46 protein-coding genes are annotated in these 52,533 nt (G+C 61.4%); 23 read left to right on the top strand and 23 right to left on the bottom strand.

The window, feature by feature from the left end:
• Positions 1-140: 140 nt before the first annotated feature.
• The 5 genes from ACM6G4_RS11465 to pedF form a co-directional block, all read right to left on the bottom strand.
• Entirely contained in the window at positions 141-1,916 is a 1,776-nt protein-coding gene (locus ACM6G4_RS11465; protein WP_414913700.1) for a PQQ-dependent methanol/ethanol family dehydrogenase, read from the bottom strand.
• Positions 1,917-2,103: 187 nt separating this feature from the next.
• Positions 2,104-3,042 carry a quinoprotein relay system zinc metallohydrolase 1 gene (locus ACM6G4_RS11460; RefSeq protein ID WP_409078799.1) on the bottom strand — a complete coding sequence of 313 codons (939 nt, stop codon included), beginning with the start codon at positions 3,040-3,042 and terminating at the stop codon, positions 2,104-2,106.
• Positions 3,043-3,073: 31 nt separating this feature from the next.
• A complete protein-coding gene (locus ACM6G4_RS11455) occupies positions 3,074-3,835 on the bottom strand; it encodes a quinoprotein dehydrogenase-associated SoxYZ-like carrier (RefSeq protein WP_414913699.1) in 762 nt (253 codons plus the stop codon).
• 10 nt (positions 3,836-3,845) lie between these two features.
• Positions 3,846-4,721: a substrate-binding periplasmic protein gene (locus ACM6G4_RS11450; RefSeq protein WP_223542602.1), complete on the bottom strand. Its 876-nt coding sequence runs from the start codon at positions 4,719-4,721 to the stop codon at positions 3,846-3,848.
• A 3-nt stretch (positions 4,722-4,724) separates the two neighbouring features.
• Complete coding sequence (pedF, locus tag ACM6G4_RS11445) at positions 4,725-5,186, bottom strand: cytochrome c-550 PedF (protein WP_056727798.1); 462 nt, start codon at positions 5,184-5,186, stop codon at positions 4,725-4,727.
• A gap of 210 nt (positions 5,187-5,396) precedes the next feature.
• Between pedF and ACM6G4_RS11440 the strand changes: the two genes are divergently transcribed.
• The 6 genes from ACM6G4_RS11440 (at position 5,397) to ACM6G4_RS11415 (ending at position 10,503) form a co-directional block, all read left to right on the top strand.
• On the top strand, positions 5,397-6,581 hold the full coding sequence (locus ACM6G4_RS11440) for an ABC transporter substrate-binding protein (RefSeq protein WP_414913698.1): 1,185 nt from the start codon (positions 5,397-5,399) through the stop codon (positions 6,579-6,581).
• A 30-nt stretch (positions 6,582-6,611) separates the two neighbouring features.
• Entirely contained in the window at positions 6,612-7,571 is a 960-nt protein-coding gene (locus ACM6G4_RS11435; protein WP_056727801.1) for a YVTN family beta-propeller repeat protein, read from the top strand.
• Positions 7,568-8,299 carry an ABC transporter ATP-binding protein gene (locus tag ACM6G4_RS11430; RefSeq protein ID WP_414913697.1) on the top strand — a complete coding sequence of 244 codons (732 nt, stop codon included), beginning with the start codon at positions 7,568-7,570 and terminating at the stop codon, positions 8,297-8,299. Before ACM6G4_RS11435 ends, ACM6G4_RS11430 begins: the two co-directional genes overlap by 4 nt.
• Positions 8,296-9,087, top strand: coding sequence for an ABC transporter permease (locus ACM6G4_RS11425; protein ID WP_414913696.1), 792 nt, complete (start codon positions 8,296-8,298; stop codon positions 9,085-9,087). The genes ACM6G4_RS11430 and ACM6G4_RS11425 overlap by 4 nt, the downstream gene beginning before the upstream one ends.
• 136 nt (positions 9,088-9,223) lie before the next feature.
• The gene (locus tag ACM6G4_RS11420; protein WP_414913695.1) at positions 9,224-9,781 is read left to right on the top strand and encodes a PQQ-dependent catabolism-associated CXXCW motif protein; all 558 of its coding nucleotides are present in this window, start codon (positions 9,224-9,226) and stop codon (positions 9,779-9,781) included.
• Positions 9,782-9,837: 56 nt separating this feature from the next.
• A complete protein-coding gene (locus ACM6G4_RS11415) occupies positions 9,838-10,503 on the top strand; it encodes a response regulator transcription factor (RefSeq protein ID WP_007976602.1) in 666 nt (221 codons plus the stop codon).
• Between the two features lie 161 nt (positions 10,504-10,664).
• Here ACM6G4_RS11415 and nahK read toward each other — a convergent pair whose 3' ends face one another.
• From nahK to ACM6G4_RS11385, 6 genes are all read right to left on the bottom strand, one after another.
• Entirely contained in the window at positions 10,665-13,301 is a 2,637-nt protein-coding gene (gene nahK, locus ACM6G4_RS11410; protein ID WP_414913694.1) for a hybrid sensor histidine kinase/response regulator NahK/ErcS', read from the bottom strand.
• Positions 13,231-14,388 carry a nitric oxide-sensing protein NosP gene (nosP, locus tag ACM6G4_RS11405; RefSeq protein WP_414913693.1) on the bottom strand — a complete coding sequence of 386 codons (1,158 nt, stop codon included), beginning with the start codon at positions 14,386-14,388 and terminating at the stop codon, positions 13,231-13,233. The genes nahK and nosP overlap by 71 nt, the downstream gene beginning before the upstream one ends.
• A gap of 154 nt (positions 14,389-14,542) precedes the next feature.
• Positions 14,543-15,727 carry a porin gene (locus ACM6G4_RS11400; RefSeq protein WP_223542606.1) on the bottom strand — a complete coding sequence of 395 codons (1,185 nt, stop codon included), beginning with the start codon at positions 15,725-15,727 and terminating at the stop codon, positions 14,543-14,545.
• A gap of 208 nt (positions 15,728-15,935) precedes the next feature.
• The gene (locus ACM6G4_RS11395) at positions 15,936-16,742 is read right to left on the bottom strand and encodes a sulfite exporter TauE/SafE family protein (RefSeq protein WP_056727814.1); all 807 of its coding nucleotides are present in this window, start codon (positions 16,740-16,742) and stop codon (positions 15,936-15,938) included.
• A gap of 9 nt (positions 16,743-16,751) precedes the next feature.
• Entirely contained in the window at positions 16,752-17,996 is a 1,245-nt protein-coding gene (locus ACM6G4_RS11390; protein ID WP_414913692.1) for an FAD/NAD(P)-binding oxidoreductase, read from the bottom strand.
• Between the two features lie 182 nt (positions 17,997-18,178).
• Positions 18,179-18,520, bottom strand: coding sequence for an ArsR/SmtB family transcription factor (locus tag ACM6G4_RS11385; RefSeq protein ID WP_414913691.1), 342 nt, complete (start codon positions 18,518-18,520; stop codon positions 18,179-18,181).
• 117 nt (positions 18,521-18,637) lie between these two features.
• On the opposite strand from ACM6G4_RS11385, the gene ACM6G4_RS11380 reads away from it, so the two are divergent.
• Positions 18,638-19,501 carry an MBL fold metallo-hydrolase gene (locus ACM6G4_RS11380; RefSeq protein WP_056727821.1) on the top strand — a complete coding sequence of 288 codons (864 nt, stop codon included), beginning with the start codon at positions 18,638-18,640 and terminating at the stop codon, positions 19,499-19,501.
• On the opposite strand, the gene ACM6G4_RS11375 is transcribed toward ACM6G4_RS11380, so the two are convergent.
• Both ACM6G4_RS11375 and bkdR read right to left on the bottom strand, forming a co-directional pair.
• Positions 19,492-21,192 (bottom strand): hypothetical protein, encoded by a 1,701-nt coding sequence (locus ACM6G4_RS11375; protein WP_414913690.1) that lies wholly within the window; start codon positions 21,190-21,192, stop codon positions 19,492-19,494. The genes ACM6G4_RS11380 and ACM6G4_RS11375 overlap by 10 nt on opposite strands.
• A 139-nt stretch (positions 21,193-21,331) precedes the next feature.
• Complete coding sequence (gene bkdR, locus ACM6G4_RS11370) at positions 21,332-21,820, bottom strand: Bkd operon transcriptional regulator BkdR (RefSeq protein WP_046037311.1); 489 nt, start codon at positions 21,818-21,820, stop codon at positions 21,332-21,334.
• A 185-nt stretch (positions 21,821-22,005) separates the two neighbouring features.
• Here bkdR and ACM6G4_RS11365 point away from each other — a divergent pair, with 185 nt between their 5' ends.
• The 5 genes from ACM6G4_RS11365 (at position 22,006) to ACM6G4_RS11345 (ending at position 28,238) form a co-directional block, all read left to right on the top strand.
• Positions 22,006-23,241 (top strand): 3-methyl-2-oxobutanoate dehydrogenase (2-methylpropanoyl-transferring) subunit alpha, encoded by a 1,236-nt coding sequence (locus ACM6G4_RS11365; RefSeq protein ID WP_056727828.1) that lies wholly within the window; start codon positions 22,006-22,008, stop codon positions 23,239-23,241.
• A gap of 1 nt (position 23,242) precedes the next feature.
• On the top strand, positions 23,243-24,301 hold the full coding sequence (locus tag ACM6G4_RS11360; protein ID WP_015095444.1) for an alpha-ketoacid dehydrogenase subunit beta: 1,059 nt from the start codon (positions 23,243-23,245) through the stop codon (positions 24,299-24,301).
• Positions 24,302-25,576 (top strand): dihydrolipoamide acetyltransferase family protein, encoded by a 1,275-nt coding sequence (locus tag ACM6G4_RS11355; protein WP_414913689.1) that lies wholly within the window; start codon positions 24,302-24,304, stop codon positions 25,574-25,576.
• A gap of 18 nt (positions 25,577-25,594) precedes the next feature.
• Complete coding sequence (lpdA, locus tag ACM6G4_RS11350) at positions 25,595-26,977, top strand: dihydrolipoyl dehydrogenase (RefSeq protein ID WP_414913688.1); 1,383 nt, start codon at positions 25,595-25,597, stop codon at positions 26,975-26,977.
• Positions 26,978-27,218: 241 nt separating this feature from the next.
• Positions 27,219-28,238: a branched-chain amino acid aminotransferase gene (locus ACM6G4_RS11345; RefSeq protein WP_008052737.1), complete on the top strand. Its 1,020-nt coding sequence runs from the start codon at positions 27,219-27,221 to the stop codon at positions 28,236-28,238.
• An 89-nt stretch (positions 28,239-28,327) separates the two neighbouring features.
• Here ACM6G4_RS11345 and ACM6G4_RS11340 read toward each other — a convergent pair whose 3' ends face one another.
• Positions 28,328-29,095 (bottom strand): ArsR/SmtB family transcription factor, encoded by a 768-nt coding sequence (locus tag ACM6G4_RS11340; RefSeq protein ID WP_414913687.1) that lies wholly within the window; start codon positions 29,093-29,095, stop codon positions 28,328-28,330.
• A 79-nt stretch (positions 29,096-29,174) separates the two neighbouring features.
• Here ACM6G4_RS11340 and ACM6G4_RS11335 point away from each other — a divergent pair, with 79 nt between their 5' ends.
• On the top strand, positions 29,175-30,284 hold the full coding sequence (locus ACM6G4_RS11335; protein ID WP_414913686.1) for a cytochrome P450: 1,110 nt from the start codon (positions 29,175-29,177) through the stop codon (positions 30,282-30,284).
• Positions 30,285-30,295: 11 nt separating this feature from the next.
• Here the strand turns inward: ACM6G4_RS11335 and dmeF are convergent, their stop codons facing one another.
• The 3 genes from dmeF to ACM6G4_RS11320 all read right to left on the bottom strand — a co-directional run bounded on the left by dmeF (position 30,296) and on the right by ACM6G4_RS11320 (position 31,935).
• Positions 30,296-31,228 (bottom strand): CDF family Co(II)/Ni(II) efflux transporter DmeF, encoded by a 933-nt coding sequence (gene dmeF, locus ACM6G4_RS11330; RefSeq protein ID WP_414913685.1) that lies wholly within the window; start codon positions 31,226-31,228, stop codon positions 30,296-30,298.
• A gap of 13 nt (positions 31,229-31,241) precedes the next feature.
• The gene (locus tag ACM6G4_RS11325; RefSeq protein WP_008052742.1) at positions 31,242-31,517 is read right to left on the bottom strand and encodes a metal/formaldehyde-sensitive transcriptional repressor; all 276 of its coding nucleotides are present in this window, start codon (positions 31,515-31,517) and stop codon (positions 31,242-31,244) included.
• A 79-nt stretch (positions 31,518-31,596) separates the two neighbouring features.
• Entirely contained in the window at positions 31,597-31,935 is a 339-nt protein-coding gene (locus tag ACM6G4_RS11320) for an FKBP-type peptidyl-prolyl cis-trans isomerase (RefSeq protein ID WP_409078760.1), read from the bottom strand.
• Positions 31,936-32,106: 171 nt separating this feature from the next.
• Between ACM6G4_RS11320 and ACM6G4_RS11315 the strand changes: the two genes are divergently transcribed.
• The 3 genes from ACM6G4_RS11315 to ACM6G4_RS11305 all read left to right on the top strand — a co-directional run bounded on the left by ACM6G4_RS11315 (position 32,107) and on the right by ACM6G4_RS11305 (position 35,467).
• Complete coding sequence (locus ACM6G4_RS11315) at positions 32,107-33,180, top strand: diguanylate cyclase domain-containing protein (RefSeq protein ID WP_414913684.1); 1,074 nt, start codon at positions 32,107-32,109, stop codon at positions 33,178-33,180.
• A gap of 191 nt (positions 33,181-33,371) precedes the next feature.
• Entirely contained in the window at positions 33,372-34,664 is a 1,293-nt protein-coding gene (locus tag ACM6G4_RS11310; RefSeq protein ID WP_056727841.1) for an MFS transporter, read from the top strand.
• A 26-nt stretch (positions 34,665-34,690) separates the two neighbouring features.
• Positions 34,691-35,467 carry a substrate-binding domain-containing protein gene (locus ACM6G4_RS11305; protein ID WP_056727843.1) on the top strand — a complete coding sequence of 259 codons (777 nt, stop codon included), beginning with the start codon at positions 34,691-34,693 and terminating at the stop codon, positions 35,465-35,467.
• Here the strand turns inward: ACM6G4_RS11305 and ACM6G4_RS11300 are convergent.
• Entirely contained in the window at positions 35,457-36,371 is a 915-nt protein-coding gene (locus ACM6G4_RS11300; protein WP_056727844.1) for a LysR family transcriptional regulator, read from the bottom strand. The genes ACM6G4_RS11305 and ACM6G4_RS11300 overlap by 11 nt on opposite strands.
• Positions 36,372-36,531: 160 nt before the next feature.
• Between ACM6G4_RS11300 and ACM6G4_RS11295 the strand changes: the two genes are divergently transcribed.
• On the top strand, positions 36,532-38,340 hold the full coding sequence (locus tag ACM6G4_RS11295) for a monovalent cation:proton antiporter-2 (CPA2) family protein (RefSeq protein ID WP_056727846.1): 1,809 nt from the start codon (positions 36,532-36,534) through the stop codon (positions 38,338-38,340).
• A 74-nt stretch (positions 38,341-38,414) separates the two neighbouring features.
• A complete protein-coding gene (locus tag ACM6G4_RS11290) occupies positions 38,415-39,512 on the top strand; it encodes a DNA alkylation repair protein (protein ID WP_056727847.1) in 1,098 nt (365 codons plus the stop codon).
• An 87-nt stretch (positions 39,513-39,599) separates the two neighbouring features.
• Here the strand turns inward: ACM6G4_RS11290 and ACM6G4_RS11285 are convergent, their stop codons facing one another.
• A complete protein-coding gene (locus ACM6G4_RS11285) occupies positions 39,600-40,496 on the bottom strand; it encodes a LysR family transcriptional regulator (RefSeq protein WP_056727849.1) in 897 nt (298 codons plus the stop codon).
• A 132-nt stretch (positions 40,497-40,628) separates the two neighbouring features.
• Between ACM6G4_RS11285 and ACM6G4_RS11280 the strand changes: the two genes are divergently transcribed.
• Both ACM6G4_RS11280 and ACM6G4_RS11275 read left to right on the top strand, forming a co-directional pair.
• Positions 40,629-42,290 (top strand): GMC family oxidoreductase, encoded by a 1,662-nt coding sequence (locus ACM6G4_RS11280; RefSeq protein WP_414913683.1) that lies wholly within the window; start codon positions 40,629-40,631, stop codon positions 42,288-42,290.
• Positions 42,291-42,444: 154 nt separating this feature from the next.
• Positions 42,445-44,067: an MFS transporter gene (locus ACM6G4_RS11275; RefSeq protein ID WP_056727853.1), complete on the top strand. Its 1,623-nt coding sequence runs from the start codon at positions 42,445-42,447 to the stop codon at positions 44,065-44,067.
• 50 nt (positions 44,068-44,117) lie between these two features.
• Here the strand turns inward: ACM6G4_RS11275 and ACM6G4_RS11270 are convergent, their stop codons facing one another.
• The 4 genes from ACM6G4_RS11270 to ACM6G4_RS11255 all read right to left on the bottom strand — a co-directional run bounded on the left by ACM6G4_RS11270 (position 44,118) and on the right by ACM6G4_RS11255 (position 48,719).
• Positions 44,118-46,598, bottom strand: a complete 2,481-nt coding sequence (locus ACM6G4_RS11270) for a TonB-dependent siderophore receptor (RefSeq protein WP_414913682.1) — start codon at positions 46,596-46,598, stop codon at positions 44,118-44,120.
• Between the two features lie 105 nt (positions 46,599-46,703).
• Positions 46,704-47,654 (bottom strand): FecR domain-containing protein, encoded by a 951-nt coding sequence (locus ACM6G4_RS11265; RefSeq protein ID WP_414913681.1) that lies wholly within the window; start codon positions 47,652-47,654, stop codon positions 46,704-46,706.
• On the bottom strand, positions 47,651-48,172 hold the full coding sequence (locus ACM6G4_RS11260; protein WP_414913680.1) for a sigma-70 family RNA polymerase sigma factor: 522 nt from the start codon (positions 48,170-48,172) through the stop codon (positions 47,651-47,653). Before ACM6G4_RS11260 ends, ACM6G4_RS11265 begins: the two co-directional genes overlap by 4 nt.
• A 178-nt stretch (positions 48,173-48,350) precedes the next feature.
• Positions 48,351-48,719 carry a DUF427 domain-containing protein gene (locus ACM6G4_RS11255; protein WP_008046975.1) on the bottom strand — a complete coding sequence of 123 codons (369 nt, stop codon included), beginning with the start codon at positions 48,717-48,719 and terminating at the stop codon, positions 48,351-48,353.
• 255 nt (positions 48,720-48,974) lie between these two features.
• On the opposite strand from ACM6G4_RS11255, the gene ACM6G4_RS11250 reads away from it, so the two are divergent.
• The 3 genes from ACM6G4_RS11250 (at position 48,975) to ACM6G4_RS11240 (ending at position 52,471) form a co-directional block, all read left to right on the top strand.
• Positions 48,975-50,921: a DNA topoisomerase III gene (locus tag ACM6G4_RS11250; RefSeq protein WP_414913679.1), complete on the top strand. Its 1,947-nt coding sequence runs from the start codon at positions 48,975-48,977 to the stop codon at positions 50,919-50,921.
• A gap of 193 nt (positions 50,922-51,114) precedes the next feature.
• Complete coding sequence (locus tag ACM6G4_RS11245; RefSeq protein WP_056727858.1) at positions 51,115-51,618, top strand: GNAT family N-acetyltransferase; 504 nt, start codon at positions 51,115-51,117, stop codon at positions 51,616-51,618.
• A gap of 523 nt (positions 51,619-52,141) precedes the next feature.
• Complete coding sequence (locus ACM6G4_RS11240) at positions 52,142-52,471, top strand: hypothetical protein (protein ID WP_032829393.1); 330 nt, start codon at positions 52,142-52,144, stop codon at positions 52,469-52,471.
• Positions 52,472-52,533 lie beyond the last annotated feature (62 nt).

Below are 52,533 nucleotides of genomic sequence, written 5' to 3'. Positions count from 1 at the left end.
GCTCCCGCTGGGCTGCGCAGCAGTCTAAAACCCACACGACTCGGTTGCGGCCGAGAACGTAGGGGGCTGCTTCGCAGCCCAGCGGGAGCAAGCTCCCTCGCCACAGGTAATTCATCACCACAAAGTGGTGGTCGCCGGAATCAGTGCTTGGCGACAAGGTCCTTGGGCAGTTTGAAGGTCCAGAGCATGCCGCCCTGGTTGAAGTCCTTCACCCGCTTGGCCACTTCACCGCCCCACAGCGGTACCGCGCCGCCCCAGCCGGACAGCACCGAGACGTACTGTTCGCCGTCCATTTCCCAGGTCACGGGCGAGCCGAGCACGCCGGAACCGGTCTGGAATTCCCAGACCTTTTCGCCGGTCCTGGCGTTGAACGCCTGCAGGAAGCCTTCAGGCGTGCCGGTAAACACCAGATTGCCCTTGGTGGTCAGCACCCCGCCCCACAGCGGCGCGTAGTTCTTGTGGCGCCAGACTTCCTTGCCGGTTTTCGGATCGATGGCCCGCAACACGCCGATGTAGTCTTCGTTCAACGGTTTGATGGTGAAGCCGGCGCCGAGGAACGCCGCGCCTTTCTTGTAGGCGATGCCTTCGTTCCAGATGTCCATGCCCCACTCGTTGGATGGCACATAGAACAGCCCGGTGTCTTGGTTGTAGGCCATCGGCATCCAGTTTTTCGCGCCGAGGAACGCCGGTGCCACGAAGACCGAACTGCCCTTGACTTCCGAGCCTGGGGCACCGGGACGGCTGGCCTCGTTGTAGATCGGCCGGCCGTTCTTATCCAGGCCGGTGGCCCAGGTGATCTTGTCCACGAACGGGAAGCCGCGGATGAATTTGCCGTTGGTACGATCCAGCACGTAGAAGAAGCCGTTACGGTCGGCAGTGGCCGCCGCCTTGATCTCCTTGCCGCCTTCGCTGTAGTTGAACGACACCAGTTCGTTCACGCCGTCGTAGTCCCAACCGTCGTGGGGCGTGCTCTGGAAGTGCCACTTGATGGTGCCATCGTCCGGGTTGAGCGCCAGGCGCGATGAGGAGTAGAGGTTGTCGCCAGGGCGCAGGTGCGAGTTCCACGGTGCCGGGTTGCCGGTACCGAACAGCAGCAGGTTGGTTTCCGGGTCGTAATAGCCGCCCAGCCACGGGGCCGCGCCGCCGGTTTTCCAGAGATCGCCCGGCCAGGTCTTGCCTGCCTCGCCGCCGGAGATGCCGTTTTCCACCGCTTTGCCGTCCTTGTAGACGTAGCCCATATGGCCTTCGACCGTCGGCCGGGTCCACAGCAGATCACCGTTTTTCGGGTCGTAGGCCTCGATCTTGCCCACCACGCCAAACTCGCCACCGGCCACGCCGGTAATCAGCTTGCCGTTGATCACCAGCGGCGCGGCACTGATCGAGTAGCCTTCCTTGTGGTCGGCGACTTTCTTGCTCCACACCACCTTGCCGGTGTCCTTGTTCAGCGCCACGAGCTTGGCGTCGAGGGTGCCGAAAATCACCAGGTCACCATACAGCGCGACGCCGCGGTTGATCACGTCGCAACAAGGACGGATGTCATCGGGCAGGCGTGCATCGTATTGCCAGAGTTTCTTGCCGGTGCGCGCATCCACGGCGAACACCCGGGAATAGGAACCGGTCATGTACATCACGCCGTCCTTGACCATCGGCTGCGCTTGCTGGCCACGTTGTTTTTCACCGCCGAAGGAAAACGCCCACACCGGGCGCAGCTCCTTGACGTTGTCGACGTTGAGAATATCCAGCGGGCTGTAGCGCTGCCCTTGAACGCCGAGTCCGTTGGTCACGACCTGTTCCGGGTTCTTCGGGTCCTGGAGAATGTCCTGGTCGGAAACCCCGGCCAATGCCTGGCCGGACAACAGCATGGCACTGAGCAGCAGGCTCAAGACGAAGGGCTGGCGACGTGCGGGTTGGGTCATGACGGCTTCCTCTGCGGATTTTTGTTATGTCCGGAAAATTTTCCCGGTCTGGTGCAGATTCTTGAGCGCCGCCGCCCTGGCAACAATTGCCCGCAATGAGGAGATTGCTAGTTCCTTGGTACAGGGTGGGGGGAGATAAGCCGCGGATTTTGTGCCCGATGAAAGTCCCCCAGGGGTCTGTGTTTGCTCACTTTTGCGCGTTGGAATCCACCCGCGTCATCCGCCCACGCTCGTAGCGCGGGTACAGATGACTGACGCTGCGGATCAGTTCGTAGCGGCTCAGGTTGATCCCGGCGAAACGTTCGGGGATGGGGCTGCGGATCATCTCGGCCATGTCGCTGCCATTGGCGGCGCCGTCGCGCATCAGTTGATCGAGCCAGGTCAGGTAATCGCGCATTTGCTCGAAGGGTTGTGGGTCGCTCGCCACCGGGCCATGGCCCGGCACAACCTGCGTCCAGGGCAAGCCTTGCAGGGTCGCGATGTCCGCCAGCCACACTGCCAGCCCTGGACTGTTGGGTGTGGTCAGCGCCCGTTGATAAAACACCAGGTCCCCGGCAAACAACACGCCGGTTCGCTGGTCGAGAATAGCCAGATCCGCGCCCGTATGCCCACCCAGGCTCAGCAGACGCAGATCGTGATTCCCAAAACTTTTCACGCCGGGTGTCAGCACCTGGGTAGGCATCACCACTTCGGTGCCACGCATCCAGTCGCCGACCATCCGGTACATATTCTCGGCCATGGCATCGCCTTGCCGGTGCAACAGCTCGGTGGTGCCGGCCAAGGCGCCGATCGGCACGTCGCTGAAGGCTTGGTTGCCCAGCACATGGTCCGGGTGATGATGGGTCAGCAAGACCTCGATCACTGGCTTGTCGGTGGTGGCGGCAATGGCCTTGCGCATCGCTTCGCCGTAGCGCTTCGACGGACCGGTATCGATCACCACCACACCGCGGTCAGTGACGATGAACGCGGTGTTGACGATGTTGCCGCCGTTGGCCTTGGCAAAATTATCGGTGCTGCCTTCCAGCAGCCAAGTGTCCCGGGCGATCTGCCGGGGCTTGAGTGAGTACTCGAGATCGGCCAGGGCCGGCAGACTGACGCTCAGCACCATCAACAGGATCCAGCGCATGCCACGCTCCTTGGGGTCACGCTCCTTGGGGTCAGAGGATCGACGCATTGAACTCATTGCCACTGTTGTCCCGTATTAACAGGCGCGTTTGCCCTGCTCCTTCGATGTCGAAGGCCAGGTTGGGGTTTTCGCTGACTGCGGGAAACAGCTCCAGCCGGGCCAGCACCTGCTCGTTGTGGTCGCGCAACTCGACATGGTTGATGAAGAACTCCGGAATGCCGCTGACCATGCCATTGTCCATGGGATGGGCCACCTGCAACCGCAAACGGCTGAATTCGCCCCGGGGGTAACGGCCGCCGAACACTTCGCCGATGTGCTCTTCCCAGCCTGGTTGCGTGCGCACCACGCTCGGCGCGGTGCAGCCGCCACCCGCCGCATCAATCAGGGTCGAACCGACATGCCACACGCCGTCGCGGGTCAACACCGCCGCGCGCAAGGGCGTGGCCTGTTCGATGCGAATGCGCAACGACAGCCAAGGCAAAACCGAATCAAGCGGCTGGAAGTCGACGATTTTCGGCAACGGGTTCAGCTCTGCCCAGGCGAGGATTTTCACCACCTCGCCCTTGAACGCCCGGGCGTCGATTTCCAGCGGCACCTGCCGGGCATCTTCGGCAAACGGCGGCGCCAGCAACTTGACCCGCTCATCGAAAACGAACGGCGCATTACCGAGGAACTGCTGCTGATAGAAGGCCCACATCACCGATGGCACCGGGTCCTTACCGGGATCGATAGCGCCAGCTTGTGCCGCCAGGCTTAACCAGCAGGCCAACAGACAACTCCCTCGCCATTTCATCGCCTGCTCCTTATTGATACATCTCGGGCACGTCGTACTGCAGGCCGTAATGGCCGTAGATGGTCTTCACCGAACCCTCGCGGATCAGCCCTTCGAGCGCCTCTTCCACGGCATAGGCCAGTTGCCGGTTGCTTTCGTGCACCGCCATGCCGATTTCCCAAAGTTGCTTGCCCATGTTCGGGTAGGCGTTCTCAGCCAGTGCCACTTGCGGGTCGGCCGCTTCATGGACCTGCCAGTCGATTTCGCCGCGCATGGCCATCACCGCGTCGACCTCGCCGGCCTTCATCCCGGCAAACGCCTGGGGCACGCCGGGATAGTGATGGGTCTTGCCAGCGAGCATGCCGTTGAACACCGACGTCAGGTAGAACGACGGCACGCTGTCGACTTCGACACCAATCGGGTGATGCTCGAACACCGCGACGCTGGCGACCTTGTCCAGCCGCCGGCGGTCATAGGCCACCTGCCATTGTTCGTTCTGGTACGGACCGAACATCACCACTTGGCCGTTGACCAGTTCGCCGAACTCGTTGCGCTTCTGCGCGTAGTCACGGTCGTAGGGCACGCGCATCATCAGGTCGGCCAGCTGCTGGTTGTGCAAGGCACTGGCACGCCAGATGTAATCGCGCAGGTCGTCGTCGAGCTTTTCCCCGGCCGGTGCCCAGATCAGTGTCAGGCGCACGCCGAGCGCCTTGGCCAGGGCCTCGGCGAGTTCGACATCGACACCCTGGGGCTTTCCGGCGCGTTCAAAGCTGTAGGGGGCGAAGTCCTTGTAGACCGCCACCTTAAGCTCCCCGGCGGCGATCATTTCGTCGTAGTTGCGAACCTGCGCCTGCGCCGCCTGGCAGCACAGCCACAGAGCGCCGATCAACACCGCGAGCAGGCGCATGGGTCACTCCTCGACGTGCACAGTGTCCAGATAAGTGCGCACTGCCCACAGGGCTTCCTGGCTCAGGTAGTCAGCCATCTTCGGCATGTACACCCGACCGTCGCGCACCGCGCCATGGCGCACCCGTTCGGCGAACCATTCATCGCCCGACTCACCGACATCAAGCATGCGCAAGTCGGGGGCGATACCGCCGGACTTGGCTTCCAGGCCATGACAGGCCGCGCAGTTCTGGGTGTACGCAGAAGCACCGATTTCCACTGCCTTGTCATGTTCCGGGGCGGTGCGATACGGGTTCACCGCGGCCCAGCCATCGGCATCGAGTTGCACACCGGCGTCCTTGATCGGGGTCAACCCCGGGGTGGCCACGGCCTGTGGCACCACGTTGCCGTGGGCCCAGACGGAACCTGCACTGATCAAACTGGCCAATAGCCCGGTCACGAGCAAGGCGTTGCGTCTTGTTGTCATTGTTATGCCCTCTGGATTGCACGCAAAACCTCTTGGCAGAGGCTATGGCAGCCATCTTAGAAACGGTATCGCACTCACCCCATGCTGCTTTGGTGGTCGCCACCTAGTCCCTTGGTAGTAAGGCGCTGGATGGACACCACCGGTACTTTCTGCATATTTCCTCAGCTTCACGGGCTACCTAAGCTGGCGCTACCTGTAATGGAGTGCCCTATGCGCCCGCTCATCCCTTACGCCCTGATCTACCTGCTGGCGATTGCCTGCGCCGCCGGCCTGGCCACCCAGAGCCAGGCCAGCGAAGCGCCCTTGCAGGTGCGGATCGGCTACCTGGGTTATCGCCCCGACCCCGGCCCGCTGCTGTCCAGCGTCATCCCCGAGCCCACCGATGCCGGGCTGCGCGGCGCCGAACTGGCGATCACCGACAGCAACAGCACCGGGCGTTTTCTCAACCACGGCTACAGCCTGGTCAGCGCCAATGTCGACAGCCCCGAGGCCTTGCTCGAAGCGGCAAAGGCGCAGCATGAACAAGGCCTGCGCCTGTTTGTAGTCAATGCCCCCGCGACCAGCCTGCGCCAATTGAGTGCAGCACTGCCCGACAGTCTGCTGTTCAACGCCGGTAGCCCCGATGACAGCCTGCGCACCACCGATTGCCTGGCGAACGTGCTGCATACCTTGCCGAGCCGGGCGATGCTCGCCGATGCGCTGGCGCAGTTTCTGGTGCTGCGCAAATGGCAGCGGGCGCTGCTGATCGTCGGCCCGACGCCCGACGATCAAGCCTATGCCGCCGCCCTGCGCCGCGGGGCCAAGCGCTTTGGCTTGCAACTGGTGGCGGAAAAACCCTGGAGCTTCGATAACGACCAACGCCGCAGCGCCCAGGCGGACATGCCGCTGTTCACCCAGACCGCCGAGTACGACGTGGTACTGGTGGCCGATGAACGCGGCGACTTCGGAGAATACGTGCCCTACCAGACCTGGTACCCGCGCCCGGTCGCCGGCACCCAGGGCCTGACCCCGGTGGGCTGGCACAAGACTGTGGAAACCTACGGCGCCGCGCAGCTGCAAAAACGCTTCGAAGCCCTGACCGGGCGCTGGATGAATGACCGTGATTTCGCCGCGTGGATCGCCGTGCGCAGCATCGCCAGCGCCGTGAGCAAACTGCGCCAGGCCGAGCCGATGGCGATCCGTACGCTTGAAATCAGCGATCAACTGCCACTCGACGGATTCAAAGGCCGCAAGCTCAGCTATCGGCCGTGGAACGGCCAGTTGCGCCAGCCGATTCCCATCGTCCAGCCACGGGCGCTGGTCAGCACCTCACCCCAGGATGGCTTTTTGCACCCCTTCAACGAGATGGACAGCCTGGGCTACGACAAACCCGAGGTCAGCTGCCGTTTTCCCTGATCCGATAATCACAACAACAAGGAATCCGCCATGCGCCGCACCCTGCTCTCTTGCATCATGCTGCTCGCCGCTGGCCATGCCGTTGCCAGCACTGCCTGGGTCTCCAACGAAAAGGACAACAGCCTGAGCCTGATCGACCTGCAGACCCTGCAAGTCACCGACACCCTGCCCGTCGGCCAGCGCCCCCGCGGCCTGCTGCTGTCCCATGACAACAAACTGCTGTACATCTGCGCCAGCGACTCGGACCGGGTCCAGGTGATGGACGTGGCCACGCGCAAGATCATCAAGGAACTGCCCTCGGGCAAAGACCCCGAGCAATTCGCCCTGCATCCGAATAATCGCTGGTTGTACGTCTCCAACGAGGACGATGCGCTGGTCACGGTGATCGACACCGAGACTTCCAAGGTGCTCGGCCAGATCAACGTCGGTGTCGAACCCGAAGGCATGGCCGTCAGCCCTGACGGCAAGTGGGCGGTCAACACCAGCGAAACCACCAACATGCTGCACTGGATCGACACCAGCACCCAGACCCTGGCCGACAGCACCCTGGTCGACCAGCGCCCGCGCTTCGTCGAGTTCTCCCCCGATGGCGCCCAGCTCTGGGCCTCGGCGGAAATCGGCGGCACCGTGACCATTCTCGATGTGGCCAGCCGCACCGTGCTCAAGACCCTGAACTTCCAGATCAAGGGCGTGCACCCGGACAAGGTCCAGCCGGTCGGCATCAAGCTCAGCGCCGATGGCAAGTACGGCTTCGTCGCACTGGGCCCGGCCAATCATGTGGCGGTGATCGATGCCAAGACCTTCGAGATTCTCGATTACCTGCTGGTGGGTCGACGAGTCTGGCAGATGGCATTCACCCCGGATCAGAAGCAACTGCTGGCCACCAACGGCGTCAGCGGCGATGTCTCGGTGATCGATGTCGACAGCCTCAAGGTCAGCAAATCGGTGAAAGTCGGACGCTACCCTTGGGGCGTAGTGGTGACGCCATGAACGCCCTTGAAGTCAGCGACCTGAGTTTCGCCTACGGCGCCCGAGAGGCCTTGCGCAAGGTGAGTTTCAGCCTGGAACCCGGGCGTTTCGCCGCGCTGTTGGGTCCCAATGGCGCGGGCAAGTCGACCCTGATTGCCCTGCTCACCCGGCTCTATGATCTGCAGCACGGCGAGATCCGCGTCGGTGGCAATTCATTGCGCAGCGCGGCACGCCCGGCACTCAAGCAGTTGGGTGTAGTGTTCCAGCAAAGCACCCTGGACCTGGACCTCAGCGTCGAGCAAAACCTGCGTTATCACGCGGCATTGCATGGCCTGTCCCGGCGCCAGACCGACCTTCGGGTCGACGCCGAACTGGCCCGTCAGACCCTGACCGATCGCCGTCGCGAACGGGTGCGCGAACTCAATGGCGGCCATCGTCGCCGGGTGGAAATTGCCCGTGCCCTGTTGCACGAACCGCGCCTGTTGCTGCTCGATGAAGCCAGTGTCGGCCTCGACCCGGCGAGTCGCCTGGCACTCAACCAGCACATCCGCAGCCTGTGTCGCGAGGAGCGCATCAGCGTGCTCTGGACCACCCACCTGCTCGACGAAGTGCAGCCCAGGGATGACTTGCTGATCCTGCATCAAGGCCGGCTGGTGGCCAGCGGACAGGCCGATGCCCTGAGCCTGGAGCACGGCGGCGACCTCGGTTCGGCCTTCACCCGCCTGACAACATCGGGAGCTGCCCAATGAACGCTTACTGGCAATGCTTTAGCGGTATCGTGCTGCGCGAATGGCTGCGCTTTGTGCTGCAACGCACGCGGTTTCTCAGCGCCCTGGTGCGGCCGCTGCTGTGGCTGCTGGTGTTCGCCGCCGGTTTTCGCGCAGCGCTGGGGATCGCGATCATCGAACCCTATGACACCTATATTCCCTACGAGGTCTACATCATCCCCGGCCTGGCCTGCATGATCCTGCTGTTCAACGGCATGCAGGGATCACTGTCGATGGTCTACGACCGCGAGATGGGCAGCATGCGCGTGCTGCTGACCAGCCCCCTGCCCCGCACCTTTCTGCTGTGCAGCAAACTGTTGGCCACCTCGCTGATTTCGCTGTTGCAGGTGTATGCGTTCCTGGCGATTGCCTGGGTCTACGGCGTGCGGCCACCGGCCATGGGCCTGTTGCTGGCGTTGCCGGCCCTGCTGCTGGTGGCGTTGATGCTCAGCGCCTTGGGCCTGTTGCTGTCGAACGCGATCCGCCAGCTGGAGAACTTTGCCGGGGTGATGAATTTCGTGATCTTCCCGCTGTTTTTCCTGTCATCGGCGCTGTATCCGCTGTGGAAGATGCGCGAGGCCAGCGAGTGGCTGTATTGGCTGTGCGCGGTGAATCCCTTTACCCACGCCGTGGAACTGGTGCGTTTTGCCCTGTATGAACGCTTCAATCCGCTGGCGCTGGCGGTGTGCGCCGGTTTGACGCTACTGTTCGCGCTGCTCGCCGTGCTGACCTTCAACCCGCAGCATGCTGCCTTGCGCAAAGCCAGCTAACACCACAATCCCCGGTGGGGGATCTTCATTGAACAGGGAGAATTACTACTTTAGTACTGGTTTACCTGTCTATCGTCGCATTCCCAACGCCCCCCGACTGGCATGTAATAGGTCCATAACTATAAGGACCGAACCCATGCCACGTGCCCGACGTTGCCTGTTGCGCCCTACTCTCGCCGCCCTGTCGCTGGGCCTGCTGCTGAGCACCGCGCAGGCCGACACAGCGCTGTTCTCCGCCGAGGGTTATCGCATCGGCCTGTACCGCAGCCCGACGCCCGACCAACTGCAAGGCGCAACCATCGTCGATACCCCCACCCTGCAAACCCTGCTCGGCCAAACCCCGCGCCCACTGCTGATCGACGTCTACCGCCGTCAGTGGCTGCAAGGGCAATTCATCGAAGACCAGCCCCATGAAAACCTGCCCGGCAGCCATTGGCTGGCCAATACCGGGGATGGCGACCTGACGCCGCAATGGCAGGACTACTTCGCCGGCAACCTGCAAAAGCTGACCGCCGGCGACCCGACCCAACCGCTGGTCTTCTATTGCCGCTCCGACTGCTGGTTGAGCTGGAATGCGGTCAAGCGCGCAGCCACCATGGGCTATAAGACTCTGTATTGGTATCGCGATGGCCTGGACGCCTGGCAAGCGGCCAACCTGCCGGTTTCGCCTGCCCGGCCCGAACCCTTTCCCTGAGCTTTACGCGTGCGTGTTGTTGCCACACCATAATCAAAATAATGAGGTGAAAGGCCATGTACAAAATCCTGATTGCCGACGATCACCCGCTGTTTCGTGAAGCCATTCACAACGTCATCAGCGACGGTTTTGCCGGCAGCGAAGTGATGGAAACCGCCGACCTGGACAGCGCCCTGGCCCTGACCCAGGAACACGACGACCTGGACCTGATCCTGCTCGACCTGAACATGCCCGGCATGCACGGGCTCAATGGCCTGATCAACCTGCGCAACGAAGCGCCGACCATTCCGGTGGTGATTGTTTCCGCCGAGCAGGACAAACAGATCGTGCTGCAAGCCATCACCTACGGCGCGGTGGGTTTCATCACCAAATCGTCACCCCGCGCCCAGATGACCGATGCGATCCAGCAGATTCTCAATGGCAATGTCTACCTGCCCCCGGACATCATCCGCACCGCCAAAAGCAGCACCCACCGGCGGATGAACGACACCCCGAGCTTCCCGCCCGAACTGCTCCAGGCCCTGACCCGCAAGCAACTGCAAGTGCTGGAGCGCATGACCAAGGGCGAATCGAACAAGCAGATCGCCTACACCCTGGAAATCGCCGAGACCACGGTCAAGGCCCACGTCTCGGCAATCCTGCGCAAGCTCAACGTGCACAACCGGGTGCAGGCGATCCTGAGTGCCGGGGATATTGATTTCGGGTCTTATCTGCGGCGCTAACTGCCCCAGCCCAAGTCTGAAAGATGTATCTGTGGCGAGGGAGCTTGCTCCCGCTCGGCTGCGAAGCAGTCGTAAATCCAGGCGACCCGGTGTATTTGGGTGTTTGCAGGGGGCCGCTTCGCGACCCAGCGGGAGCAAGCTCCCTCGCCACAGGTTCGATGTTATCTGGATGGGCCAAGCAAATGACTCATCGCCGTCTTCAGTTTCATCGGCCGCACCGGCTTGTGCATCAGGGTGTGGCCCAGCTCGCGGATCTGCTGCTTGAGCTCATTGCTGTAGTTGGCCGTGATCATCATCGCCGGGATCGGTGAGGCACGACGGGCATTGATCCGGGCCACCGCATCGACACCGTTCTGATCGTTATCCAGGTGATAGTCGGCGATCAGCAGGTCGGCCTCGGCGCGGTAGTTGTCCACTTGCCGTGCCAGGTCCTCCTCCGACAGCGCCGTCACCACCCGACACCCCCACCCCTCCAGCAAGGTGCGCATGCCGGCACAGATGGTCGCGTCATTGTCCAGCACCCATATCCTGGCACCCCGCAGGCGCTCAAGCATCGGCTCGCTCATCTGCAGCGTCGGCGGCGGTGTCGGCGCGGTGGCGCTCAAGGGTACTTCGACCGAGAACATCGAACCCCGGCCCGGCCACGAGCGCACATGAATGGGATGCCCGAGGATGCCGGCAATTTTCTCGACGATCGCCAGGCCCAGGCCCAGTCCGCGATCCTGATCCGGTCGCTGCACATCGCCGCGCTTGAATTCCTGGAAAATCTCCTCCAGGCGATGCTCGGCAATGCCCATGCCGCTGTCCCAGACTTCGATCGTCAGGCACTGATGATGCCGCCGGCAACCGAGCACCACGCGACCACTGTAGGTATAGCGAATCGCGTTGCTCAGCAGGTTGCGCAGAATCCGCGCCAGCAACTGGATGTCGCTGCGCACCAGCGCCGAACAGCCGATGAAGTGCAGTTGCAGGCCTTCACTGCGCGCCACCTGGGTGTATTCGGCGGCCAGGTTGTCCAGCAGTTCACTGAGGGCAAACGGCGCGATGTCGGCCTTGATCACCCCCGCATCGAGCTTGGAAATATCCACCAGGGTGCCGAGCAGGTTCTCCACGTCTTCCAGGGAATTACTCACGTTGCGTACCAGAATCTCGCTGGACATCGGCTCTCGGCGTTCCAGCAAGGCACTGGTGAACAATCGCGCCGCATTCAGCGGTTGCAGCAGGTCGTGGCTGACGGCGGCGAGGAACTTGGTTTTCGACAGGTTGGCTTGCTCGGCTTCCTGCTTGGCTTCGCGCAAGCGTGACTCGACCAGGCGCCGCTCATCGATCTCGCGCAGCAACTGGTCGTTGAGGGTGGTCAACTCCGCCGTGCGCTCGCGTACCCGCAGCTCAAGGTTCTGATACGCCTGATGCAGCGCCTCGGCGGTGCGGCGGCGTTCGGTGATGTCGCGGATCAGCACGAAAATCCCCACCACCTCGCCACTGGCCAGACGGTTGGGCACATAGGAGCGCAGCATGTAGCGCTCCTGATTGTTGACGTTGGTTTCGGCGAACTCGAAGGTCACGCTCTCGCCGGCCAGTGCCCTGGCCACATAGGACTCCAGGCGCTGGTAATGCTGTTCGCTGTGCACTTCACGCAGGCTCTGGCCGAGCATCACGCCGCGGGGCCAGCAGTACCACTCCTCGTAGACCTTGTTGGTGAACTCGTAGACCAGGTCGGCATTGAGGTAGGCAATCAATGCCGGTACGTGATCGGTGATCAGGCGGATCCAGTGTTCGCTTTCACTCAGCGCTTCGGCATGCTGGTAGCGCTCGGTAATGTCGGTGAAGGTGTTGACGAAACCGCCGGTGGGCAACGGATGGGTGCGGATTTCCAGGACCCGGCCATCGTACAGGCGCTGCTCGCATTCGCGGACCGGTCGCCCGTTGCCGTCGCGACTGGCAGGGGTCAGCAGGTTCAACTCGCTGTCGGCGATCACTTCGGCAAAAGGGCGATGGGCCGCCACCGGCGCCAGGCCGCTCAATTCCAGGAAGCGCCGGTTCCACAATTCCAGGATGCCCTCGGCGCTGACCATCGCCACCCCTTGGGACAGGTTGTCGACCGCCCGTTGCAACAGGTGCGACTTCTGCGCCACCGCCTGCTCGCGGCGCATGGTTTCGCTGAGTTTGACGTCGGTAATGTCGGTGAACAGAATCACCCGCCCCCCTTCCTGGGTCGGCCGCTCGCTGACTTGCAGCCAACGCCCGTTCTGCAGACGGTAAAGCAGGTTTTCGTCGGCGTGCCCGCGAGGCTCTTCGGTGAACAGGGCGTTGTTCATCATCAGCCGCTTGACCTCGGTCAGGCGCATGCCGGCATTGATCCGCACCCGGCTGTTGCTCCAGAACGCCTTGAAGCGACTGTTGAACAGCACGATGCGCTGGTCGGCGTCGAACAACACGAAGGCGTCGGAAATGCTTTCGATGGCATCGATCAGGTGTTGATGCGCGGTTTCCGCGCGCAGGCGGGCTTCGCTGAGCAGATGATTACCGGCCTTGAGTTCAGCCATGGCCTGGTTCAGGGCATCGGTGCGTTCGCGCACTTGCTCGGCCAGCACCACCGAATGCTGGAATGCCGCGTACGGATCGTTGCCGCGAGTCCCCCCGGACTCGACCCGTTCGATCAGCGCGCCATTGATGCGCTGCAGTTTATGGTTTTCCAGGCGCAGCCTGGCCAGTTCGGCCTGCAGCTCAGCGATGTCCCGGGGCACGGCCGCGGGCAATGGCAACGCCGGTGAAGGTCTGGTTGATGTGCATGCCATTGAACTGTTCTCCGTAGGTGTTGAAACCCATCACCCGTTGCTCACGCAAAAACGCGCCGATCTGATCAAGACTGCCGTCGTCTTCGAGTTCCAGACGCCGCAGGAAACAGTCGCAACCGATGGTCAGCAGCAAATCGCCCAGGCGCTCCTGCAACCCCTCGAACAGGCTCTGCAGGTTCGGCAGCATCGGCCCCGGGGTCATGGCGGTGAGGACGATGCCGTTTTCCACGGCGCAGTAGAAACTCAGGCTCAGGTCCGGATGCACCTGCTGGATGGCCCGCACGTAGTACTGCTGGTTGATCCGCACCGCCAACGGGTGCGCGGCGAAAACCCGGTGATCGAGCTGCGCCACCGGCACGCCGATGTGCCGGGCGTACTCCTCGGCAGCCGGCTCGGCATTGAGTTCGAAGACCCGGCGCAAGGCGCTGTCGGCCCCGGTGACCACCAGCTTCTCGGCGCGGGGCAGCACGTGGTGGGTGGTGAACACTTCGAAATCCAGCCAGGTATTGACCAGCACCACCACGGCCGCGCCGCTGTGGAATTCGCCATCGAAGTACACATGGGTATGGGTCAGGTAGTTGTCGTCGCCGGCCGAACCGCCGAAATGCGGAATGTCGCCCAGTGCCGCGCTCAAGGCCGCCAGGACCATTTCCTCGCGGCTGGACAGGCCATCGAGCAGGGTCAGGGCAAAGCTGTTGCCCTTGATCGGCGCCAGGGTGTTGCTGCGACAACCACTGACCAGGCGCTCGACCATTTGCTGGGCGTCGATCAGGCTGAAGTGCTCCATCTGGTCGATCAGCTCGATCGCAATGGAAAAGTGCCGGTGATCGAAACCCACCGCCGTCACGCAATTGCGCCCGTAGCCCAGGGGGGTGATTTCCCCGGCGCTGGTGCAGCCCACCAGGCGAATGCCGCCGAAGCTTTGCTGCAAGGCCTGGCCCAGCGCCTGCAAGTCGTACTCGGCGGAACAGAAGAACAGCACGAACCCCAGGTGCGGATGCAACAACTGGCGTGCCAGTTCCTGCGCGACCTGCCGGGCATCGGTGGCCTGGGACATTGCACTGACGACGCCTTCGCTCTGCTGCATCCTTACCTCCCGCGGGTGCGTGTGTATGAGGCACGAGTGTACGAAGTCCGTGGGGTGCGACGAATGCTACTTGGGTAGCGGGTAGCCGCTTCGATGGGATGAGACGGGTGGCGACCCTGGCCGCGATGCGCACGGCCAGGGCCACCTCCCGGGGTTACCAGGTCAGCACCGCACCCACTGCGAAGGTGTCGGTGTCTTCGTTCTGCTCGTCGGTGTCGTGGCCGTTGATTTCGAATTGGTTGTACTCGGCCACCAGCTTGAGGTTGTCGTTCACGTCATGGAACAAAGCGATACCGCGAGTCTCGTAGTCCGCGCCGCTGCCGACCACGCCATTGCCATCGTCATTGGTCTTGCCGTAGGACAACGCCAGGCGGTTCTTGCCCAGCTTGTAGGAACCCTGCATCAGGTAGCCGTCGCTGTCGACGTTGCGCAGGGTCGGCTCGCCGGCATTGTTGGTGAAAAACGGGTTGATACCCTTGGCCTGGAAGCCGGATCCGGTGAGGGACAAGCCGCCCATCTTCGCCTGCACGCCATAACCGACACCCTTGGAGGTGACGGTATCGACCGTGGAATCGGTGTTGTCCGAGGTCTGGTAGCTGCCGTTGACCCAGCTGTAGATCTTGGCCCCGGCCAGGTCGAACTGATAGGTGACTTCACTCTCGGTACGCGGGTTTTCCTGGTAGGCCTTGCCCGTCGGGCTGCTGTCGTTGGTGTCCACCGGGTCCATGATGCCGACCGCCACGCGCAGACCGTCCATCACTGGGGTGCGATAGGTGATCTGCGAGGTCGGGAACGGATACGGGTAACCGGTGCCGATGTTGCCGAACGACACCCCGCCGCCATCCACCAGCCCCAACGTATCGCTGACCTGACCATAACCGGCAAGCATTTCGTCGAGCAGGATGTTGGAACGGGCGAACAGGCCGAAGTCCTTGCCGATCAGCACTTCGCCCCATTCCGGGTTGGCCACGGTGCCGAAGAACTGCCGCACATCGATGGCGGTGTCGGTGCCGTTGGTTTCGCTGTCGTTGATGGTGACCCAGAACGAGGCACGGGCACCGAGCTTGAGGTCGTCTACCTGCTTGCCCATGTTGAACCCCAGGTAGTTGGGCAAAAAGCCCATCTTGACCCGCGCCTGTCGACGGTCGAACTGATCGCCGGCGCGGTCGACATCGCTGTTCACGTAGAAGGCGTTGATGTAGCCGTCGGTGGAGAACGTGGTCTGGTCCTTGTCGTACAGCATGATGTCTGCCTCGGCCACCTGGCTCAGGCCAAGGGCAGACAGGCTGGCGATAAAGGCAGGCAGAAAACGATGCGTGACGTTCTTATTGTTGTGCATGGCGCGCTCCGAAACGGGGACTGAGTGTCGGAGGCGATTATCGAAACCTGACGAGCGGCGCCATACGCTGCCTTGGGGCTGGTTTGCAGCTGCTTTGGATGGGCCGGCGGTGCGTGAGCACCATGGCGTAAGACCGCCGGTCGGCGAGGCTCGCCACTTAGGATGTAGGCCTGTGGACCCCGGTGGCGTCCACAGGAACCGATACCGGCTAGGCGTTGGCCCGAAACAGCATGTAGGCGGCGACCACGACGCAGATGCTGGCGAAACCGACTTGCAACGCCCGCGCCGGCACCCGGGCGCAGAGCTTGCGGCCGATGATCATGCCAACGATGCTGGAGACGATGAAGGCGATGCCCAAACCATCGATGCGCACCCCGGCATGGAAGGCGCCGATCACGCCGATCGCCGAAATCAGGCTGATCACCATCAGCGACGTGGCAACGATCCCGCGCATCTGCACATCGGTCAGTTGCTTGAAGGCCGGGACGATCAGAAAGCCACCGCCCACCCCCAGCAATCCCGAGACCACGCCAGTCACGGCCCCGAGCGCGGCGAGGGTCGCGGTGCATTTGGCGGTCCAGGAAAAGCGCCCGGTCTGTTGATCGAGCATGCAGTTCTTCTGGCCCCAGTTGGCCTGACCGTGATCGCTGGGGCCCGCATCCTTGCGCTCGCGGCGCAACATCCGCCCGGCCACAACGACCATCAGCAGGCTGAACAGGATCATCAGGATTTTTTCCGGCAACTGATGGGCAAAGTAGATGCCCACCGGCGAAAACACCGCACCGAGCGCGGCGATCAGCAGCGCCGCGCGATAACGCACCAGGCCATGGCGCAAGCCGTCGATGGCGCCGACCGCGGCCGCACTGCCCACCGCGAACAACGCCACCGGAGCGGCCTGGGTCATGCTCCAGCCCAACCCCAACACCAGGGCCGGGACCGCAAGGATACCGCCGCCGGCGCCAGTCAAGCCGAGCACCAACCCCATCACTACACCAAACAGACTTGCCAGCAACATAGGGAGTTCTCAGTCGACCTTGGTCACACGTGTCAGCCACTCGCGGCCCTTGAGCATGCCGTTCCAGTAGAACCACGGCAGCAGTGTCGCCTTCAGCCACCACGCCGAGCGGCGCGGGGTCGTCGGGTCAAGGGGAAAGGTCGGCAGCAACTTGCCCGCGTACCCGAACTCGGCAAGGATCACCTTGCCCTTCTCCACCGTCAGCGGACAGGAGCCATAGCCGTCGTACTTCAGTGGCAGCGGCTGTTGCTTGCGCAAGGCCAGCAGGTTTTCGGCCACCACCACGATCTGCTTGCGCGCCGCCGCGGCGGTTTTTGCATTGGTGGTGCCGCAGATATCACCCAGGGCGAAGACGCCGGGATAACGCGGATGCTGCAGGCTGTGGGGGTCGACCCCGCACCAGCCAGCGCTGTCGGCCAACGGGCTGCGGGCGACAAAATCCGGGGCCACCTGAGGCGGAACGACATGCAGCAGGTCAAAGGTCTTTGCCTGGCGGGTGACATTGCCATCGGCATCCCTGACGTCGAACCACGCGGTTTTCGCCGGGCCGTCGACCTTGACCAGATTCGAGTTGAACGCCAACCGGGCTTTGTACTTCTCGATGTATTTCATCAGCGGCGGGACAAAGGTCGGCACTCCGAACAGCGCCGCGCCGGCAAGATTGAACTCGACCTCGATGTTGTTCAGCACACCGGTCTTGTTCCAGTGATCGCAGGACAGGTACAGCGCCTTTTGTGGCGCGCCGGCACACTTGATCGGCATGCCCGGCTGGGTGAACAGCACCTTGCCGCCGCGCAATTTCCGCACCTGGTCCCAGGTGTAGGTCGCGTGGCGATAGCTGTAATTGGAGGTCACACCATGCTGGCCGAGGGTGTCCTCCAGGCCTTCGATTTTCTCCCAGGCCAGGCGCAGGCCGGGGCAGACCACCAGGTTTTGATAGCTGACCGTGCGCCCGTCACCGAGGGTGAGTTGGCACTTGTCGGGATCGATGCCCGTCACGGCAGCCTGCAGCCAATGGGCCCCGCGTGGCATCACCGACGCCATCGGCCGCACGGTGTTTTCCACGTTGTAGGCACCGCCGCCGACCAGCGTCCAGGCCGGTTGATAGTAGTGCCGGGAGTCGGGTTCGATCACAGTGATGTTCAGCTGCGGGCTACGCTTGAGCAGGCTGGCGACCAGGCCGATGCCTGCGGTGCCGCCGCCGATGACCACGATATCTGCACTGATGGATGGGCCCCAGTGTTGATCGTTCATTGCTTGTTCCTTTTGCTGCACGCAAGGATTTTTCTAGTCAATACACAAAACCAATGTGGGAGCGGCGGTGCGACGATTCGACTTGCTCGCGAAAGCATTGTGTCAGTAGACATAAACGTTGGCTGACACACCGCCTTCGCGAGCAAGCCCGCTCCCACAGGGTTATGTTGAGTTGGCTGGCATCAGGGCTGAATCCAGCTTTTAAGCACGGCCCCGCAGTAAAGCCCGGAGAGGGTTTTCATCACCTGGATCACTTCGTGGCTGGCGAGACCGTAAAAAATGTACTTGCCTTCACGACGGGTCGCGACCAGTCCTTCATCGCGCAGGATCCCCAATTGCTGGGACAGGGTCGGTTGGCGTACGCCGGTCATTTTTTCCAGTTCGCCTACGTTGCGTTCGCCTTGGGTCAGCTGGCACAGGATCAACAGGCGATCCTCATTGGCCAGGGCCTTGAGCAGCGCACAGGCCTTGGAGGCCGATGCGCGCAGTTGGGCGACTTCACATTCGGTCAGACTGGATTGCATTTGCAGGATGCCTTCAACGTCACTTAAGCTGCGAACATTATGTCTTTACATAAAGTGTTGCAACCATGGCTGACTTTCCGTCGTCCGACTTTTCTACCCCTGCACAGGTTCGTGTCCATGCCCGCGCTGATTGAAGCTTTCCTCGACCCCGCCTCCTCGACCTACAGCTACGTGGTCTACGAGGCTGATGGCGGGCAGTGTGCGATTGTCGACCCGGTGCTCGACTACGACGGGGCCTCCGGGCGTACCGCGACCACCCAGGCCGACAGGATCATCGCCTTCGTTCGCGCCCGCCACTTGCAAGTGCAATGGCTGCTGGAAACCCACGCCCATGCCGATCACCTGTCCGCCGCGCCGTATCTGCGCAGGGAGCTTGGCGGAAAAATCGCCATTGGCGAATCGATCAGCAAGGTCCAGGACGTGTTCAAGGCGCTGTTCAATCTGGAGCCTTCCTTTCACGTCGACGGTTCCCAGTTCGACCACCTGTTCGCCCCCGACGAATCGTTCATGATCGGCAACCTCAAGGCGACCGCCCTGCACGTGCCTGGCCATACCCCGGCGGACATGGCTTACCTGATCGACGGTGATGTGATTCTGGTGGGCGATACGATGTTCATGCCCGACGTCGGCTCTGCCCGATGTGACTTCCCCGGTGGCAATGCCAACCAGATGTTTGCCTCGATCCGGAAACTGCTGGCCTTCCCCGCCAGCGTGCGCCTCTACGTGTGCCACGACTATCCGCCCGAGGGTCGCGTGTCCCAATGCATGACTACCGTGGGTGAACAGCGCAAAAGCAATATCCACGTGCGAGACGGCATCGACGAAAAGGCCTTTGTGCAAATGCGCACCCGGCGCGATGCGGGGTTGGGGATGCCGACACTGTTGCTGCCGGCGATCCAGGTGAATGTGCGGGCGGGGAACTTACCGCCCGCGGAAGACAATGGTGTGACTTACTTGAAGATTCCGATCAATCAGTTGTGACTGCCGGGCAGCACCTCCTGCTTGTGCCACTGCCGGGACGCCGTGCTGTAGGTAAACGCGAGAACCTGACCGGCAGAGATGACATGTTCAAGTTCATCCGTGCCCTGGGAGTGGCCGATTCGGGTGGTATAGAGTGCATCGCACACGATCAGCACCACACTGTTGGCGGGAGCTTCCGCCGGCAAGTACACCAACGGCGCGTAGTTGCCGACCGACAATGTATAGCGAATAAATTTCTCGCCGTCGCAAGGCGCCGCAATCACATGTCCGTGCTCATTCGGCGAGCATTCGCGCACCTGCAACGCCCATTGGCGCGAGCCATCAAGACACACCAGGGCAACCACCTCCCCCTTCGATAGACGGACGCCAGGCAGCGGAACATCACTGCCACGCAGATCCAGCTCACATTCGGCGTCCGCATCCGAGCAAACCAGCAACCGGTGTGGCTCTTCATCAAGAATCGGCGGCAGCGCCACTGTTTCAGTCCAGTGCGCGTCATCGATCTGCAAGATCATATGCCGGGCGCTTGGCATGCCTTGAACGCCAATGCTCGTCGGGCTGGCCTGTACAACATCAGGAATGCCCAACGCTCGGCTGCGGAACTGGTTGGAAAAGATGATGTTGTCCACCAGGCGATGCCGTAACGACCAATCGCAATTGATGATGTAGTACTTCATGATCGGATGGCTGGCGGAGCCGGCAGCAAACCATGACATCAACGAGCCCGAAATATCTTTGGCGCCGTCGAATGGAAAAGTCATGCGATGGGCTTGAATTGCCCGCAACTCACCAAAGGGTTTGGTTTCATTGCCGACCCGGTCAATAAACGCTTTTAGCTCACCATCCGACGGTGTATTCGAGCCTATCCAGCGTTGATTGACGGCGTTCCAAAAAAGCGCATCCCTGGGATCGGCGTTGTATGAAATGACGACATTTTTATAGTTTGGCAACGCCCATATTTGCGACACCGTCAGATCTCGATACACAGGCGATATGATCGATTCGCCCAAATAGGACTTTATTATTCCAGCTAGTTCACGATGGGCTGCGGCCGTAAAATTCCTGAACTGATGAAAATTCAGAATCACGATCTCGCGTTTAGTGTCCCCTTCAGAGCTTTGACGAAACATGCGCACAGCATCGAGAACATCGCCCTGGACCGTTCGCCCGTTGTTTGTCGAATGAAAAATCGAATAACGTCGTGGATCACCAACCAATAGTCCCGAATAATGTTGAACCCTGAGATCCAGCACTCGAATACCGGCAGTCAATTGATGGTACGGCGCGACGTCCTGACATACCTCCAGACTAGGGACATACTTTGCTTGTTTATCGAAAGCTGAATTGTGAGTACCGGGTAGAATCGCCATATGAATCGGCAAATTGTTGACAACACCGTGCGCGCGCATCCAGTGGTTACGAATGTTATTGTAGGGCTTGCATATCCCGCCACTCCAGCTCCCGTTCGGGCACCAACCGGCGGTAATTCCAATATCGCTCTCCAGGGCAGATGGACCCGGCCCTCCGTCCAGAGCGGCCTGGATATCCATCAAATCAGCTCCACCCATGTCCTCGACAAAGGGCTCAAAAACAGGAGGAACATATTCTTTTATATTTCCGTAATCATCCAGATCATCTGGATTGACGTCCAGCGAGTAGGCCAAAGCAATTTTATCTAATACAGGCTTCATTATGTTTCACTCTAGTTAATCAATAGTGGAGAGCAAAACTTAAAGAAAACTGCACCACACAAATACAAGCTCAAACTGTAGAACGGCGTTGTACAGCTGTGACTTATTGCGTCAGTAAAAGCAGTGACACCGCCAATCCTTATTTATCCAGCGTCAACCCATTGGCCGGTAACGGCAGCGCGGTCTTGTACCGCACTTGCTTGAGCGCAAAGCTCGAACGGATGTTCGCTACCCCCGGCACCTTGGTCAGAAAGTCCATCATGAAACGCTCCAGCGACTGAATGGTCGGCACCAGCACCCGGATCAGATAGTCCGGGTCGCCTGCCATCAGGTAGCACTCCATCACCTCGGGACGATCGGAAATCGCCTCTTCGAAATGCTGCAACGCCTCCTCCACCTGTTTCTCCAGGCTGACGTGAATGAACACGTTCACATGCAGCCCCAGTAGGTCGGCGTCCAGCAGAGTCACTTGCTCGCGAATCACCCCCAGTTCTTCCATGGCCTTGACCCGGTTGAAACACGGCGTCGGCGACAGGTTCACCGAACGCGCCAGGTCGGCGTTGGTAATGCGCGCGTTCTCCTGAAGGCTGTTGAGAATGCCGATATCGGTACGGTCCAGTTTGCGCATGAGATAAAAACACCTGTTTTTTATGTTTATGCAGGTTTTTTATCTGCAAATGATCTTCAGCGCAACGAAACAGAGAGAAATATTCTTCTTCGGCGGGCCTATGATTGTTGTAGGACAAGATTTCTTCTACCGAACGAAATCTGTCAGCTCACTACAAGAAATTCACAAGATCGAGCGTAGAAGCCATGACCCAAGCGTATGAACCGCTGCGCCTGCACGTCCCCGAACCCTCGGGCCGTCCCGGCTGTAAAACCGACTTCTCCTACCTGCATCTGACCGATGCCGGCACGGTGCGCAAACCCCAAATCGACGTTGAACCGGCTGACACGGCTGACCTGGCCCGTGGCCTGATTCGCGTGCTCGACGACCAGGGCAATGCCCTCGGTCCCTGGGCCGAAGGCGTCTCTAGCGAGATCCTGCGCAAGGGCATGCGTGCCATGCTCAAGACCCGCATCTACGACAACCGCATGGTGGTCGCCCAGCGTCAGAAAAAGATGTCGTTCTACATGCAGAGCCTTGGCGAAGAAGCCATCGGCAGCGCCCAGGCCCTGGCCCTGAACATCGACGACATGTGTTTCCCGACCTACCGCCAGCAAAGCATCCTGATGGCCCGCGACGTGCCGCTGGTCGGCCTGATCTGCCAGTTGCTGTCCAACGAGCGCGATCCGCTCAAGGGACGTCAGTTGCCAATCATGTACTCGGTCAAGGAGTCCGGTTTCTTCACCATCTCCGGCAACCTCGCCACCCAGTTCATCCAGGGCGTGGGCTGGGGCATGGCTTCGGCGATCAAGGGCGACACCAAAATCGCCTCGGCCTGGATCGGCGACGGCGCCACCGCCGAGTCGGACTTCCACACCGCCCTGACCTTCGCCCACGTGTACCGCGCGCCGGTGATCCTCAACGTGGTCAACAACCAGTGGGCGATCTCCACCTTCCAGGCGATTGCCGGTGGTGAAGCGACCACCTTCGCCGGGCGCGGCGTCGGTTGCGGCATTGCCTCCCTGCGGGTCGACGGCAACGATTTCTATGCGGTCTACGCCGCCTCGGCCTGGGCTGCCGAACGTGCGCGCCGTGGCCTCGGCCCGACCATGATCGAATGGGTCACCTACCGCGCCGGCCCGCACTCGACCTCCGATGATCCGTCGAAATACCGTCCCGCCGATGACTGGAGCCACTTCCCCCTGGGTGATCCGATCGCACGCCTCAAGCAGCACCTGATCAAGACCGGTCACTGGTCCGAAGAGGAGCACGCCGCGGTCAGCGCCGAGCTGGAAGCCGAAGTGATCGCCGCACAGAAAGAAGCCGAACAGTACGGCACCCTCGCCGGCGGCCAGATTCCGAGCGCCGCGACCATGTTCGAAGACGTCTACAAAGAGATGCCGGAGCACTTGAAGCGCCAGCGCCAAGAGTTGGGGATCTGACATGAACGATCACAACAACAATATCGAGCTGGAAACCGCCATGACCACGACCACCATGACCATGATCCAGGCCCTGCGCTCGGCCATGGATGTGATGCTTGAGCGTGATGACAACGTCGTGGTCTTCGGCCAGGACGTGGGCTACTTCGGCGGCGTGTTCCGCTGCACCGAAGGCCTGCAGAACAAGTACGGCACCTCCCGGGTGTTCGACGCGCCGATCTCCGAAAGCGGCATCGTCGGTGTCGCCGTGGGCATGGGCGCCTACGGCCTGCGTCCGGTGGCCGAGATCCAGTTCGCCGACTACGTCTACCCGGCCTCCGACCAGATCATTTCCGAAGCCGCCCGCCTGCGTTATCGCTCGGCCGGCGAGTTCACCGCGCCGATGACCCTGCGCATGCCTTGCGGCGGCGGCATCTACGGCGGCCAGACCCACAGCCAGAGCATCGAGGCGATGTTCACCCAGGTCTGCGGTTTGCGCACGGTGATGCCGTCCAACCCGTACGACGCCAAGGGCCTTTTGATTGCCTCCATCGAAAACGATGACCCGGTGATCTTCCTCGAGCCAAAACGCCTGTACAACGGCCCGTTCGACGGCCATCACGACCGCCCGGTAACCCCGTGGTCGAAGCACCCCGCCGCGCAAGTGCCGGATGGCTACTACACCGTGCCGCTGGACGTCGCTGCGATCACCCGTCCGGGCAAGGACGTCACCGTGCTGACCTACGGCACCACCGTGTACGTGTCGCAAGTCGCTGCTGAAGAAAGCGGCGTCGACGCCGAAGTCATCGACCTGCGCAGCCTGTGGCCGCTGGACCTGGAAACCATCGTCAAGTCGGTGAAAAAGACCGGCCGTTGCGTGGTGGTGCACGAAGCCACACGCACCTGCGGCTTCGGCGCCGAACTGGTGTCGCTGGTGCAGGAACATTGCTTCCATCACCTGGAAGCGCCGATCGAACGCGTCACCGGTTGGGACACCCCTTACCCGCACGCGCAAGAGTGGGCGTATTTCCCAGGTCCGTCCCGAGTGGGCGCGGCGTTGAAACGGGTCATGGAGGTTTGAATGGGCACGCACGTCATTAAAATGCCGGACATTGGTGAAGGCATTGCAGAAGTTGAATTGTCGGTATGGCACGTCAAGGTCGGCGACATGGTCGTCGAAGATCAGGTACTGGCCGATGTGATGACCGACAAGGCGATGGTCGATATCCCGTCGCCAGTGCATGGCAAGGTCATCGCCCTCGGCGGACAGCCGGGCGAAGTCATGGCGGTCGGCAGTGTGCTGATCAGCATTGAAGTCGAAGGCGCGGGCAACGTTAAGGAGTCGGCGCAACCGGCACCTGTTAAAGAAGCCCCGGTGGCCACAGCCAAAGTTGAAACCGTGGTTGAAAGCAAACCGGTCGCTGCCCCGGCGCCGAAAGCTGCGGTCTGCCAGGGCCCGATGGTGGCTCGCGCAGCCGATGAGCGTCCGCTGGCCTCCCCGGCCGTGCGCAAGCATGCGCTGGACCTCGGCATTCAATTGCGCCTGGTGCGTGGCACCGGCCCCGCCGGCCGCGTACTGCATGAAGACCTCGACGCCTACCTGGCCCAGGGTCAGTCGAACGCTTCGGCACCGGTGGCGGCTGCTTACGCCCAACGTATCGATGAACAGCAGATCCCGGTGATCGGCATGCGCCGCAAGATCGCCCAGCGCATGCAGGACGCCACCCAGCGTGCCGCCCACTTCAGTTATGTCGAAGAAATCGACGTCACCGCCGTGGAAGAGCTGCGCGCGCACCTCAATGAAAAACACGGTGCGACCCGCGGCAAGCTGACTTTGCTGCCGTTCCTGGTCCGCGCCATGGTCGTCGCCCTGCGCGACTTCCCGCAAATGAACGCTCGCTACGACGACGAAGCCCAGGTCATCACCCGCCTTGGCGCGGTGCATGTGGGCGTCGCGACCCAGAGCGATGTCGGCCTGATGGTACCGGTGGTACGTCACGCCGAAGCTCGCAGCCTGTGGGACAGCGCGGCGGAAATCGCTCGCCTGGCCAACGCTGCGCGCAACGGCAAGGCCAGCCGCGATGAACTGTCCGGCTCGACCATCACCCTGACCAGCCTTGGCGCCTTGGGCGGCATCGTCAGCACGCCGGTGCTGAACCTGCCGGAAGTGGCGATCGTCGGCGTGAACAAGATCGTCGAACGGCCAATGGTGATCAAAGGCCAGATCGTGATCCGCAAGATGATGAACCTCTCCAGCTCCTTCGATCACCGCGTGGTCGACGGCATGGACGCGGCGCTATTCATCCAGGCCATCCGTGGCTTGCTCGAACAACCCGCTACCTTGTTTGTGGACTGATTTTTGTTGGAGAGCACCATGCAAACTTTGAACACCACGCTTCTGATCATCGGCGGCGGCCCCGGCGGTTATGTGACAGCGATCCGTGCCGGCCAGTTGGGCATCCCGACCATCCTGGTAGAAGGCCAATCCCTGGGCGGCACCTGCCTGAACATCGGCTGCATTCCGTCCAAGGCACTGATTCACGTCGCCGAGCAGTTTCACCAGACCCGGCACCACCATCAGCTTTCGCCCCTGGGCATCAGCGTTTCCGCGCCGACGCTGGACATCACCAAGAGCGTCGAATGGAAAGACGGCATCGTCGATCGCCTGACCACCGGCGTTGCCGCGCTGCTGAAAAAGAACAAGGTCCAGGTCATCCAAGGCTGGGCCAAAGTGGTTGACGGTAAAACCGTGGATGTCGGCGACACGCGCATCCAGTGCGAGCACCTGGTGCTGGCCACCGGTTCGAAAAGCGTGAACCTGCCGATGTTGCCGATTGGCGGACCGATCATCTCGTCCACCGAAGCCCTGGTGCCGACCTCCGTGCCCAAGCGCTTGATTGTGGTCGGCGGTGGCTACATCGGCCTGGAGCTGGGCATTGCCTATCGCAAGCTCGGCGCCGAGGTCAGCGTGGTGGAAGCGCAGGAACGCATCCTGCCGGCCTACGATGCCGAACTGACCCAGCCGGTGCACGACGAACTGAGAAAACTCGGCGTGAAGCTTTACTTGAAGCATAGCGTGCAAGGCTTTGATTCAAAAGAAAATACCTTGCAGATTTTGGCCCCGAACGGCGCGACCCTGAACCTGGAAACCGATCAGGTGCTGGTGGCCGTCGGTCGCAAGCCGAACACCCAGGGCTGGAACCTCGAAGCGCTGAACCTGGACATGAACGGTTCGTCGATCAAGATCGACCACCGCTGCCAGACCAGCATGCGCAACGTGTATGCCATCGGTGACCTGAGCGGCGAACCGATGCTCGCGCACCGGGCCATGGCCCAGGGCGAGATGGTCGCCGAGCTGATCAGCGGTAAATCCCGTGAGTTCAACCCGACCGCCATCGCCGCCGTGTGCTTCACCGACCCGGAACTGGTGGTGGTCGGCAAGACCCCGGACGAGGCCAATGCCGCCGGCCTGGATTGCATCGTGTCGAGCTTCCCGTTCGCCGCCAATGGCCGGGCGATGACCCTGGAGTCGAAAAGCGGCTTCGTGCGGGTGGTCGCCCGTCGGGACAATCATGTGATTGTCGGCTGGCAGGCGGTGGGCGTCGGCGTGTCGGAGTTGTCCACGGCGTTCGCGCAAAGCCTGGAGATGGGCGCGCGGCTGGAAGACATCGGCGGCACCATCCATGCGCACCCGACCCTGGGTGAAGCGGTGCAGGAAGCGGCGTTGCGCGCTCTGGGACATGCGTTGCACCTGTAAAAATCAAAAGATCGCAGCCTTCGGCAGCTCCTACAGGTGGCCGCCGATCCCGTAGGAGCTGCCGCAGGCTGCGATCTTTTCGACGAAGAACCGGGAAGTTTAATAAGCAGGCTAATAAATCTGCTTCTCCCCCTATCGTCTGGGCTGCGATTTAGCCCAAGAATGAAGTATTGTTGTCCCCATCCAAAAAACGTCAGAAGCCTTGAACCGTTTCGACGGTTGTTCAGTGATAGAGGGTGTCATGGGTAACGAAAGCATCAATTGGGACAAGCTGGGTTTTGACTACATCAAGACCGACAAGCGCTATCTGTCGTACTTTCGCAATGGCGAGTGGGACAAAGGCACCCTGACCGAAGATAACGTGCTGCACATCAGCGAAGGCTCCACGGCCCTTCACTATGGCCAGCAATGCTTCGAGGGCATGAAGGCCTATCGTTGCAAGGACGGCTCGATCAACCTGTTCCGCCCGGACCAGAACGCCCTGCGCATGCAGCGCAGCTGCGCCCGCCTGCTGATGCCGCAGGTGGAAACCGAGCAGTTCATCGAAGCCTGCAAGGCAGTGGTGCGTGCCAACGAGCGTTTCATTCCGCCGTACGGCACCGGCGGCGCGCTGTACCTGCGCCCGTTCGTGATCGGCGTGGGTGACAACATCGGCGTGCGTACCGCCCCCGAGTTCATCTTCTCGATCTTCTGCATTCCGGTCGGCGCCTACTTCAAGGGCGGCCTGACCCCGCACAACTTCCAGATTTCCAGCTACGACCGCGCCGCGCCACAAGGCACCGGAGCCGCCAAGGTCGGTGGCAACTACGCCGCCAGCCTGATGCCGGGCTCCAAGGCCAAGAAAGCCCACTTCGCCGACGCCATCTACCTGGATCCGATGACCCACACCAAGATCGAGGAAGTCGGTTCGGCCAACTTCTTCGGGATCACCCACGATAACAAGTTCGTGACCCCGAACTCGCCATCGGTACTGCCGGGTATCACCCGTCTGTCGCTGATCGAGCTGGCCAAGACCCGTCTGGGCCTGGAAGTGATCGAAGGCGACGTGTTCATCGACAAGCTCTCCGACTTCAAGGAAGCCGGTGCTTGCGGTACCGCTGCGGTGATCACGCCGATTGGCGGGATCGACTACAACGACCACCTGCACGTGTTCCACAGCGAAACCGAAGTCGGCCCGGTCACCCAGAAGCTCTACAAAGAGCTGACCGGCGTGCAAACCGGCGACATCGAAGCGCCAGCGGGCTGGATCGTCAAGGTTTGACCTGACGCCAGACGCACAAAAGCCCCCCATCGGGTGACCGATGGGGGGCTTTTTCATGAGCGTAAAAAGATCGCAGCCTGCGGCAGCTCCTACAATGGATATTTCGCAGCCCCTGTAGAAGCTGCCGCAGGCTGCGATCTTTTGCTCTTCTCCTCAATATCCAACCGCAACTCAACCCCGAACCGCCCCGCCAACTCCCTGCGCCCCAACGCCGTCAACGCCAATGCCCGACTGTCCAGATCCTGGGTCACCCACTTGCGCCTGAGCGCCGTTTGCAGCAACGCCGCCCCCAGCGACCCGCCCAGATGCGGCCGGCGCATGCTCCAGTCCAGGCACGGGCAGGCAAAACGACGGCGCAAGGTGCTCAAGTCCTGCACTTCGATCCCGAGTCCTTGAAACATTGCCGTACCGCTGTCGCTCAAGCGATAGGCCTGTTCGTCGGTTTCCTCAAGCCAGCCCGCTTCAAGCATCCGGTCATGCAACAGCACGGCCAGGGTTCCCGCCATGTGGTCGTAGCAGGTGCGGGCAAATTGCAGGCGATCCGGGGTGCGCGCCTGGAAGCTTGGCGCGCTGTTCTGGCCGATCACCATCAGTGCCTCCAGGGCCTGGGCCACGCGTTTGTCCGCCAGGCTGTAATAGCGGTGACGTCCCTGAACGTGCAGCCGCACCAGTGCCAGTTCCTTGAGTTTGGCCAAGTGGGCACTGGCGGTCGACGCGCTGACTTCGGCCACCGCCGCCAGTTCGGTGCTGGTGCGGGCGTGGCCGTCCATCAGCGAGCAGAGGATTTTCGTCCGTGCCGGCTCAGCGATGGCTGCCGCCACCTGCGAGACGCCGATGTCGTGTTGTTCTGCGCTCATATTTCGCTCCCGGACGAATCAATGCCCTTTCGGACTGGAGATAGTAGCAACACTTTCCAACAACAAAAGGCTGTGCCCCATGGACCCGATCATCGCTGCAACCCATGCCGATCCTTATTCCTACTACGCACAATTGCGTGCCGAAGGTGGGCTGGCCTTTCATCCGGGGCTGAACCTGTGGGTGGCCAGCAGCGCCCGGGCGGTGGCCGCCGTGCTGGCGCATCCCGATTGCCACGTTCGCCCCGCGCACGAACCAGTCCCCAGGGCAATTGCCGACGGCATGGCCGGCCAGGTGTTCGGCCAATTGATGCGCATGAATGAAGGTGAGCGCCAACGTTGCCCACGGTCGGCGATTGCGCCGGGGCTGGAGTTGATCGATGCGCGGGAAGTCGAAGCCCTGGTCGGCGCCCGATTGATCACCGCGGATGCCGCTGGGCTGTACAATGCCATGTTTCGTGGACCGGTGTGCGTGGTGGCGGCGTTGTTGGGGTTCACCCCGGCCCAGGGCCGCGCCATCAGCGAGCTGACGGCGGATTTCGTCGCCTGCCTGTCGCCCTTGAGCAACGCGGCACAATTGACCGCCGCCCACGCTGCCGCCGAACAATTGAGCGGTTACTTCATCGAATTGCTCGACGATGCGCACCACCACAGCCAATTGCTTGCAGGTATCGGCCAGCGCTTCGCATCCGGCGCACCGCAAACCCTGATCGCCAACCTGATAGGCCTGCTCTCCCAGACCTTCGAGGCCACTGCCGGGCTGATCGGCAACGCCGTGCTGACATTGATTGAACACCCGTCGCTGCGCAGCGAATCAACTCCTGTAGAAGACCTGCTGGCCGAAGTGCAGCGCTTCGACCCGCCGGTACAGAACACCCGCCGCTTCGTCGCAGCCCCCTGCGAAATTGATGGCGTGAAGCTGAACGCCACCGACGTGATCCTGGTGCTGCTGGCCTCGGCCAATCGCGACCCGCAGCTCAACGACAACCCCGACACCTTCCTGCCCGAGCGCCCGAACCGGCGCAGCTTTACCTTCGGTGCGGGGCGCCATCAATGTCCGGGGCAACACCTGGCGTTGAGCATTGCCGGCGCCACGCTCAAGCAGCTTCTGGCGATGGGGCCCGCACTGGAGCAGCTGAAATGGCAATACCGCCCATCCACGAATGGACGGATTGCGCTGTTCAGTGATTGAGCGAAAACCGCTCAAGCCGTGCGGTATTCGACGGTCAGGTGAGACAGTTCATGGACCGGCGCCAGGCGTTCGCGAATGGTGTCGGCACTGACATTGGCCGCGGCCACAACGCTGACAATTGCGGCCCGTGCCTGGGGGCCGACCTGCCAGACATGCAGATCGCTGATGCGCACATCGTCCGATGACTCCAGCAGTTCACGGATTTCATCGGCAACGTGCTCATCCGTGACATCGAGCAACACCGCAGCGCTGTCACGCATCAATCCAACGGCCCATTTCGCGATCACGATGGCGCCCACGATGCCCATCACCGGGTCCAGCCACACCCACCCCAGATAGCGCCCGGCCAGCAATGCGGCAATCGCCAGCACCGACGTCAAGGCATCGGCCAGCACATGGACATAAGCCGAGCGCAGGTTGTTGTCGTGATGGTGATGATGGCCGTGCTCATGGCTGTGTCCGTGATCGTGACCATGATGACCGTGGCCACCCGCCAGCAAAAAGGCACTGGCGATGTTCACCGCCAGCCCCACCACTGCAATCACCGTCGCTTCGGTGAATGCCACGGTCGTTGGTTGAAACAGACGATAGACTGATTCACCGGCAATGCCGATCGCCACCAGTCCCAGCACCATGGCCGAGGCAAATCCGGCGAGATCCCCGACCTTGCCTGTGCCAAAGCTGTAACGCGCGTTATTGGCATTGCGCCGTGCGAATCCATAGGCCGCCGCCGCGATGCCCAAGGCCCCGGCATGGGTGGCCATGTGAAAACCATCGGCCAGCAACGCCATGGAACCGGTGAGGTAACCGGCGGCAATTTCGCCAATCATCATTACAAACGTCAACGCCACCACCCATAAGGTGCGTCGGGCGTTTTCATCATGGGATGCGCCGAGAAACACATGGTCATGGGCAAAACGCGAAGCCTGGGGTGTCTGTTTCATGGAATTCAGGCCTCTATTTGGCATAACGACGGATGGCCAGCAACAAGTCTTCCACGCCCTGGGCGCGATCCTCATCGCTCAAGTCCGGATGGGCCACGTGCTCGCGGGCATGAGCGTCGATGAACTGCTCCAGCAAACCATTGACCGCGCCCCGGATGGCGGCGACCAGGTGCAGGGTCTTGGCACAATCGGCGTCGGACTCAAGCGCTCGCTCCACGGCTTCCACCTGCCCGGCAATCCGTCTGACCCGCTTGATCAAGTCATCCTTGTGTTCGTGAATGTGCGACATACCTATACCCCCTACCCCTATATGGCGCGTATGTTCGCCGAAAGAGCGGAACCTGGCAAGTTGGCTGGCCAACTACAAGTCAATCATCCCGCGTCAGCACTTCCAGCAGCTCGATCTCGAAAATCAGGTTCGAATTCGGCGTGATCTTGCCCATGGTGCGTTCGCCATAGGCCAGGTGCGCCGGTACCAGCAATTTGCGCTTGCCACCGACTTGCATGCCCATGATGCCCTGGTCCCAACCCTTGATGACCCGCCCGGTACCGATCACGCACTGGAAGGGTTTGCCCCGGCTGTAGGAAGAGTCGAATTCGCTGCCGTCCTCCAGCCAGCCACGGTACTGGGTAGTGATCAGTGCGCCTTTTACGGCGGCTTTTCCGTCACCCACCTGAAGATCGATTACCTGAAGCTCGTCTTTCATTGAATTCACTCGTATGCTCTCTCGCCCTCAAGGGCCTGATGGGCGCCGTTTTCCCAGATTTGCCCTTGATTGGCAACCATTGCCACCTCCCGCGCGACGTTTAAAGCTGTTTGCTGAACTAAAATAATCAACAATTACCCTACGGTTCACCGCCCTGATGGCCATCCCCGAATGATCCTGCTCTGGACCAGCGTCATCCTTGGTTCAACGACGCTTACCCTGATCGTCGCGCTGGTCTGGCGCGAACGTTCGCTGCAAAAACAACTGGCCGAATATCGCAGCATCGTCACCCGCCTCTCCGAAGGCCAGAGCATCCACCAGGACGGCGATGTCGAGCGCTTCAAACGCAGCCAGTACTTTGCCCGCATCGGCACCTGGGACTGGGATGTCGACACCGACCGATTGTATTGGTCAGATGCGATTTTCGGCATGTTCGGCTTCAAGATCGGCGAAGTGACGCCCTCCTACGCGCTGTTTTGCTCCTGCGTTCATCCAGACGACCGGCCCAGGGTTCGGGCCGGCGAAATGCGTTGCCTGGAAACCGGCGAAAACCATGACGAGGAATACCGCGTGGTCTGGCCCGACGGAACGATCCGCTGGCTGCGGGAAACCGGCAACGTGGTCAAGAACGACCACGACGAAACAATCAAGATGATGGGCGTGGTGCGCGACATCACCGAAGAAAAGGCCTCGGCCAACTACCTCAAGCACTTGGCCCATTACGACCCCTTGACCGGCCTGCCCAATCGCCTGGTGCTCGAAGAGCGCCTGTCCGAAGCCCTGGAGCTCGCGCGCACCAGTGCCACGCGGGTGGCGCTGGTATTTGTCGACCTCAATGGCTTCAAGGCCATCAACGATCATTATGGTCATGCCGCCGGCGACCGCGTGCTGGTCACGACCGCCACACGGCTCAAGCGCATCCTGCGCGGCACCGACACCGTCGCCCGGATCGGTGGCGACGAATTCGTGGTCATCCTCCAGGGCCTGCCCCAAGGCAAAAGCCTGCAAGACGAAGCGCGCACCATCTGCCAGAAAATCTTCGTCGAACTCTCCCCGCCCGTCACCATCGGCAACGACCAGCGCCACATCGGCACCAGCCTCGGCGTCGCCGTGTTCCCCGATCATGCACCAAGCATTGACCGCTTGCTGCACATTGCCGACCTGGCGATGTATGAGGCCAAGCGCAGTGGGAACAATCAGTATCGGCTGGGCACCGAAAGCGTGGTGCGAGCACATAGCGAATAGCGCTTCGTCGACGGGTGCCTGTACCGGTAACTGCACGAGCGAGTCCACCGATACATTGATCCGCTTCGCGCATCAATGCATGCCAACAATGCAATTAACATATCGATGCCTCTGCTCCACTATCCGCCCCAATAAGAACCGTGCGCCGCGTCCAGGCAGCGCATGTCATAAAAGCGGTGGAGTACTTATCGATGACAGCCTCAATCCCGCGCGGACGCTCTCGCGCCAGTGCCATTTTCCGGGTCACCTCGGGCAACTTCCTCGAACAGTTCGACTTCTTCCTTTTCGGCTTCTATGCCACGCAGATCGCTGCCGTGTTCTTTCCGGCCAGCAGCGAATTCGCCTCTCTGATGATGACCTTCGCCGTGTTCGGTGCAGGCTTTTTGATGCGTCCGTTGGGCGCCGTGGTGCTGGGCGCCTATATCGATGATGTGGGTCGACGCAAAGGGTTGATCGTGACCCTGTCGATCATGGCCAGCGGCACCATCCTGATTGTGCTGGTGCCCGGTTACGAAACCATAGGTTTGTTCGCCCCGGCCCTGGTGCTGATCGGGCGGCTGCTGCAAGGCTTTTCCGCCGGTGCGGAACTGGGCGGCGTATCGGTGTATCTCGCCGAGATCGCCACACCCGGCCACAAGGGCTTTTTCACCAGTTGGCAGTCGGGCAGCCAGCAGGTGGCGATCATTGTCGCCGCCGCCCTGGGTTACGCCTTGAACCAGTGGATGGCACCGAGTGTGATTGTCGATTGGGGCTGGCGGATTCCGTTCTTCGTCGGCTGCATGATCGTGCCGTTCATCTTCCTGCTGCGCCGCAACCTGGAGGAAACCGAAGAGTTCGCCAACCGCAAACACCGCCCGAGCATGGGTGAAGTGTTCCGCACCCTGGGGAAAAACTGGCTGACCGTGTTCGCGGGCATGATGATGGTCGCCCTGACCACCACCGCGTTCTACCTGATCACGGTGTACGCGCCGACCTTCGGTAAAACCGTGCTGCACCTGAGCACGTCCGATGCGTTGCTGGTGACATTGCTGGTGGGCGTTTCGAATTTCATCTGGCTGCCGATCGGCGGCGCACTCTCGGACCGCATCGGTCGACGCCCGGTGTTGATCGCCATGGCCCTGCTGGCCATCGCCACTACTTACCCGGTGCTGACCTATCTGGTGAACGCGCCCAGCTTCCTCCACATGCTAATGGTGCTGTTGTGGCTGTCGTTCATCTACGGCCTGTACAACGGCGCGATGATCCCGGCGCTGACGGAGATCATGCCCGTGGAAGTCCGGGTGGCCGGTTTCTCCCTTGCCTATAGCCTGGCCACGGCCGTGTTCGGCGGGTTCACCCCGGCGATGTCGACCTTGCTGATCCAGTACACCGGCGACAAGGCGGCACCGGGTTACTGGATGAGCTTTGCAGCACTTTGCGCACTGTGCGCCACGCTAATGCTCTATCGCCGCGCCTCGAATCATCTGCAACCGGTGGCGTCGTGAACCGGCCCTTCATCGAGAACATGACCATGAAAAAAATCTTCAATCTTGCCGCCCTCGCATTGGTGGCCAGCCTGGGCTTGAGCAGCATTGCCCAGGCTGAAGAGATCCGTGTGATGACCTCCGGCGGCTTCACGGCAGCCTACAAGATCCTCGGCCCGAAGTTCGCCGCCGCCACCGGCAACACACTCGACACCGCGCTCGGTCCCTCCATGGGCAAGGCCCCGGAAGCGATTCCCAATCGCCTGGCCCGGGGTGAGCAAGCCGACGTGGTGATCATGGTCGGCTACGCACTGGACGACTTGATCAAACAGGGCAAGGTCGATCCGGCTTCCCGTGTCGAACTGGCGGACTCACGCATTGGCCTGGTGGTGCGCGAAGGTGCACCGAAACCGGATATCAGCAACGTCGAGGGCCTGAAAAAGACCCTGCTTGACGCTAAATCAGTGGCCTACTCCGACAGCGCCAGCGGCGTGTACATCGAGCAGCAACTGTTCAAGCGCCTGGGGATCGAGGACCAGCTCAAGCCCAAGTCGACCATGGTGCCGAAAGTCCCCGTGGGCTCGGTGGTTGCCACTGGCGACTATCAACTGGGCTTCCAGCAGGTCAGCGAATTGTTGCCGGTGCCGGGGGTCAGTTTCGTGGCGAAGATTCCGGAGTCGGTGCAGTCGGTCACCCGGTTTGCCGCCGGCATCCCGGTAGGTGCCCGGCACCCGGCCGAAGCCAAGGCCTTGCTGCAATACATGGCCTCGGCCCAGGCTCAACCGGACGTGAAAGCGACCGGGCTGGACTCGGTCAGTCGCTGACCGACGGCTGCAGGACTTTCATTTCCACCACCAGCCGTTCCAGCTCCAATGCCGCCGGGGTCAGGGTTCGACCCCGGCGCTTGATCAGACCGACGCTGCGCATCACCTGCGGATCGGTCAACGGTACCCGCGTCAGGATCGGATGGTCCGCTGCCGGCATCGCCATCAGCGGCACCGCCGCCACGCCCAACCCGGCCTCCACCAGACCGATCATAGTGGTCACGTGACGGGTTTCGCAGATACTCGGCCGCTGCGGCACCACGCCGGTCAACGCCTGATCCAGCAGAAAACGGTTGCCCGAGGTTTTATCCAGCGAGATGTAATCCTGCTGATAGAACTCGTCCCAGGTGACGCTGCTTCGCCCCGCCAGTGGATGATCGCGCCGGCACGCTACGACATACCCTTCTTGCACCAGGGGCTCGAAATCCACTTCGGCTTCCAGCGTGCCCATGAAGCTCAGGCCGAAATCCGCTTCGCCATTGACCACCGCGCTCAATACGTCGTGGGCGCTGGAGTCCAGCACCTTGACCTTGATCCGCGGAAACTGCCGGTGATAATGCGCGATCACCCGTGGCATGAAGTAGTAAGCCGCCGAGGGCACGCAAGCAACCGTGACATGGCCGAGCCGGGTCGAAGCGACTTCGCTGATGCCCAGCAATGCCACGTCCAGATCGTCCAGCAGACGCTCGACGCTGGGCATGAACCCCCGTCCGGCCTGGGTCAGGCTGACCTTGCGCGTGGTGCGCTCGAACAGCCGCACGCCGAGGGCGTCTTCAAGCTTTTCGATGCGCCGGCTCAAGGCTGGCTGGGAAATGCGCACCGTATCGGCTGCCTTGCGAAAGCTGCCCTGCTCGACCACGGCACGGAAGGCCTGCAGGTCATTGAGGTCGAAGTTGATCGCCATGGGGGACTACTCGAGAGGGACCGTTGGATTGATCAGCTAATTCTATAAATGTAACTAATTAATGCAAATTGTAACATCTAAGCCCGAGCGTTTTGCTGACGCCGAAGGGCTCAGCCTTTATTCTTGTCACCCCCGCAGTACCGAGTCCTGGAGTTTTCTCATGCCCCATGAAGGCAACCTGCTACAAGCCGCTGTCGTGTTTCTGATGGCGGCCGTGCTCATCGTTCCCTTGGCCAAGCGCCTGCAACTGGGGGCGGTTCTGGGCTATCTGTTTGCCGGGGTGATCATCGGCCCGTCGGTGCTGGGCCTGATCGACAATCCGCAAAGCGTCGCGAACATTTCCGAACTCGGCGTGGTGTTGCTGCTGTTCATCATCGGCCTGGAACTGTCGCCGCGACGCCTGTGGGTGATGCGCAAGTCAGTGTTCGGCGTGGGTCTGGCGCAAGTGTTGCTCACCGGCACGGTGATTGGCGTGGTGGCGCTGTGGCTGTTTGGCCAGCCGTTGAACACCGCGATCGTCCTGGGCCTGGGCCTGGCGCTATCGTCCACGGCGTTCGGCCTGCAAAGCCTGGCTGAACGCAAGGAACTGACCAGCCCCCACGGGCGGCTGGCGTTCGCGATCCTGTTGTTTCAGGACATCGCCGCCATCCCCTTGATCGCCATGGTGCCGTTGCTTGCCGGTGGCGATCACAGCACCAGCGCCAGCGAAAACCTGAACCACGGCCTGCAAGTGCTGGCCAGCATCGCCGTGGTGGTGATCGGCGGGCGATATCTGCTGCGGCCGGTGTTTCGCGTGGTGACCAAGACCGCATTGCCTGAAGTCTCCACCGCCACGGCGTTGCTGGTGGTGATCGGCACGGCATGGCTGATGGAGCTGGTCGGCATTTCCATGGCCCTGGGCGCCTTCCTCGCCGGCCTGCTGCTGGCGGACTCCGAGTATCGCCATGAACTGGAAGCCCAGATCGAACCGTTCAAGGGCCTGTTGCTGGGGCTGTTTTTCATCAGCGTCGGCATGGGCGCAAACCTGAGCCTGTTGCTGAGCATGCCGGTGGCGGTGCTGGGCCTGACCCTGCTGCTGATCGCGATCAAACTGCCGCTGCTGTTCCTGGTCGGTCGCCTGGCCGGAGGCTTGAAAAAGGTCAGTGCGATCCGCTTGGGCATCGTGTTGGCGGCCGGTGGTGAATTTGCCTTTGTGGTGTTCAAGATCGGTCGCGACCACGGGCTGTTCGCCACCGGACTGTATGACTTGCTGGTGCTGACCATCACCCTGTCCATGGCCGTGACGCCGCTGTTGCTGCTACTTTGCGCACGCTTGGTCAGCCCGAAGGTGCAACCGGTGGAAGTGCCGGAGAAGTTCCGCGAAATCGACGCCGACGCGCCACGGGTGGTGATCGCCGGCATGGGTCGCATGGGCCAGATCGTTGCGCGGATTCTGCGCGCACAGAACATCAAGTTCGTGGCCCTCGACACCTCGGTGGAAACCATCGAACTGTCCCGCAGCTTTGGTGGCGTGCCAGTGTTCTACGGCGACCCGATGCGCCCGGAAATCCTCAACGCGGCCAAGGTCGGGGAAGCGGAGTATTTCGTGATCGCCACCGATGACCCGGACACCAACATCAAGACCGCGGAACTGGTGCGCAAGCTCTACCCGCACATGAAAATCATCGCCCGGGCCCGTAACCGCCAGCATGTACACCGGCTGATGGACGTCGGCGCCCACGCCGTGCGCGAAACCTTTTATTCGAGCCTGGAAATGAGCCGGCAAACCCTGATCGGCCTGGGGCTGACCCAGGCCCAGGCGGATGCGCGGATCAAACGCTTCAAGCAGCACGACGAAGAGGTGCTTGAAGCCCAGCATGCGGTGTATGACGACGCGGTGAAAGTGATGCAGACGGCGCAGGAAGCGCGGGTCGAACTGGCCAGGTTGTTCGAGTCGGATCAACTGCAGGAGCAAGCGGGCAAGAATTGAGGTGACTATTCGGGCCTCTTCGTCGGAACGATAACGCGGTGTGATGGAATAACCACAACTTCAAAGGGACCACCATGACTGACCAACCTGCCCCCGCCCTCAAGGAAATCTTCAACACCGAGCGCCTCCAGCACATCGCCAGTGAAATGACCGCGGTCTATCCATCATTCGAGGCCGCACGTTTCCTGAAGCTGGCCCGGTCCGGCCTGGCGGATCTCAGCGTCATGCAGCGCATGGCCCGGGTCAGCGAGAGCCTGCACACCGTACTGCCCCTGGACTACGAGGCATCGCTGCAGGTGCTGCGCGCCCTCGCACCGCGCCTGAACAGCGGCTTCGTCAGCATGTGCCTGCCGCACTACGTCGCCAGCTACGGCGCCCATGCGTTCGAGCAGTCGATGGACGCGCTGAAGTACTTCACCGCTTTTGGCTCTTCGGAGTTCGCAATCCGTCACTTTCTGCGCCGTGACCTCGAGCGTTCGCTCAAGCTGATGCATGCCTGGTCGCTGGACGACAACGAGCATGTGCGGCGCCTGGCCAGCGAAGGATGCCGGCCACGCCTGCCCTGGTCATTCCGGCTGGAGACCATCCAGGCCGATCCGACACTGGCCGCGAACATCCTCGACAACCTCAAGGCCGACACCAGCCTGTACGTGCGCAAATCCGTGGCCAACCACCTCAACGACATCACCAAGGATCATCCCGACTGGGTGCTGGACCTGATCGAAGGCTGGTCGCTGGACAACCGGCACACCGCATGGATCGCCAAACACGCCCTGCGCAGCCTGATCAAACAAGGCAACCGGCGGGCACTGGCGATCATCGGCGCGGGCGGCAAACCTGAGGTCGAGATCGTTGATGTGAAAGTCGAACCGCCGGTGATTGGCCTGGGAGAAAAGATCACATTGTCGTTTGCCGTCAAATCCACGGTAGAAAACAGTCAACGCCTGGTGATCGACTACGCCATCGATTACGTCAAGGCCAACGGCAGCACTTCGGCGAAGGTGTTCAAGCTCAAGGCGCTGACGCTGCCTGGTAACGCCGTCGAAGCCGTCAGCCGTGGCCAGCAGATCAAGGAACTCACCACCCGCCGGCATTATGCGGGCGTTCACACCGTACACATCATGGTGAATGGTGAACGGCTGGCCAGCACGGCGTTCGAAATCACGCCTTGAAACACCGCCGACCGTAGGAGCTGCCGCAGGCTGCGATCTTTTGATTCTGATGTTTCAAGGTCAAAAAATCGCAGCCTGCGGCAGCTCCTACGGGGGATTTTCGCCGAACAACAGGGGTTGCTCCCGCTCACACAACTCCACCACATAATCCCACAACACCCGCAACCGCACCGATTTATGCAGCTCCCGGCGGGTGCTGATCCAGTAGCTGCGCTGGATGCTTTCGTCCGGCAACAATGGCACCAGACCGGGATCGGCACTGGCCATGTAGCACGGCAGCACGGCAATCCCCAGGCCTGAGCGCGCTGCCTGCTGTTGGGCGATCACGCTGGTGCTGTGAAACACCACCCGCGGGTTGCGACAGAAGCTGTTAAGGAACATCAATTCCTGGCTGAACAGCAGGTCGTCGACATAGCCGATCCACGCATGGCGCCCCAGATCCTCACGAGTGCGCAACGGTGGTGAACGGTCGAGGTAGTCCTGGCTGGCATAGAGCGCCAGGCGATAATCGGTGAGTTTACGGGTGACCAGCATGTCGGCGGCCGGGCGTTCGAGGTGGATGCTGATTTCCGCCTCGCGGTTGAGGATGCTGACAAAACGCGGCACCGCCACCAACTCCACCTCCAGCCCCGGATAGCGCTCGAACAAACCGTTCATGCGACTGGCCAGGAACATGATGCCCAGCCCTTCCGTTACCCCGACGCGGATCTTGCCCAACGGCGCGGTGGACTGGGTGATTTCCTCCTGGGCCAGCAGCGCCACGTTCTCCATCGCCTCGGCGTGTTTAAGCAACGCCTCGCCCGCCGGGGTCATCTCGTAACCCTGGGCATGCTGGACGAACAACGCCGTACCGAGGCTTTTTTCGATGGCCTCGATATGCCGCGCCACGGTGGCGTGGGTGGTGTTCAGGCGACGGGCAGCCGTGAGCAAACGCCCGCTGCGCTGCAATTCGAGAAAAAAACGCAGGTCATTCCAGTCGAACATGAAGCGTCCTTGTTCGTTGCCGTTCGGAACGCTGTTTAAAAACGCACAGCGGCTGCGCAAAAACTAACATTCTTTTGACGAAAGCTAACAACTAGGATGACAGACAACAAGAACAACAACACGAGGTCAGGGATGCAGACTCCCCTGGATGAATACGATTACATCGTGGTCGGGGCCGGGCCGGCCGGGTGTCTGCTGGCCAATCGACTGTCGGCTGATGCGCAGCATCGCGTGTTGCTGCTCGAGGCCGGCGGCCGCGACAACTATGCGTGGATTCACATCCCCGTGGGCTACCTGTTCTGCATCGGCAACCCGCGCACCGACTGGTGCTTCAAGACCGAAGCGCAACCGGGCCTGCAAGGCCGCGCCCTGAGCTACCCGCGCGGCAAGGTGCTGGGCGGCTGCTCCTCGATCAACGGCATGATCTACATGCGCGGCCAGGCCGGCGACTACGACCGCTGGGCCGCCGACGGCAATCCTGGCTGGAGCTGGCAAGACGTGTTGCCGCTGTTCAAGCGGAGTGAAAATCACTTTGCCGGCGCCGCCGAATTTCACGGCGCCGCGGGCGAATGGCGGGTCGAACGCCAGCGCCTGTCCTGGCCGATTCTCGATGCGTTTCGCAGCGCCGCCGAGCAAAGCGGCATCGCCAGCATCGATGACTTCAACCAGGGCGACAACGAAGGTTGCGGCTATTTCCAGGTCAACCAGAAGGCCGGCATCCGCTGGAACGCGTCCAAGGCCTTTCTCAAACCCATTCGCCAGCGCCCCAATCTCACCGTACTGACCGGTGTCGAAGTCGACCGCGTGCTGCTGGACAACGGCCGCGCCTCAGCGGTCAGCGCACGCTGGCAAGGCCAGGCGAGAACCTTCAAGGCGCGCAAGGAGATCGTCCTGTGTGCCGGCTCCGTCGGCTCGCCCAGCATCCTGCAACGCTCCGGCATCGGCCCGCGCCCGCTGCTGGAACGGCTGGGAATCGGCGTCGCCCATGAACTACCCGGCGTTGGTGGCAACCTGCAGGATCACCTGCAACTACGGCTGATCTACAAGCTGGAAAATGCCCGCACCCTGAACCAGATTGCCGGCAGCCTGTGGGGCAAGATGGGCATGGGCCTGCGCTACCTGTATGACCGCAGCGGCCCGCTGTCCATGGCGCCGAGCCAATTGGGCGCCTTTGCCCGCTCGGGGCCGGAGCAGACGTCAGCCAACCTCGAATACCACGTGCAACCGCTTTCGCTGGAGCGCTTTGGCGAACCGCTGCATGCCTTCCCGGCGTTCACCGCATCGGTCTGCGATCTGCGTCCGCAAAGCCGTGGCCGGGTGGACATCCGCTCCGCCGACCCGCAAGAAGCCCCGCTGATTCAACCCAACTACCTCAGCCACCCGGAAGACCTGCGGGTCGCCGCCGACGCCATTCGCCTGACCCGGCGCATCGTCGCCGCCCCGGCCCTGCGCGCCTTCAACCCGGTGGAATACCTGCCCGGCGACAGCCTGCAAAGCGAGGAACAACTGCACGAAGCCGCCGCGCGGATCGGCACCACGATTTTCCACCCGGTGGGCACCTGCCGCATGGGCAATGACGCCGACGCCGTGGTCGATGCGCAACTCAAGGTCCATGGCATCCCCGGCCTGCGCATTGCCGATGCCTCGATCATGCCGCGCATCACCTCGGGCAACACCTGCTCGCCGACGTTGATGATTGCCGAGAAGGCTGCGCAGATGATCCTCAACCCTTCTGTAAACACATCACCTGTGGGAGCGGGCTTGCTCGCGAAGGCGGTGGATCATTCACATTGATGTTGAATGGCACGACGCTTTCGTCGGAACGCCGCCCGGAGCAAGCCCGCTCCCACAAGGACCGCATTAGATTCACGGACATCGAGCATCACCCCTGCAAGGAACACGCAACACCAGTGGAACAACAAAAACAATCACTGTGAGGGATACCGGTATGTCAGAGAACGTTCAAACCCTGGAGGCCGTGCGCAGCGCGGGCACCAGCCAGGAAACCCAGAAAGTCATCTTCGCCTCGTCCTTGGGGACGGTCTTCGAGTGGTACGACTTTTTCCTCTATGGCGCCCTCGCGGCGGTCATCAGCAAACAGTTTTTCGCCGGGGTCAACGACACCACGGCGTTTATCTTTGCGTTGATGGCCTTCGCCGCCGGCTTCATCGTCCGGCCGTTCGGCGCGCTGGTGTTCGGGCGGTTGGGGGACATGATCGGGCGCAAGTACACCTTCCTCGCCACCATCGTCCTCATGGGCCTGGCGACGTTCTGCGTCGGGCTGCTGCCAACCTACGCCAGCATCGGCATCGCGGCGCCGATCATCCTGGTGGTGCTGCGCATGCTCCAGGGCCTGGCCCTGGGCGGTGAATACGGTGGCGCCGCGACCTATGTCGCCGAGCACGCGCCCATCGGCAAGCGTGGCTTCCACACCAGCTGGATTCAGTCCACCGCGACCCTCGGCCTGCTGCTGTCGCTGCTGGTGGTGCTGGGTTGCCGCTACTTCACCGGCGATCAGTTCGAAGTCTGGGGCTGGCGCATTCCGTTCCTGTTTTCCATCGTGCTGCTGGGCATCTCGACCTGGATTCGCATGAGCCTGCATGAGTCGCCGGCCTTCGTGAAAATGAAAGAAGAAGGCAAGCTTTGCAAACAGCCGATTCGCGACTCCTTCGGCAAATGGGAAAACCTCAAGGTGGTGTTGATCGCCCTGTTCAGCATCAATGCCGGGCAAGCGGTGACCTTCTACGCCGCGCAATTCTATGTGCTGTTCTTCCTCACCCAGTTCCTGAAAATGGACCCGGCGGTGGCCAACGGTCTGCTGATTGTCAGCGTGACCATCGGTGCCCCGTTTTTCATCTTCTTTGGCTGGCTGTCGGACAAGGTCGGGCGTAAACCGGTGCTGATGATCGGCCTGCTGCTGGCCACCGCGCTGTACTTCCCGATCTTCAAGACCCTGGCCCACTACGCCAACCCGGCCATCGACCAGGCCAGCCGCCAGGCACCGATCACCGTGATGGCCGACCCCGCCACCTGCACCTTCCAGTTCGACCCGGTGGGCAAGGCGAAATTCGACAGCCCGTGCGACAAGGTCAAGACCTTCCTGGTCAAGCAGGGCCTGCCGTACCAGAGCGCAGCGGCCCCGGCCGGCAGTGGCGTGCAGGTGAGCGTCGGTGACGTGAAGATCGACGGGTTCGACGAAGCCGCCCTGCGCGGTGCCGTGACCCTCGCCGGCTACCCGCAACAGGCGGACATGCAGCAGATCAACAAACCGATGATCGTGGCGCTGATCGTCGCACTGATCATCATCTCCGCGATGTGCTACGGCCCGCTGGCGGCGTTGATGGTCGAACTGTTCCCGACCCGCATCCGCTACACCTCGATGTCCCTGCCCTACCACATCGGCAACGGCTGGTTCGGCGGCTTCCTGCCGACCGTGTCGTTCGCATTGGTGGTGTACACCGGGGACATCTTCTACGGGCTGTGGTACCCGGTGGTGATCACCGGGGTGAGCCTGGTGGTGGGGATGATTTGTCTGCGTGAGACGCGCAACGTCGATCTCGATAAAAACTGACCTGACATTGCAGGAGCGAGCCTGCTCGCTCCTGCAGGGATTGTGCAGCGTCAGAAACCGGCCCTGACCGACACCATGAAGTTGCGTGGATCACCGTAGTAATTGCCAAACGTCTCGGTACCGATGGTGGTGTAGTAACGCTTGTCGAACAGGTTGTTGCCGTTGAGCGCGACCGACCAGGTGTCATCGATGCGGTAGCCTATGCGAGCGTTCCAGACGGCATAACCCGACTGGCTGATCTTCTCTGAGCTGACCGGTGACACCCTGAAGTTATCGCTCTGGGCATTGACACCGGCACCGATGCTGAACCGCTCAAGAGACCCGCTCAGGGCGTAGTCGCCCCACATGCGCAATACGTGCCGAGGCACATAGCTGTTGAACGCAGCGCCGTTCAGGCTTGTGTCGATGTCATCCAGGGTCTTGGTCTGGGTGTAGGTGTAACCCGCCAGCAATTGCAATCGCTCAATGACTTCACCGCTGATTTGCGCCTCGAAGCCCTGGGCCCGGACCTTGCCGGCATTGACATAGCAATAGCCGTCAGAGGATGGGCAGGAAGAGTTGTAGTCGGTTTGCGCCTGGTCTTTCTGGATCGTGCGAAACAGATTGAAAGAGCTGTTCAGGCGACCGTCGAACCACGCCCCTTTGATCCCCAGTTCATAGCTCTGGCCCACCAGAGGCTTGAGGGCAGAGCCGTCTTCGGCCCGCAAGTTACCCTGGGGCGTGAAGATTTCCGCATAGCTGGTATAGGCCGTGAGGTTTTCATTGAGGTCCAGCAACAGCCCGGCAAAAGGTGTGACCTGCCCCGTTTCCCTGGTGCTGGCGTGCTCGGAGGTACCCGACCTGATGAACACCGAATCGGTATCGGAGCTGTACCAGCTAACGCGGCTGCCAACGACGAAGGTCAACGGTTCCGCCAGTTTCAGGCGCAAAGTCGAGTAAGCGCCCCTCTGTTTGGTCACGCTATCGACCGGACCGCCACGGGACGAGTTGTCGATGAAGAAACTGTCGTCCGGCTCCGGGATATGCTTGTCGGGATTGAACACATTTTGCCGTTGCGGCAGAAACGCCACCGAGTAGAAGTCGTTCTTGTTCGAACGACTGGCATTGAAGCCCACCACCAGCTCGTGTTGCAGGCCGAACCCATCGAACTTGCCATCGACGTAGGCATCGATGCCGTAGTCGACTTGATCGTAGTCGTACATGCTGCCCAGCACACCGGTGGTATCCATGCCAGGCGTGACCGCCCCGGAGGCGAACGCATATTTGATGTCCTGGGTGTTTGTTGTGTAAACGCTGGCGACTTTCAATGCCCAGTCTTCGTTGATCTGGTGCCTGATGTCGCTGAAGACCGTGGTGCGTTTACTGCGCCAGGTGTTCCACGACGGATCGAGGCAGGTTGAGCGACTGAGCTTGAGGTCACTGCCATCCTTGTAGCGCGGCAACCCGCCCCAGCATGGATTGGCGTCGACATCTTCGTACGCCAGGCCCACCCCAAGTGTGGTGTCAGGACTCAGATCGACATCGAGCGCGCCGTAATACACCTGGTCCTTGCGACTGGCATCGTCGACAAAATAATGCCGGCTCTGCTCAGCAATCACGGCGCGGCCGCGAATGGTGCCGGAATCGTTCAGCGGGCCCCCGGTGTCGACCTGTGCGCGATAGTTGTCGTAACTGCCGCCCGACAAGGTGATCTCGGTGTGAGGTATCGCTTGCCCGCGTTTGCGCACGAAGTTCACCCCGCCCGCCGTGCCGCCCGCACCTTTCATCATGCCGGCGGCACCGCGCAGGATTTCTACCCGGTCGTAATACGCCATGTCTGAGCTGAAACTGTCGGCCTGGACGTAGAGGTTGCCCATGTCCAATGGCACGCCGTCGTACTGGTACTGGCCGGACATTCGAAAACCGCGCGAATAAAAGTATTTGCCGCCCATGGTCGAGTCGTAGACGGTGATGCCCGGGGTCTTCTCCATCACTTGATCGATAGTGTTGAGGTTCTGGTCATCAAGCATCTTGCGGGTCATCACCGTCACCGATTGCGGTGTTTCCCGCAGGGAATGTTCGCCTTTGCCGATGGTGATCGCCCCGGTGGTGTAAGACCCGCTGTTCTCGGTCGTCGCGCCCAGTTCCTGCCCATTGATGTTGGTGGCGCCCAACTCCAGCGCCGAACCGGACACAGGCGCCGCCCGCAGGATGTAAGTACCGTTGCCCTGCGGTTCGGCTTGCAGGCCGCTACCACTGAGTATTCGTACGAAGCCTTCACTGACGCCGAAAAAGCCTTTGAGCCCGGGCGAACTGAAACCCTCGGTCTGCCGCGCATCGAACGAAATGGCCGCGCCTGCCGCGCTGGCAAAGCGACTGAGGACTTCAGTCAGGCTGCCGCCCGCGATATCGAAGGATTGCACCGAACGTTGTTGTTGCGCCGACACCGGCGCGGCGTACGTTGCAGCAGACCATAAACCGGTTGTCGTAACCGCCAACAATCCGAACTTCACTGCGGTCGCCAGACGACCTGGCTGGTACACCCGAGACATGCTTACCCTCCCCCAAACGATCAATAAAAACCCATTGAGGGATGAGCCGAACGATGCGCACGAATAGTGCAATGGAGCAGAAATTATTTTTATCGGCGTCACGGATCAGCTCTTGGCACCGCCGGAAACATGGACCCAATAGCGGCTGTACCGGGTGACACGCAACGACAAGCCACTCTCCAGCGCGGCCAGCGCCTGGTCCGTGTCGTCAATCGGAAAAGCACCGGATACCTTCAGATCGGCGATGTTCGAATCGCAGCGCAAAACACCCCTGCGATAGCGCGAAAGATCAGCCAGCAACTCGGCCAAGGGGCGGTTGATCGCGATAATGCTGCCCTGGCGCCACGCCCCGACCGAGGCATCGCTCGATTGCACTACACCCAACCCGGCGGGACCAAAGGCCATGCGTTGACCGGCCTCCAGCCGCGACTGCGACAGCGCTACGCTCACCTCCACGGCCTTTTCCAGCACCGCCACTTCGCTGCCGCGGGCCTGGGAGCGGACGATAAACCGCGTGCCCAACGCCCGGACCTCGCCATCTCGAGTGACCACCTTGAACGGTCGCTGCGCAGGGTCGACGGCGGTCGAAACGAAAATTTCCCCCGCCAGTAACTCCAGCACCCGCTGCCGGCCATCGAATCGCAGGTTGACCGACGTCTCGGTGTTGAGCAGCAGCGAACTGCCATCGGCCAGGCGAAATTCCCGACGCTCGCCGACTGCCGTGCGGTAGTCGGCGAACAGGTCCCGGGTTACTTCACTGCGCCAGCCCAACCACCCGAGGGAACCCGCCGACGCCAGCACCAACACGCTGCGCAGCACCTGGCGACGGGATTGATCAGCTGCGCGCAAGGCCGGCGCAGCCAGTGCCCCCGGAACCCGAGCCATTTGCTCACCGACGTCGGTCATGCGCTGCCAGGCCTGGTGATGCCCTGGATCAGCCGCCAGCCAGGCGCGCCAGGCCACCTGATCGGCATCCGTCGCAACGCCGGAGTGAAGCCGCGCATACCACTGCGCGGCGCTGCTGATCGCTTTGAGTTCGGCGGGCGACAGGCTCATCCGAGTTGCAACCGGATTTGCATCAGACAGCAATGCTCCATGGCCTTGGCCATGTGGTTGTTTACCGTACGCACGCTGACGCCCAGCCGCTCGGCGATCTGTGGGTAGGTCAGGCCATCGAACTGCGAGAGGATGAAACTCTGCTTGATCTTCGGCCCCAGTCCTTGCAGCAACCGATCAATCTCCATCAGTGCTTGCAACATGATCGCCTGCTCCTCCAGCGACGGCTGTTCCTGTTCGGGAGTGGCGGCCAACGCGTCAAGATAGGATTGCTCCAGCGAGCGGCGGCGAAACAGATCAATCAACAGGCCCTTGGCGATCATCGACAGATAAGGTCGCGGCTCTCGGATCTCCAGCGCACTGCGTGCCTTGATTACCCGGACAAAGGTGTCCTGCGCCAGGTCCGCGGCATCGAACGCGTTCCCCAGACGCTTGCGCAGCCAGCCCTGGAGCCAACCGTGATGGTCGCAATACAGGTCGTTGACGGCGCTGCGCAGGGATAAATCGTTGGCGGACATGACGATGGAATAATTCGCGAATGGTAATTACTCGCATTGTCATATTTGTAACAGCTGATTGGCAATAGCCATGGAGGGGCAATCCAGAATGTCCGTGTGAGTGGAAGGACATTCCGGAATTTGCCGATCAGGGGAAAAACCGTTGAATCGTGATTGTTTTATCGCTTGAAAACGACAATCAAACTTCGGCATCAAGCAGTTCGAACTTCACTTGATCCGGATAGAACGCCAGGTAACCGCGGATTTGCTCCACCGACACCTTGGGGTCTTCGTAACTCCACACCGCGTTGGCGCTTTCATGCCCCGGTACCTGCAGGCTGAAATAGCTGGCATCGCCTTTGTACGGGCAATAACTGGTGTGGTCGGTGCGGGCGAAATACTTCTCGTCGATGTCCTCTCGCGGCACGTAGTACACCGGCGGGTAGTTGGCCTCCAGCAACACCAGGGCCCGCGCCGAGGCGGCCACTTGAATACCGTGAAATCTCACCAGCAGACAGCCAGGCTGCTCGGCGATGGTGATGACAGGACTAGGACCGGAGCTTTTCATGGAAAACGTTCCTCATGACGGTGATGGACCTGCAAATCGATGTGGGAGCGTGGCTGGCCCGCGATGGGCTGCGCAGCAGCCCCAAAACCTGAAACCACGATTTATCAGGTATAACCCAAGTTTTACCCTCGCGACTGCTTCGCAGCCGAACGGGAGCGACACACAAAGCTGTACATCCATACAGATAAAGATTGCTCCATCGCCCATCAAGCGCCATTCTGTGCACCCTTGGCACATTGATCGACGATGGTGGTTATGCGGCTGTACCTCTGTGAAAAACCTTCCCAGGCCAAAGACATCGCGGCAGTCCTCGGCGCCCGGCGCCGGGGCGATGGCTGCTGGCTGGGAACGGACGTCACGGTGACCTGGTGCATCGGCCACCTGCTGGAAACCGCACCGCCGGATGCCTACGACGCGCGCTACAAGCGCTGGGTGCTGGCGGATCTGCCGATCATTCCCGAAAAATGGAAAATGACCGTCAAGCCGCGTACCGCTAGCCAGTACAAGGCGGTCAAGCGCCTGCTCGGTGAAGCCCGCGAACTGATCATCGCCACGGACGCCGACCGCGAGGGCGAGATGATCGCCCGGGAACTGGTGGAACATTGCCGCTATCGCGGGCCGATCCGCCGCCTCTGGTTGTCGGCGCTGGACGATGCGTCCATTCGCAAGGCCCTCGCGGCGCTCAAACCGGGGAGCGAGACCTTCAGCCTCTATCACTCGGCGCTGGGGCGTTCCCGGGCCGACTGGCTGATCGGCATGAACATGAGCCGGCTGTTCACCCTGCTGGGGCGCCAGTCTGGCTATCAAGGCGTGTTGCCGGTCGGCCGGGTGCAAACGCCGACCTTGCGCCTGGTGGTGGATCGCGATCGCAGCATTGCCGACTTTGTGCCCGTCCCCTATTGGGCCATCGACGTGCAGCTACAGCACAACGGCACCACGTTCACGGCGCAATGGCGCGCGCCGTCGCAGCTTTGCGACGATCAGGACCGCTGCCTGAACCAGGCATTGGCGCAACAAGCGGCGGCCGCCATGAGCGGCGCGGCCTGTGCGCGGGTGATCAAGCTGCGCACCGAACGGATGCGCGAAGTGGCCCCGCTGCCGTTCGACCTGGGCACCCTGCAGGAAGTCTGCTCGAAGAAGCTCGGCCTCGGCGCCCAGGAAACCCTCGACATCGCCCAGGCGCTCTACGAAACCCACAAAGTCATCACCTATCCGCGCAGTGATTGCGGCTACTTGCCCATCAGTCAACACAGCGAGGCACCGGCCATTCTGGCGGCACTGCGCCAGGCCGATCCAGCGCTGAACGCCTTGCACGATCACCTTGATCCGCAACGGCGCTCACGGGCCTGGAACGATGCCAAGGTCAGCGCCCACCACGGCATCATCCCCACCGCTGCGGCAAAGAATCTCGACAAGCTGGCGGGCAAACAGCGTGCGGTCTACACCCTGATCCGCGCGCGATACCTGGCGCAGTTCCTGCCCAATCACGAATACGATCGCACCCAGGCCGACTTCGACTGTGCCGGCGAGGCCCTGCGCGCTGTCGGCAAACAGATCATCGAGCCGGGCTGGAAACGCGCCCTGCCCGAAGCGCTGGCTCCGGCCAAGGGGCGCGAAGCCCCGGCACCGCAGACACTGCCCAACCTGGCCGAAGGCATCGATTGCACAGTGGCCGGCGTGCAATTCAAGGACCTGTGGACGCAACCGCCAAAGCCGTTCACGGAAGGCGACCTGATCAAGGCCATGAAGAATGTCGCCAAACTGGTGCAAGACCCGCTGCTCAAGCAAAAGCTCAAGGACACCACCGGCATCGGCACCGAAGCGACCCGTGCGTCGATCATCCAGGGCCTGCTCGACCGTGGTTACCTGGTCAAGAACGGCAAGGCCCTGGCCGCCACGCCGGCCGCGTTCAGCCTGATCGACGCGGTACCGCGGGCCATCGCCGATCCGGGTACCACGGCGATCTGGGAGCAGGCCCTGGACATGGTGCAAAGCGGCGAAATGAGCCTGGAAGAGTTCGTCACCAAACAGGCCGCCTGGATGAGCAAGCAGGTCAGTCGCTGTGCCGGGCTGAGCCTGACCATCAGCGGCCCACCGCCCGGCGGCTCCGCTGCAGCCCCCTGGAAGAAAAAACGAAAAGGCGCCCCGCGTAAACCAGCGAGCGACACCAAGCGCAGGGCAAAACCTGCAAGCAAAACCTGAACCCGGCACCGAACCCTGTGGCGAGGGAGCTTGCTCCCGTTGGGCCGCAAAGCGGCCCTTCTCTCCAACAACGTGAATGGGACTGCTGCGCCCGAACGCGGACCGGTCCAGCGGGAGCAAGCTCCCTCGCCACGGATCGTGCGACGCCGGCCATAATCAGTTGTGTCCCTTGGCCGATCAGGAGCCACTTCGAATGCCTTCGATAGAACTGCACGCCGCCCAACGCGATGAACTGGAAACCATCGAGAACCTGATGCAGTTCTACACCTACGACTTCAGCGAATGGTTGCCGCTGAAACTGGGCGAATACGGTTTATTCAACATCCTGCCCATGCCCGACTACTGGCGAAACCCGGCCACCCGCCCCTTCCTGATCAAGGTCGACGGTGAACTGGCCGGCTTCGTCACCGTGGATAACCAGGTCCATCTACCCGGTGCCGACTACAACATCGGCTATCTGTTTGTCAGCCGACGCTTCCGTGGCCAGGGTGTCGCGCGATTTGTCGTTTCCACCCTCTTGAGTCAATTCCCCGGTCAATGGCAGATTTTCCACATCGAGGCGAACCAGCCAGCACGCCAGTTCTGGGCCGCCGTGATGCCGGGGCTCAACGTTGACGGTTTCACCTTGCATCAGCAGGTGGTTGACCGCTATCCCTGCACTTTTTACCGCTTTGAGTGTCCGTCCCTGTCGTCCTGACCGACACACCTTCGACTCCGCCTGCTAATTCCCAACAGCTTTGTCCGACAATATGTAGTGACTGAAAATATTCACTACAAAACCGTTGACGCCTCCGATTTGCCCTTGCATGATGCAGACGTCTCCCCGATCGGGAGTACAGGCAACACGTTTGAGCAAGCTCGTCTGACCGCCGAGCTGTTTTTCCCGGATACACGCTGCCCACAAGGCAGATTGAAGAAGCTGACCTGGCCTGAACGTCCAGTACAAGGGCGAGAAGACTTGGCGAGCAATCCTCATGAAGCTTGTGGCCGACCCTGAAAACGTCGGCAGTGGCCTTAAGGTTTTCGCCGCTTCTCTTCGTTGTGACGCTATTGCGTAGCAGTTATTCAACACGACTACATGCAACAGACGCAGGACCCCGCCCGATAAGGCGGCCGAACGCTGACGTCCTGGTTTCGGTGCCAGGGATCAACTAACCGATGGGCTACCTGTATTAGCGAATCAACTTTGAAAGATCACCAATTGGTCAAGGGGCTTTATGATGAATCTGAACAATCAACCAACTATCGATGAACTGGCTCGTATCTTCGCTGCAAAGAAAGACAGCCACGACAACCATATTCTCTGGATCAGCAAGTGTGGCCAGGTTCATATCGACTGCCTGTCGCCGCACGCCCATGAAGCAGAGTTCGACCAGAACAACCAGAACCTGCTGGCCCGACTGAAGATGTACCGTCGCGGCCAGGGCTATGTCGGCAAGAAGGCCGCAGCCGACAAGGACTTCATCGGTAATGTTCTGCAAACCCTGAAACAGGCCTGGGCCTCGATGCAGAATCAGAACGAAGTTCGGGTGATTGACCGGTTCTACTAATTGAAATGAGTCATTACTGACTTATAGATAAACAAGGCCTGCTCCCGATAAGGAGCAGGCCT

It is taken from the genome of Pseudomonas sp. IT-P258 (genome assembly GCF_949767825.1).
In the GTDB taxonomy this organism is placed as follows: Bacteria; Pseudomonadota; Gammaproteobacteria; order Pseudomonadales; family Pseudomonadaceae; genus Aquipseudomonas; species Aquipseudomonas monachiensis.
The sequence above is the reverse complement of the archived record's forward strand: the minus strand, read 5'-3'. Positions and strand labels throughout refer to the sequence as shown.

Excerpts from the sequence above, each read along its gene's own strand:
- ACM6G4_RS11300 (WP_056727844.1), bottom strand. The coding sequence starts at position 36,371 with ATGGCGATCAACTTCGACCTCAATGACCTGCAGGCCTTCCGTGCCGTG.
- ACM6G4_RS11430 (WP_414913697.1), top strand. The coding sequence starts at position 7,568 with ATGAACGCCCTTGAAGTCAGCGACCTGAGTTTCGCCTACGGCGCCCGA.
- ACM6G4_RS11460 (WP_409078799.1), bottom strand. The coding sequence starts at position 3,042 with ATGCGCTGGATCCTGTTGATGGTGCTGAGCGTCAGTCTGCCGGCCCTG.
- ACM6G4_RS11395 (WP_056727814.1), bottom strand. The coding sequence starts at position 16,742 with ATGTTGCTGGCAAGTCTGTTTGGTGTAGTGATGGGGTTGGTGCTCGGC.
- ACM6G4_RS11420 (WP_414913695.1), top strand. The coding sequence starts at position 9,224 with ATGCCACGTGCCCGACGTTGCCTGTTGCGCCCTACTCTCGCCGCCCTG.
- ACM6G4_RS11455 (WP_414913699.1), bottom strand. The coding sequence starts at position 3,835 with ATGAAATGGCGAGGGAGTTGTCTGTTGGCCTGCTGGTTAAGCCTGGCG.
- lpdA (WP_414913688.1), top strand. The coding sequence starts at position 25,595 with ATGCAAACTTTGAACACCACGCTTCTGATCATCGGCGGCGGCCCCGGC.
- ACM6G4_RS11280 (WP_414913683.1), top strand. The coding sequence starts at position 40,629 with ATGCAGACTCCCCTGGATGAATACGATTACATCGTGGTCGGGGCCGGG.
- ACM6G4_RS11305 (WP_056727843.1), top strand. The coding sequence starts at position 34,691 with ATGAAAAAAATCTTCAATCTTGCCGCCCTCGCATTGGTGGCCAGCCTG.
- ACM6G4_RS11250 (WP_414913679.1), top strand. The coding sequence starts at position 48,975 with ATGCGGCTGTACCTCTGTGAAAAACCTTCCCAGGCCAAAGACATCGCG.
- ACM6G4_RS11335 (WP_414913686.1), top strand. The coding sequence starts at position 29,175 with ATGGACCCGATCATCGCTGCAACCCATGCCGATCCTTATTCCTACTAC.
- ACM6G4_RS11425 (WP_414913696.1), top strand. The coding sequence starts at position 8,296 with ATGAACGCTTACTGGCAATGCTTTAGCGGTATCGTGCTGCGCGAATGG.
- ACM6G4_RS11440 (WP_414913698.1), top strand. The coding sequence starts at position 5,397 with ATGCGCCCGCTCATCCCTTACGCCCTGATCTACCTGCTGGCGATTGCC.
- ACM6G4_RS11380 (WP_056727821.1), top strand. The coding sequence starts at position 18,638 with ATGCCCGCGCTGATTGAAGCTTTCCTCGACCCCGCCTCCTCGACCTAC.
- ACM6G4_RS11465 (WP_414913700.1), bottom strand. The coding sequence starts at position 1,916 with ATGACCCAACCCGCACGTCGCCAGCCCTTCGTCTTGAGCCTGCTGCTC.
- ACM6G4_RS11285 (WP_056727849.1), bottom strand. The coding sequence starts at position 40,496 with ATGTTCGACTGGAATGACCTGCGTTTTTTTCTCGAATTGCAGCGCAGC.
- ACM6G4_RS11315 (WP_414913684.1), top strand. The coding sequence starts at position 32,107 with ATGATCCTGCTCTGGACCAGCGTCATCCTTGGTTCAACGACGCTTACC.
- ACM6G4_RS11340 (WP_414913687.1), bottom strand. The coding sequence starts at position 29,095 with ATGAGCGCAGAACAACACGACATCGGCGTCTCGCAGGTGGCGGCAGCC.
- ACM6G4_RS11260 (WP_414913680.1), bottom strand. The coding sequence starts at position 48,172 with ATGTCCGCCAACGATTTATCCCTGCGCAGCGCCGTCAACGACCTGTAT.
- ACM6G4_RS11265 (WP_414913681.1), bottom strand. The coding sequence starts at position 47,654 with ATGAGCCTGTCGCCCGCCGAACTCAAAGCGATCAGCAGCGCCGCGCAG.
- pedF (WP_056727798.1), bottom strand. The coding sequence starts at position 5,186 with ATGACAACAAGACGCAACGCCTTGCTCGTGACCGGGCTATTGGCCAGT.
- ACM6G4_RS11245 (WP_056727858.1), top strand. The coding sequence starts at position 51,115 with ATGCCTTCGATAGAACTGCACGCCGCCCAACGCGATGAACTGGAAACC.
- ACM6G4_RS11365 (WP_056727828.1), top strand. The coding sequence starts at position 22,006 with ATGACCCAAGCGTATGAACCGCTGCGCCTGCACGTCCCCGAACCCTCG.
- ACM6G4_RS11400 (WP_223542606.1), bottom strand. The coding sequence starts at position 15,727 with ATGCACAACAATAAGAACGTCACGCATCGTTTTCTGCCTGCCTTTATC.
- dmeF (WP_414913685.1), bottom strand. The coding sequence starts at position 31,228 with ATGAAACAGACACCCCAGGCTTCGCGTTTTGCCCATGACCATGTGTTT.
- ACM6G4_RS11345 (WP_008052737.1), top strand. The coding sequence starts at position 27,219 with ATGGGTAACGAAAGCATCAATTGGGACAAGCTGGGTTTTGACTACATC.
- bkdR (WP_046037311.1), bottom strand. The coding sequence starts at position 21,820 with ATGCGCAAACTGGACCGTACCGATATCGGCATTCTCAACAGCCTTCAG.
- ACM6G4_RS11360 (WP_015095444.1), top strand. The coding sequence starts at position 23,243 with ATGAACGATCACAACAACAATATCGAGCTGGAAACCGCCATGACCACG.
- ACM6G4_RS11375 (WP_414913690.1), bottom strand. The coding sequence starts at position 21,192 with ATGAAGCCTGTATTAGATAAAATTGCTTTGGCCTACTCGCTGGACGTC.
- nahK (WP_414913694.1), bottom strand. The coding sequence starts at position 13,301 with ATGGCATGCACATCAACCAGACCTTCACCGGCGTTGCCATTGCCCGCG.
- ACM6G4_RS11390 (WP_414913692.1), bottom strand. The coding sequence starts at position 17,996 with ATGAACGATCAACACTGGGGCCCATCCATCAGTGCAGATATCGTGGTC.
- ACM6G4_RS11270 (WP_414913682.1), bottom strand. The coding sequence starts at position 46,598 with ATGTCTCGGGTGTACCAGCCAGGTCGTCTGGCGACCGCAGTGAAGTTC.
- ACM6G4_RS11290 (WP_056727847.1), top strand. The coding sequence starts at position 38,415 with ATGACTGACCAACCTGCCCCCGCCCTCAAGGAAATCTTCAACACCGAG.
- nosP (WP_414913693.1), bottom strand. The coding sequence starts at position 14,388 with ATGCAGCAGAGCGAAGGCGTCGTCAGTGCAATGTCCCAGGCCACCGAT.
- ACM6G4_RS11240 (WP_032829393.1), top strand. The coding sequence starts at position 52,142 with ATGAATCTGAACAATCAACCAACTATCGATGAACTGGCTCGTATCTTC.
- ACM6G4_RS11320 (WP_409078760.1), bottom strand. The coding sequence starts at position 31,935 with ATGAAAGACGAGCTTCAGGTAATCGATCTTCAGGTGGGTGACGGAAAA.
- ACM6G4_RS11275 (WP_056727853.1), top strand. The coding sequence starts at position 42,445 with ATGTCAGAGAACGTTCAAACCCTGGAGGCCGTGCGCAGCGCGGGCACC.
- ACM6G4_RS11355 (WP_414913689.1), top strand. The coding sequence starts at position 24,302 with ATGGGCACGCACGTCATTAAAATGCCGGACATTGGTGAAGGCATTGCA.
- ACM6G4_RS11295 (WP_056727846.1), top strand. The coding sequence starts at position 36,532 with ATGCCCCATGAAGGCAACCTGCTACAAGCCGCTGTCGTGTTTCTGATG.
- ACM6G4_RS11385 (WP_414913691.1), bottom strand. The coding sequence starts at position 18,520 with ATGCAATCCAGTCTGACCGAATGTGAAGTCGCCCAACTGCGCGCATCG.
- ACM6G4_RS11415 (WP_007976602.1), top strand. The coding sequence starts at position 9,838 with ATGTACAAAATCCTGATTGCCGACGATCACCCGCTGTTTCGTGAAGCC.
- ACM6G4_RS11435 (WP_056727801.1), top strand. The coding sequence starts at position 6,612 with ATGCGCCGCACCCTGCTCTCTTGCATCATGCTGCTCGCCGCTGGCCAT.
- ACM6G4_RS11255 (WP_008046975.1), bottom strand. The coding sequence starts at position 48,719 with ATGAAAAGCTCCGGTCCTAGTCCTGTCATCACCATCGCCGAGCAGCCT.
- ACM6G4_RS11450 (WP_223542602.1), bottom strand. The coding sequence starts at position 4,721 with ATGCGCCTGCTCGCGGTGTTGATCGGCGCTCTGTGGCTGTGCTGCCAG.
- ACM6G4_RS11310 (WP_056727841.1), top strand. The coding sequence starts at position 33,372 with ATGACAGCCTCAATCCCGCGCGGACGCTCTCGCGCCAGTGCCATTTTC.
- ACM6G4_RS11325 (WP_008052742.1), bottom strand. The coding sequence starts at position 31,517 with ATGTCGCACATTCACGAACACAAGGATGACTTGATCAAGCGGGTCAGA.